The sequence below is a fragment of the Paenibacillus sp. L3-i20 genome (assembly GCF_022180385.2).
Taxonomy (GTDB): Bacteria; Bacillota; Bacilli; order Paenibacillales; family Paenibacillaceae; genus Pristimantibacillus.
In genome coordinates this window covers 576716-634386 of the sequence record NZ_BQME02000002.1, presented here as the reverse complement: position 1 = coordinate 634386, position 57671 = coordinate 576716, and the positions used below count along the sequence as shown (strand labels likewise).

Here is a 57671-nt window from a genome sequence, read left to right as displayed (position 1 = left end):
CAAAACGACTAATATGATCCGGCAAGCGTCCTTGATGTTGTGCGGCAAGCACACCTAATGGAACCGAAATCAGCAACAGAACAATAAATGCACCGATCGTTAATGAGACAGTTGCTGGCAGCCTTTCCATCAGAATGTCCCAGACATCACGGTTATTCATATAAGATCTGCCTAGATCAAAGGTGACTACCCCTTTTAACCAACTGCCGAACTGTTTGTAGAGCGGCATCTCAAGACCCAGTTCCGTACGAACAGCATTCTGATCACTTATTGTGACTGCGCCTTCATTTGCTTTTAAAATAGCAAGCACCGGATCTCCTGGAGCCAGCTTCATAAGAACAAAGATAACCAAGCTCACGATCATCATGACAAAAAGAAGCTGGACGAACCTAAACCCGATATGCCGAAGCATATTAATTCACATCCATTTTATTCGTCACGATATAAAACTCTTCCGCACCTGGCTTCCACCCGCTCACTCGAGTATTCAATCCCACCAATATATTCGGGTTGATGATGTAGGAATGAGGCAAAGTTTCTTTTATGATTTGAACTGCCTGTTTGGTCAGCTCATTGCGTTTATTTATTTCTCCCGTTCGATTTAGCTCTTCCAAGATAGGAGCAAGTCCCTCTATGTTAACGTTTGCCGCATTAGAAGAACCGCCTTGAACATAAGCAGCGTTTAAGAATGAACCACCATCTCCGCGCGGTGATGTTAAATAGCTTGATGTAGAGATATCCCAGTTGGAATGATCCGCAATAAAGACATCCGGATATTCAACAGATAGAATTTCTACTTTTATTCCTACTTTTGCGGCTTCAGACTGAACAAGTAGCGGAATAAGCGGAAGTTCAGGATTCACACCTGTAAAGGCAATTAATTTAAGTGTTAACGGATTTCCGTCCTTCGAAAGCTTGCCGTCACTTCCTTTCTGGTAGCCTGCACTCTCCAATAGTTGCAAAGCACCTGCTTGATCAAGCTTTTGATAATCATCTTTATTGCCGAATGGCAGTGATGAATGGAATGGACCATTGGATGGTGTTGCATAACCAAACATAATATCTTTAACAATTGCGTCTCTGTCGATCAGCTTATCTATCGCTTGTCGAATCCTTTTATCGCTGACAATTAAACTTTTTGGGTTATACGTAAAATAATGAGTTCGCAAACTGGATACGGAATCAAGAGATAATTGTTTATCCTTTTGAATAGCGGCAAGCGACTCAGGAGCGATATGATACACAATATCCGCTTGCTTGGATTGGAACGCCAGAGTTCGGACATTAGCATCCGAATTAAATTTAAATACAACCTCGTTCAGCTTGGCTTTGCCGTCCCAATACTTATCGAAGCGCTTCAACTGTACTTCATTTCCCGGCAGGAAGCTGGTAACTTCAAAAGGACCTGTGCCAACTGGCGCGTTATTAAATGTTTCTTTCCCTAGCGTCCGCTCGGCTGCAACACTTATTATTCCTGCTGTTGGATGTACCAACTCGGTAGGAAAAGCGGGAAAAGGTTCCTTCGTTTTAATTGTTAACTGTTGGCCATCTGGCTCCATCTCAGCAATTTTAAGCGCCGCTTCAAGAGCTTTACTATCCTGAATCCCCCGCTCGAAAGAAGCCTTCACCGCAGCAGCATCCAGTTTTGTTCCATCTTGAAATTGTATTCCATCACGTATGGTAAACACCCATGTCGTATCATCCTTAGCATTCCAGCTTGCTGCGAGCCAAGGAGCAAGTTGCATGTCAGCATTCAGACGAACTAGCGTTTCAGTTACCCCTGCACGTAAAGCGATCCATGTATTGTGTGGATCAAGCGAATCATTAGGCAAGCTGTGAATAATGGTAACTCTCTTCTGGTTGTCTACCACTTCTGTTTCATTGTTGCTGCATGCCGCAACAACAACTACGATAAGTGCCAAACAAAACAGTTTCAAAACGTTACGAACACGAGTGTTAAGATGAATGAACATCTTTTAATTCCCACTCCTCCCTATTCATTTTTAGCAGCTCTTCATATATTGCATTAACTTCATCAGCTGTCGTATCCACATTCATGTCAGATCGGCATGTATGATGTCCATGCTCCTGCATAAACGATGCTACTTTTTGCTCAAACCGATTAATAAGTTCTACTGTTTGCGGCATAGCTAAATCGAATCTTTGTGCTAAGCCATACAGTAGTTTGAGTTTCTTGTAATCTTCATATGGAACTCTTGGAATAACCCACTTTCCTTCCTTGTCTTGTGATACTTGTACATAGGGGAATGCAGAAAAGTCCGTGTATTTCCCATTCTCATCAGGTTTAGAAAAAGGATCTATCAGTATGGAAGAATAGCGAATATAAAGCAGATATTGTTGCTTCGTTTCATCCATTTCTACAAAACTTTCGACATCTTCTCTTGAGAGAGTCGTTTCATGAACAGGATAATTATCATCATTCAAAAATTTCAGTAGGTTAAGAGGTTGTGCTTTAAGCAATTGTATAAAAGCAGAAGTCTCTTTCCAAAGTTGAAGCATTTCTTTGATCGTATGTTGCGTAATAGGTCCTTCAGGATATAGTTTATACATATATTTTGTTGAACGAACATGACTGAAAATTTCGTGAAGAGAAAAGTCATTGATAAAAAATGGAGGATGGACATAGGCTGTAATGCTTCTACTTTCGGCTTCAATGGAATGCGAAGTGATTTCACATGCAATACCAAGGCTCTCTATAAAGTCTTTCACGTTGATAAGAGCATGACTATTAGGTTTATTTGAACCAACAAAAACTTTACGCTTCAAGCCTTTTACAATAGATGTAATTAAAGTGGAGCCGCGTGGGTCGAATCTTGTTGCGGCATAATACGTAGACAAACTTATTATTTCGATAGAATCATTACATTTGGAAACAGCACTTTGTACGAGTAGATTTGATCCAATCCCTGGCGATAGAAGTAAAATGGTTTTAATTTCTGTTAATTTATCCAGGTTTAATTGTTTAATCACGCTTAAATACGTGTCACAAGGGGTACATAGTATAAGCGTTTGCCAAACATTATCAATATGTTCAAAACCTTCGTAAAACCGAGTCAACTGAACCTCGCCAGAAAGATGACTTTTCGATTCTACCTGTACGACCGTAGAAATGTTGCCCGAGCAGCTTTCCAGCTCTTGCTTTAATCGGTCAGTATGAGTGCCTTTGCGATTCGCCAGACCTAATTGCTCGCACCAACCTTTGGAAATATCCACTGCTACATGTATAGCCGCTGGACCAGCTCCGATAATTAACACATTCCCAAATCGAGATACTCGTTCTGTCTGAATCATCCGCTAATCACCGTCCCAACAGACAAGCGACTCTTTGACTGAATAATCATTGTATCGTAGATGCTCTTGCCATGAGGAACAGGAGTCATATCCCAGTCTTCCGACAAGTCTATTTCCAATGGGTAGTTGAAAACAGACTTTAATCCATTACCGTACCTCAACATAATTTTCGCCTCTACATTAAGATTTTTTTTTAACTCCTCCAACACCTCATACTTGTTTCCAACAAGCGAAGCAATAATGACATGAGTAGCATCTTTTAGAAACGATTGCTCTTTCAAAGAGTTTTCCGAAAATAGTACTTTAGCTTGCAGACCAAACACTTCAGCTACTCGCCTTCCTAGATCTACAGCTTCACGATCAATATCTAGGCACAAGACGTCCGCACTTGTTTCCTTCGCAATAGTCAAAGCAGTTGTTGGGAACGCCCCAGAACCAACGAACAGCACCTTAGAGCTTGCGCCGATACGAAAATTGTTCAGTTCATCCTTGACCGCACTGGATAATATCGTTAAATAATCGCTTTTATCCATTTTTTTCTCCAGTGTACTAATGGATTGATATTTTTCCATCTCACATAGTGCTTGTGTTGAGGTGTGGCGAAGCTGGTTGCTTTGTTGTTTAATCTCCTTGTGATGCCCCCATAGTTGCCATTGCTCTTCGTTTTGTTCACTGGTCATGAAACGGCACAGCTCATCCAACTTTAATTGCAGCAACTCAAAACAATCCGAACATTTTTTTGAAAAAAGTGTTAATTTCTTAATTTCGTACTCAATGGATTGCATAGAAAGCAAAAAGGCGTACTTGTGCTTCATCATTTCCCTCCATTTCGCTAATCACTTTTTAGAAGCTATGCAACTTGCTTCTGAACGAATGGATATGTAAGCTTCCCCCTGATAATAACCGAGATTTATCATTCCAAAATGACTCTTTAGAGTCATTTTATGCAGCAATCATTTAACGTATTTCATTCTTTGTGGAGTCAAATAGAAAATTGGCAGTACAGTAATTGCCACCTTGGTGTACGATTGCGATTAGAGGAAGGTTGGTCTTTTCCAATGATTCAAGAAAGGTTAGGAATCACAAGCAACCTTGTTCTTTTAAAGTATTACCTATCGTTTGTATCCGACCCCACGCTTCCTGATACGTAAACGTCTATACAAGTCTACTTTTGCCGTAAAGCTAATTTTGCCACACCTCAGAATTTATGATTTAGTAAGGAAGGATTACAGAAATATAGGATCGAATAAGAATAAAACACTATTATTGGGATGGAGTGATACTCTTTGGATTGTCTCGGATGTAGAATTGCTAACGGAACTGAACCTAACTTAAACATTGTATATGAGAATGCACTGTTAACTTGTGTACTCGATATTAATCCATTTAATGAGGGGCACATCCTCATCCTTCCCAAAAAACATTATTGGGATGTTGAAGAAATAGATTCGGAGACTGCCTATGCGATTATGGACGCTTCTAAGAAACTGTCAACTGTATTAAAAACTTTGTTTAATCCAGATGGCATCAGCATCTGCCAAAACGGCGGAGTATTTAATGAATTGACCCATTACCATATGCATCTCATCCCAAGATATGTTGGGGATGGATTCTCGTGGAGTGAACCATTGCATCCGCATGGAGCTGAGAAACGATTAAATCAAACGAAAGAAAAGATTTTAAAGGTTATAAAAAAATGAAGGAGTCGATTACGACTCCTCCTCTCATCATGATGATGGATCTTCTACCGGAAAGTTTCTACATGCTCAAGTAGAAAAGCGTCGATAGTGCGTGGATCTCTACCTAACATTTCCTTTACAGTGTTAGTAGGTACTTCTGGTACGATCGTAGACATCGTTTGAATCTCTACAACATGGTTAGCAAGCCAAGGAGGCATATTTCCGCGCTCGATCAAATTCCGAGATAAGGCTTCAGGCTCAAGATTCATATAAGCAATCGGCCTATTGAGCAATACAGATAATTTATCAGCAATCTCGGAATAACTGAATACTTCCTTACCAGTCAGTGTATAAACTTGTCCTGATACTTTATTGTTGGTTAAAGCTTCCGCAGCAACATCCGCTATATCACGGCAGTCTATAAAGTTGCATGGCGAAGTACCCATACAGCCATAAAAAACGTTTTGATTTTTGATTGCAGGTGCGAACCTTAATACATTTTGCATGAATGCATAGGGTCGAAGTATGGTATGAGTCAAACCTGATTGCTGTAACATCCCTTCAATTTGACGATGCCAGTTGGCTACTTCTACTGGAGCACTTTTTTCAAAAGCAGGACTTGAAATTTTTACGATATGTTCGATCCCAGACTGGGCTGCAATCTGAATAATAGCAGTTTCCATTTCGATTTGATGAGGACTATTAGCCATCGTTAGAAATAGTTGTTTGGCTCCTTTAAACGCACGCCGAAGTGATTCAGTATCAGAAGCATCAGCAGATACAAACTGGATTGCTGATTGGTCATAAATTGCCATACTTTTACGCATTTTCTCAGATTGTCTGCTTACTGCCGTAACAGGCACACCCATTTGAACTAAACGTTTCAATAACTCGTTTCCTATCGTACTGCTTGCTCCCATAATAACTATCATTGTTATCTTCTCCTTTTTGGTGCGACGGCTAGATGCCATCTCCATGTCACTATCGTGCTTGCAATTAAACCGGATGTAGGGAAATCAATCCATACTCGATCAACCCATGTCAGATGATCCACTGCAAAAATAGTTCCCACTACATCTGATGTCATCCATGCTAACAATAATCCAAACGAATTTCCCACCAATGCAAACATCCCTACGATGAGCAAATGAGGTGCGCGTACAATCCACTTTTTGTGAATTCCACGTTTGATTAGCCATAAACCTAACATCCATGCTATGAAAGCAGATGTCCCGCCAATCGTTGTTAGTGCTGCTAATTGAAGCTCTTTGTCACCAATAATCAGTCCACCTATACTTGCCATTATTGCTGGAGCAGCGTAGCCCATTAAAACTTCACGCCACAGTACAAATAACTTCCGTTTTGAACCATCGTTGTTATCGAAAGTACCATCACTTTTATTCACAGAAGCAGCCTTGTTCATATGCTAGTCCTCCTTTCTATAATAGTTTGGTCAGGTCCATATAATTAGGGACCTAACTATATAGTTGTAAAAATAGGCTAGCTGGACTAGCCCATTTACTCCTAACGAATTTTATAACTTTGTTACCTTGTTTCGTCCGTAAGTGCTGGAATACCTTGAGTAATTCGCCCAAGCAGATTTAGAAATACAGCCCGCTCCTCAATACTGAGTGAACTAACCATCGTTTCCAATCGAGCAAAATGGTCTTGAGCCATATCTCTTAGCTTATTCCTTCCGAGTTCGGTCAGAATGACAGCTTTCTGTCTCCCATCAACCGAACTCAACCGCCGAGAAACAAGCCCATCTCGTTCAAGAATGTCGATAAGACCAGTAACTGTTGCGCGTGTAACATCTAGATGTTCCGCTAGTTGTGACGGCAACACTTCTCCTTCGTTATCTTCAAGGTCAGCTAATAAACGATATCTTCCCGTTGATAAACCGAATCTGGAGAAATGAATTTCAGCTGCATGTCCAAGCTTCGCACCAGCTGCCATCAATCTGGACGCAACGAGCACAGCCTGCGCATCTACGTCTAGGTTGTAACGTTCAATCTGGCGCTTAGATTGTTCAAGAGTAGGCACTGCATCCTTGTCATTTATTACTTTATTTTCATTAGTCATATATATAGTATGGCTCCTAACTATTTTTTTGTCAACCCATTTCTACATCATTTACAGTTTCATTACTGGTTTCGTTACTGCCTCCTTACGGAATGTTAATGGTTGCTCCTTCATCGTCATTTTTTTGCCGAGTTTTATTGTTGGAATTTCTATGTATTTATAAGATAAAACAGATATTAGTACAGTTAATAAGAAAGTGATTACGTAAATAATGCTCATCGGTACTATTCCGTGCAATAAATAAACGAAGCTGTACAAAACAATCAAGTGATATAAGTATAAACTGTATGAGATATTACCAAAAAATTTAAACACAGGTTTACTAAGTATGGTTGCAACCTTCGCCGAACCTAATGCGACTACAATAATGAGCGAAGCTCCTGCAGTCGCTGTGTAATCTGCCAAAATTTCGCTATAGCTATATAGCCCTAAAAGATTGCCTACAGCCATTGCAAATCCGGCATAAGTAAAGAGTACATAAGCCGCTGCAACGATAACCCATTTGTATTTTGTTGAGGATTGAGCAAACCAATTCACTATTTCACCTCTATGCTTTGCCAGTAAACCACCTATCAAAAATATGGATGCATAATGAAACGTGTCTACAAATCCGGTGTGATATCCATAGCTTACATCGAATGAGAATACATGTGTTGTTCCACTAATTACAGATAATGAAAGGGCAATACTTAAAACTTTTTTCCAGCTAAGCTTAATAACAATAAAGGCTATAAATGGGAATATGAGCGAGATTCGCATTTCATGAATTAACGACCATATTGCGTTATTATACAAATTAGAATTAAAGTTTCCGATTAAAAAAAGGTTTTCAACTATCGACTTAAGAGTAATAGAACCATTCCAGGAATTATAAAACCATTCACTTAATCCGGAAACTTTCTTTGCAGAAAGTAGCGCATACATTAAAAAAGCAAACAGCATTGCTATCCAAAATGGAATGTAAATCCTCAATATACGTTTAACTAAAAAGGTTTTATAAGTTGTTTGCGCTCCTTTTAAAAAAGGCAACATAAGTACAAATCCACTCAGTAAAAAGAACATGATTACAGAACCATGTCCATTTATTAAAAATGTGAATGGCGAATATTTGAATAAAAGACTAGATAAGTACGGGTTTATTTCCACCGAATAGAAGTGACAAAAAACTACTGCAATTGCTGCCAAACCGCGGATTGAATCCATTTGATCAATACGATCTTTAACCATGTAAAATCTCCTCACTATAATTCCTTTATCATCTTCAGCACTTCAACTTCATAATTGAGATGCTTATAGAAATTGACCGCACGCTCATTATTGCTAAAAACATTCAATACAAGCTGTTTATCCCCCTTTTCTAACAAACTACTTCAACTCTAATTGACCTGTTAAATCGACATGTGTACGGTTACTATATTCAGCTGGTGCGAATAAAACAAAAATAAACAACTCTTCCGTAATAGAATGAAAACGATGCTCCACATTCGCTTCAACAAAAATAATGCTGCCACTTGATACATGTTGGTTCTGATCCCCGAGATTGAACTGACCCGCTCCTTGAACGATAAAGTAAAGTTCATCCTCCGTGTGAGGCAGCTGCTTATCTAGCTCACCTGCTGCTAGTCGATATAAACCTGCGCTCATCGTTGGCACTCGCAGAAATTCAAGATAAGAGCTTTCACCATTTAACACCGATTCCTTAAGTTGTTCCAAGTGAAAGTTCATTATCACTACCTCCATCATGTATTGTTGAATCAATCGCCAATCTCATTTTTTATAATATATTCCAATTTTATTACTTTTTATATAATTGATCAATTGATAGTTTTGAGTTTCTGACGTTTAACCAAATAAAAGAAGACAAGCCCATTAGACTTATCTTCAAATTATTATCTCTTTTAACCTATTTCTCCATCCAAACATCTTTAAAATCAACCCAGCCAAGCGAATTGACACTTACTCCTTTAATGCTTGGATTATAAATGGTGTTCATCTTCGTATGAGTCAGAAAGAGCAGATGTGTTTCCTCGCGCAGCTTTATCTCAATTTCCATCAGCACATTCCATCTATCAATCGGATCTTTGCACATAAGGGCAGAATCAATTTTTTCCTTCACCCAAACTTTCATTTCCTTATCCAAATGTTCCTTTATAAAATTGCCATTCTGCTCGAACATCTCAATCATACAAACTTCATCCTCAGCAAAAATGTTGCAAAACAAGATACAGTCTACTCGATTGAGTACTTCTGGTTCTCGTATACTTAGAAAGGTCTCCACTTGTATCTCCACATTTATCCCATAAGCAGTCAACACTTTCTCCAGCCAAAGAGCACTCGGCACATGTTTCCCATAAGTAGCAATTACAATTTTTTCGCCACAATATCCTGATTCTAACAAAAGTTGCATTGCTTTCTCATATTTGTGTTCATCAGTGCAGCCAACATCGACATATGAATTTTTGTTTGGAAAAAAACCATATGCAGGAAACTCTGTACGTTCTGTCAATTCTTCTGTCATAAAACGACGATCTATGAGGAGATCAACCGCTTTACGAAAGGATTGGGATTGAATTGGCCCTTCATTACTCATATTCCAAGTGAGAAGGTTGCATCCATTGTCTAAATACTCCATATTGTTCCAATTTTTTTCAACCTGTATTTCTTTACCATCACGCTCAACAAGCAGCTTTTCCCAAGACTTCGTGTAGATATGCGTATCTTCTGGCATCGTAACGATTACTACACCGTCTAGATGCGCCCGCCCTTGAAAATAATGAGGATTAGCTTCCATCTTGAAGCGATCTACCGTCCAACTAACGAATCGGAATGGACCTGTACCGACTGGATGCTGCCAAAATCGTTCATCTTGTTTGACCAACTCATGCGGAATGATCGAAAGACCCGACGAGCAAAGAAACCGTAAAAATAACCAATTTGGTTTGTCTAACTTAATTGTCACCGACCTCGAATTTTCACTTTCAATCGATGAGATTGATCGTACAAACCAACCAGATGCTGCACTGCCTCTTAAACGTTCAATTGAAAAAATAACATCTTCAGCAACTAATTCCCTACCATGATGGAAAAGTACGCCTCTTCTTAAATGGAATGACCATTCCTTCCCGCTTGCATCACATTCCCATGCATGAGCTAATGAAGGAACAATTTTTTGCGACTGTCTATCATATTGTACGAGGCAATCAAACAGCTGCTTAACCATATGTGCGCAAAAGGAGTAATACAACTCCTTTGGATCTAAAGTCAAAAGGGGCTTATATACCGGTAGTCTTAAAATATCCGCTTCACTATCATCTATTTGAACCGTTTTATAACCAAATTGGCTATTCATCCATTCTACAAAATGTTGTCTGACGGACGTACCATCACCGTACATTTGAATAAACTCAAATGCCTGCTTATATTCCCCTTTCAGTGCGGTCATCTCTGCGAGTTGGAGCAGTTTCTCATCCTTATTTGCCAAAAAAGTTATTTTCGACCGATTGCCGCGTCCACGTCCAGCACTCCATTTAATAAGACCATTTTCCTCGAGCTTGCGAAGGATAAGCTTTACATTACGCTGTGTACAAAACAATGCTTCCGACAGTTGTTCCAATGATACTTCAAGAGGTATACCCTCTCCGTCAGATTCAGCAACTTTAGAATACAAAATAAGATACCGCTCTTCATTCAACATCACGCTTCCTCCTTCAGGTTGAGGAAATATTTACAAAAGGGGAAATTAATGATTCAGATTATACTCTTTTTATCCCCTTTTAGCGAGTACATAATAAAGCCAAGAAGAAGAATTTAATTGCTTAACAACAAACACAAATAGAAAAAGCGGGAGATGAAGCAAATGGATTGGAATGAATATGTACCAGAGCAGTTAAGAAAACAAAAAGAAGCTGAATGGGAAAGCCAAGAACGTCGAGGGGATTTTATTGAAGAAGATAACACTAACAGAAAAACTGCTATTTCAGTACTACTTTCACTTCTTAATCCAGTACGGAAATTTCGGGAAAGCGATGAATGCAAACAAAAAGGCGACGGGAATCCCGCCGCCAAACCTCAACAAGCAAATCGTACACTTATCTAAGCAAACGTCCTAACGTTTATTTCTAACCAAAGAAATAACTTATATAGATCATAATAAGAAGTCCGAAGATAAAGGAGTAAGTTGCAGGTCGTTCATAGCCATGACTATGAGTCTCTGGTATAAGTTCCTTATATACGATGAACAACATTGCACCAGATGCAAAGGCTAATCCATAACCAATAAGCCATTCTATAGAGCTCGCTGCAAAATAACCAACAATGGCCGACACAACTTCCATAAGTCCAGTCGCAATGACAATAAGCATTAGTTTGAGCTTACTGACCTTTGATTGCGTAAGGAATATCGCAAGTACAAGACCTTCAGGTATGTTTTGCGCACCAATTGCGATTGCAACCATTGAACCGAGCCCTTCACTTGTGCTTGCATAACTAAAGCCCGTACTAAGACCTTCGGGAATGTTATGGATAAATAAGGCGAAGATAACGAGCAATGACTTAGAATCAAATGAGCTAATACCCCGCTTCTGCTCAACATCAATATGCGGAATATTTTTCTCTAGTAAATCAAGTACGACGACTCCAATAATAAAGCCAATTGTTAACGGAATTAAACCTGATTCTTTAAGTGCTTGCGGCAGGAGACCAAAAGTTGATGTCGATACCATAATTCCCGCGGTAAAAGCAATAAGTATATCCTTCCACTTCTCTGAGAGCGAACGAACGAATAACAGCGGTACAGCACCAAGTACAGTTGCCATTGCAGAGATAAAGCTACCAAGTAGCGCAGCTGTCATAATGGTTTCGCTCCTTATCGATTTAGTTGCTTCAAGAAGTATAAGTCACGTTCTTGAATGAACTTACCTACGTAAGTTCGTGGTATGTTTCGTTCCATTATGCCTATTGCTTCCTTAAGAGATACCCAACCTAACGATAATCCACCAGCTTGCTCCTCATCTGTTAAAGAAGTTGCTTTTAAATCACCTGATAGTGTAGCTATGTAACAATATGAGAACTGCATCATTTCTTGCTCATCTCTATATTCGATAATGAGGCCAACTTCATCTGTCAGTTCGACGGTTGCACCCATCTCTTCTAACGCTTCTCGATGAAGAGCAGCTTCCATCTCTTCCCCTGCCTCTATTCCACCACCAGGAAGCTTATAATATTGATCGCTATGCATATGAATAAGAGCAAGCTCATATTTTTCGTTAAATATAATGCCTCTAACAGCGCGACTGAACCAAAATCTGTTGCCATGCCTGCGAGAGCTGCTGTCGCGTTCGCTTAGATGGAGATCTCGTTCGTATATTTCTTTCAACAGCTCCATAACTATATATCCCTTCTATCTTCGAAAATAGTACACTACAACTTGCGCATCACTTGATGTACCATGTCAAGAAAATATGCTTGATGCCTTGGATGACATGCAATTAAATAAGGCTGCTTTCTTGCAACAGTAAACGGGTTTCCATTAAAATCGATAACAGATCCTCCCGCTTCCTGAGCCATGAGAAGTCCTGAATACAAATCTTCACCTTCTGAATTGTAGACGATAATACCATCGAGATCTCCTCTAGCAAGCATCGTCCATTGCAACGTTGGTGCCCATAATCGCATCATTCTTCTTGTGTTCACATCAATATGATGCCGCAGCCTAACCGCTATTTCCTCATTCTGAACAGCATGACCTTGTATCCAGCCCACTCTTGCTTTTGTAAAGGCGCCACCAGGTTCCATCGTTATCGGACGTTGATTACATGTAACACCGCCACCCGAAGTCGCTGTGTACAGTCGATCAGTTATCGGTTCATAAATGACCGCAAGTACTGGGACGAGATGATGCATCAGTGTAATCGATATACCAAACAGCGGCAAACCTATCGCAAAATTATTTGTACCATCTAAAGGATCAACCAGCCATAACCATTCGCTTTGATTTTCATTCTCTCCAAATTCTTCAGATCGAATGCGATGTTCTGGAAATACGTTTCTAATCTTCGCCAAAATAATTGCTTCAGCTAGGTGATCGGCTTCAGTCACCATATCACCATGATCATCTTTTTCCTCGACATGCGTTAAATTTCCGAATTTCTCTTTCGTTAATCTTCCCGCCTCATAAGCAGCCGCAATAGCTACTTCCATCGCCAATCCAAGCATGGAGTTCCCACCTTCATCTTATGGTTTTAGAATTGACTAGACTGATTACATCGATTTATTTACTATATTTCACAACATCAGTGTAAGAGAGATTTCCGCCAAATATATCGAGTGCACTGCCAATGGTTAGATCAAGTTTGCCGTTAGACAGTGTACGGAATAATTCCATATCTTCTAGCGATCTCGCCCCACCAGCATAAGTAGTCGGAATGTTGGTCCACTTGGCTAAATCACGAACTAGACTTTGCTGAACGCCGCTTTGTTTCCCTTCTACATCTACCGCATGTACAAGAAACTCATCACAATAACTTTCGAGATAACGAATGTTTGCTTCATTTACTTCGAATTCGCTAAATTGCTTCCATTGATTGGTGACAACGAACCATTTCCCATCTTTCTCCTTGCAGCTTAAATCAATAACGAGTCGATCCTTGCCTACTTCGTTCACAATGTTAGATAGGTTTTCTTCATTTAATCGACCATCCCTGAATATATAAGACGTTACAATAACATGCGAAGCGCCATGCTTCAAATAATAGGCTGCATTATCCGCCGTAATCCCTCCACCTAGTTGGAGACCATTCGGATAGTGTGACAATGCAAGTAATGCCGCATCTTCATTACCAGACCCGAGCATAATGACATGACCGCCTGTTAGCCCATCTCTCTGGAACAATTCAGCATAATAAGCTGAATCATAGGTAGAAACAAAATTTTCAATAATTGCGTCATTTAGTGTTTCTCCAACGATTTGTTTTACTTTCCCGTCATGAAGATCGATACATGGTCTGAATTTCAACGGCTTACCTCTATTCTTATTAAATTGACTACCTACATTTTGACATAGACGATAACATCTGCGCAATACAAATAGAAGCATCCTTCGCCGAATGGAAATCATTCGAGTTAAGATGCTCCTTTCTATATCGTTTTTTAAGCAGCTTGATTCTTTTTCTCTCCGAATGTTAGTAGCATTAACCCGCTGTTAAGAAGTAGAAACCATAACAATATCGGATATAACATTTGGTAATCGAATAACAATGTTTCTTCAATGACAGCTATAAAGATATAAATAACGAAGTAGGCAGATGTGATCAATGGAACGACCAGTTTACTAATAGACAAGTATTTCCGCCATTCATCAACTTGTTCTGACTTCCTTAATTGTTTACGCATATATAGTAGACCAACAATACCAATAATAGCTGCAATCGATGCCAGCATCAATGCAAAAAGCTTTGCATCAAATACGTTAAATGTTTGTCCGCTAATAACTTGAATAGCAATAATCGGTGCAACAAGCAGCCATGCTGTCACTATGTTACGTCTATCCATATCACCAGAAAAACTAAACGCACCTCCAACCAATAATACAAATGCCCCTATAGATATATCTGCAAATCCAACATGAAATTTGCGAAATGAAAAATCTGGTTCTACGAAAGCTGGGATAAGCATAATTGCAATAATAAACAGGGTAGCCATAGTAGTAGTAAATTTCACAATGCTAGTATGAACTTCTTCTGTGTTATCTACTTCTTTATTAGCCACTATATTTGACATGAATGAATCCTCTTTCTTTATTAAAATATAATTTACTTTCTTAGCAATATTGGATGACGCCCCCATGAAAGTCCAATATGAAAATTTCTTTCCCTTTGTACAAAATCTTCTCTTTACCACTGAAGCGGTAAAGATCGCCTTCCCACTGACAGACATACTCAAAATCTTCCTTCTGTTTATAGGAAGCTCCTCTGAAAGGTGCGTCTATATTAACTTCCATCAAGCATTCATTCAGAAATACTGGGAATCCCTCAACAGGATCAATGGTATAACCAAAATAGTTCATCGACCAAATTGCTACCTCATCCTGCAAAACAACTTCTTGCCCGGAAAAATGTATTTCACCATAATAACTGTCTAAATAGGTAAACTGACCTTGCTTGTACGGTATATCCTTAGCTCCCGGTCGTGTAGGTTTTGTCTCCCCTCCATTGCCCGATGCATACGCAGCACGTTTCGCTTCAACTATAAACACCGCTAGATCCGTTTCATTTTCTGCCATTTAAAAAGTCACCCGCTTCCTTCCTATCACACATTGTTGGCTTTCTGAATAATCGATTCCCCAATTTGTTTAAGTAAACTTCTTTGTTTGTTTAATAATTCTACATCGCGATGTGCGCCCAATAGAAAATCTAAGTTATCAAGCAGAATCTGCGGACAAAATGACAATCCCTTTAACTGCTTCTCTATTTTCTTGTCGCCACCAAAATACGTTTCATTGAGAGCAAATAACATTTGAAATTGTGTATGTAATGTTTGTTGTGCTATGCCAGAAGTATAGATGGTATCACAACGTTTGATCGCACTTAAGTAATGGAAGTTATCGAGCCAAAATGTTGCCCTCCACTTATTCGACTCTAAAATCGCCTTTTTAAGCTTAGGAGAATAGTTGGCTACAAGATTCTTCCAATCCGCAATAATACCGTAACGATCATCCAGAGGTTCGATAAAGCTTACTTCGGACAAACAAATATAATTGTAATAACCGCTCAGCGTCCAGAATGTTGGCTCAGTAAAAATAACACCTTCTAAACAATCTTGAATCGACTTTTCATATAAAGAATATGATTTAATGCTCGTTTCTATCTTTACTCCCTTATAATAGAAATCCGCACTTCCACCCCATATTTCTCCGTCAATCGTTTCATTCAGATAACAGTCTTGATCCTGATCCGCAATACCCGCTATAAGCTCTCTTCGTTCTTCAACAGGTACGACTCCCTCAGTATACACATAGAAATCCAAATCAGAGTGGATATCCGAGTAACCTTTTGCATGTGAGCCTCCCAAAGCGATTGCATATTTGCCAGTTAATAGAGATCTAATGGTTGGAACTAGTTCTTCTATCCATTTTTTCACTTCGTTCGATATAGTCATTTCTCAACCTCGCTAATTATTAATGTGCAACAATAATCATATCACTTGATCTCTGCCCATTTTTGATGAAAATTGCGAACTTTTCCGAGGCTCTTCATTGTTGAATGTCATCATAGCAAGAACAGGAAGGAATGATGTAAGCCCTCAGAAAAGCAGCTGCGAATCGAGTTACAATAGGAGATGGCGTCGTGGAAATAATGTATCCACCCCTATAATCAATTGGTTGCAAGTAATATTATGTTAATGTATTACAACTTAGTCCATGTCGCTCTTGTATAACCTATCCTCATACCCGCACGTTCCATATTAGATTGACTGATGGAGCGGTATGCGCACTGTGCAACAACAAGCTGGCAACCTTCCATATAAGCAGCATGAATTCGTCTGCGAAGCAATCCTGAATGAAGTCCTAAATTTCTAAATTGAGGTAAAGTAGCCGCGAAAGTGAATGATGCAATTCTATCTTTTACATACATGACGGCAGTTGCCGCGGGCTGATCTCCAATAAATGCAATGAAATATTTCCAACCTGGGCGATTAAACATAATTTGATTATTTGCTGCGACATACGTAATGGAATCTTGCGACAATCCATTTCCAATACAATGAATCGCAGCGTAATCCATAAACTCATCTTCACGTAGTTCGCGAATGTGAAGATCGGATTCAAGCGCTTCCGTCGTTTCAACTGCTTCAGTATACATCGTCGAGTGAAATCCTGATTGATGATAACCGCTACGAGCTAGCTTACTCATTACATCTGGCTTTGTGTAAAACGGGGTAATCTGAAACTCGAAACTTCTTTTTCTTTCTTCATAAAATGTAATAATATCATCGACATACTTAGCTTCAAGCCAGCCTTTCACATTGTTAAATACCGGCCATGGCATCATTCGGCTATAGAAGGCAACAGCACGCCCAAATTTTACAATTTCTATCCCATGCGGATTACCAACTAACTGCTCTATCGCTGTCATTCGATCTGTCTGAAAAGTTATTTCTGATAATTCTAGTTTATCTGCAATATCACTAACCATTAGCACCTCTATTGATCACTCCTTATTAATAGACAAAAATATACAAATTGATTGGAACTGTTGGAATAAAAAAGAGTATTCGACAATCTTCTTCCACGATTATACAGCAACTAACTTATGCAATAAAGTACTATACTAAAATTACTACTCATTTTGGGTAGAGGTACCTATTTCATATCCACACATTTTCAATATCCGACTCTCCTTACGTAACAAATACCCAATAGAAAGTTAAAAATGGATAAATCGAAAACCTTAGTTAGCTATTTCGTTATTTATTACCACTTTATTTTATTGACAAAAATATTTTATTGTGGTATAATATATGTTTTGTTAATTTACCTATTTGCAATAATTTGCTATCATATTTCCTAACCGTCACATCTGTCGGTAATTTAATTAGGAGATATGGAGGAGACAGTATGCTTTCAGAATCTGGTATAGCGATGTTATCGGTATCAGCGGATATTATGGGGAAGGTTGAAACGCTTCACCCTACTTTATTATGGGATACTAATGAAATAATTGTTGTAGACTCTGCTTACCCTGGTCAACTTCCATTAATAAAGCAAGAGCTTTCTGTTAGGGGAATTACAATTGAGGAAATTACACGTATCATCGTGACCCATCAAGACCTAGATCATATTGGAAGCATCCCCGCTCTTCTAGAACAAACAAACAATCGAGCCGAAATCATTTCAAGCCTGCTAGAGAAGCCTTACATACAGGGCGAAAAAATGCTAATTAAACTTACACCGGAAGCAATTGACGAAGCTGTTCATTCTTTACCCGAGAATGTTCCACCAAAATGGCGAGCAGCATTCAAACATACATTATCGAATCCTCCCCGCTTCCCGGTTGATACAATCGTTTCTCACCTTGAAGAACTACCCTATTGCGGTGGTATTGTCGCCCTGGACACACCAGGACATACACCCGGTCATATTAGCTTATATCATAAAACTAGCAAAACACTTATCGCTGGGGATGCCCTTAAAGTTGTAGACCACCAACTATTTCTTCCAGACCCCAAATTGTGTAGTAACTACGAACAGGCCAAACAATCAATCGAGCAATTCCTGCACTACGATGTAGCTGAGATCATTTGCTATCATGGTGGCAAATACACAACAACAATTCACGAACGTCTCCGTGAGCTTGTTTACGCCAATTAGCAAAAAAATACCCGATTCAAGCTCTGTGATAAGCATGAGTCGGGTATTTCGATTACTGAGCTACTATTGATGGAACAAGGTGCTCAAAGATGAGCTTTCGAGCGTAAATGGCATCATTACGTTTCGTTATTTGTTTGCGAATGACGATAACGATCTCAAGTGACGGAATCATGAGTAAATATTGACCACCATGTCCAAATGCAAAATAACAATCGGCATAATCATTATGTTCAGCTGGCGAGCACCACCAGTGATAGCCGTAACCACCGTAAATAGGAGGTTCATAGTTTAGTAAACCTCGATGATGCAGTCGAGTGGATTCCCGAGTCCAGTCTCGCGACAACAGCTGTTTTCCTTCCCATACCCCATCTTGAATGTATAAAGATCCTATCTTAGCAAGATCTTGACCATATAGTGATAATCCTGTGCCGCCTTCACTTATCCCATTTCGTTCCGACCATCTCGCAAATTGGAATTGCATAGGTTCAAAAAGATGCCTTTTCCCATACTCCAATGCTGACATTCCTGTTACTTTCGTTAAAATAGCAGATAACAAATGTGATCCGCCTGAATTGTAAGTAAAAGACTGCCCAGGTTCATGAATGATTGGCTGCTGAAGAGCAAAAGTAATCGGATCTTGTGATGCACGGAGTTCCTTGTACGGCTTGTCAAAGTCTGGCCAATCAAAGCCGGGAGTCATCGTAAGTAAATCCTTAATCGTAATGTTCTCACCAACATCTCCTACAATCGATCTGCAATTAAGAATATGGGCCATTTTTTGATCAAGGCTCGTTAACTCACCACGATCTATTGCAATCCCGATTAAAGCAGATAGGACACTTTTTGTACAGGAATACAATGGACCTGCCTCATCCTCTCCACTTTGATACCATTCATCAAGCAGCTCGGACTTTTTCTTCACGATTACGGTCTTTATTTTCCATTCGTTTAATAAAGTAATTATTGAATCGCTTAACACATGTCCCATTTCATTTAATTACCTTTCACCTTCATGTATGAATGTCACATATAATAAAAAGAACATGCCTGCAGTAAATGCAAGGATGCCAGTATAATTTATATATGCGCATTGTTCTGATTGTTTAAGATACATTTGAGGTTGATGCTAATTGTGCAACTTCCCTCGACTGATTTAAACAGACGTATAAGCATTGACGCATAATGTAGTGTTGACGCCTTGCTTCATCTGTATTCCAGAAGTCATTGTCTTGAAATAAACGAATTAATACTTTTTGGGCTGCTTCACATGAAGCAGGTTCATCCACTACTATTTTTAAACAAATCGTATATGTAATAGACTCATAACTTCTAAGTTCAGCTACTTTTTGTTGAAACTGCATCATGTCCGATCCGCCCTTCATTACACAACTAAGCTAACTAATATTATAGCTCTCTTCTTCGAGCAAATAGTTACGAAATGGTTAAAATTGAAACATTCCTCGGGTTAGGACGTAAGGCTAGTATTCTTTCAAAACGAACTATGTTACCCTAACGTATATAGTTACTTAGAAAGTTAGTTGTGATTGAAAAGGAAGCGTGTTGAAAATGGCTTATGATTTATTATTATCGATAATTGAACAGGTTGGTTATGCTGCATTATTCTTAGTATTATGCCTAGGACTAATCGGTCTCCCCATTCCTAATGAAACGGTAGTAATGACTGGAGGAGCGTTATCAGCAGCAGGAGTTTTGTCACCAGTACCAGCCTTTATTATGACATGTCTCGGTATTAGCTCAGCTATGACGTTTGGTTACAGCTTTGGTCGATTCTCTGGTGCTAAGCTGTCCAGTTGGTTTCGTCGCAAAAAAAATATTAGCAAGTTCCTTGACCGTTCGGAAGAACTTAGCGAAAAGTATGGTGGTTATGCTATAAGTATCAGCTTATGTTTACCGTTTCTCCGTCATGCCACACCTTATGTAATGGGCATTAACAAAATGAAATATGGCAAGTTTGCATTGTTCGCTTATCCTTCAGCATTTGTATGGACGATGACTTATTTCATTTTGGGTTCATTACTAGGAGAGCAAGTGCAAGACTTCGCTAATCTCGTAACAAATTACGGTACATGGGTATTAGTCGGACTCGCCATTATCGCTGCTGGATATATTGTATATCGTATCGTAAAGGCGAAAAACGAAAAAAAACAAATGGATAGACCCCTATAGCATTTGTACAACAATTAAGCCCATCCTTGCGCACTTATGACGCAGGGATGGGCTTTCTCGTCGTATACGTTTCTTACTGCTCTTCCTCTTTCACAAGCTTTTCCTGCGCTGCATGTATAAAAACTTCAAACAACTCATCGTTTTCTTCAATCTCATCCTCAAGAGCAAGCAATTGCTCTTCATTACCTGACTGGTTTAAGAAAAATAATCCGTAGCCCCAGTCTGAACCTCTTTTGCTATGTAGAGCAATCTCATACTCATGATCATGTCCTTCAGCGCTAAATTGCACATTGCCTACATAACCATCTTCCTTCGTATAAGACATTCTCGCACCTATAATTGTAATGTTAGCCATCGTTCGCTTTCCCCTTCCGTTCCTTTGCAGCTTATGCTGCCGTCATCCTATGTAGAATAGCATAGCAAGAAGAGTGACGCAACCAGCCACTTTGTTGATTAGAACGCCTATAAACATCCCTGCAAACATTACATTACGATTGCTGATAGACCAGCTTTCGCCCATCTCGGGAGGATGATCACAAATGGCAATTCAGTTAGCAGTAATTCATTGGGTTTATTTGTTTTTTGTGGTGTAATCATTTCCATCATTGTCTCTTTAAGTCGTATACTCATTCGAACAGGCATTAACGAAATAATGATTGCACCGTTAACACGATTTATGAAAACGCCAACATTAGCATTTTAGGGTATCGGACTTATTATGATGATTACTTCCTTATTTTTCTGGCCGTCACCAGCTGTTGCACTAGTAGGTGCAGTCCTTCTGCCCGTCGCACTACGAGTAGGCTTACATACCGCTCGTAATTGTAATGGGGGTTGTTACGTCTGTAGTCGCATTTTGGATGATGAAACGTGATCTTCGTACGGACAGATGGCGGGATGGCTTAATTGAAGACACTTCTAGAGACCCCAATCATTTCTCTTCGGTAGATGCAAGCGACGGCGGTACTTTATCGCAACGATCTAAGCACATACTCGCCTTTATTATTCCCCTTTTATTTGCATCAAATGTAGCTGCAATGTTTGCTCTAGATTTACAGGGAGGGGACGCAACAGCATTGATCGGTGGCACCTCCATTCTCATCATGCTCATTGTTACGATGATGACTTATCGAGGCAAAGGACTTGAGAAAACGACAGGCTACTTGAACGATGGTTTTTTATTTGGATTTCGTGTTTTTGAGCCAGTCATTCCGATTGCTGCTTTTTTCTACCTTGGCGACTCTGGATTTTTTGCAATGTTCGGTGAGAAGCTTCCTGAGGCATCTCGCTGAATGTTTGTCAATTACCAAGAACATGTTTAGAAAGTTTAACTATTAAGTATAAATGCCGTTACACGTTAAGCTTTCCAAGCATTTACTACATGTACAAGCAATGATTAACATGATTGTTTTTAACAAACGATTCAACCAAATTCTTTTGTTGAAAGGGGGATGCTACTATGCCCGCCAGCTTAAATGTTGCTAAATTGGTAAATGACACAACTGCCGTTTCTAATCAGAAATTGACTTATACAAATGTCATCTTTAATTGTGGTACCGACGACGCTCTAAATGTACTGTTTACGGACGTAACACCTGTAGGTACAACTTACGATACAGATAGTTTTGTGCTCAACGGTGTATCCTTACCAGCAGCTGATCCAAACGTCGGAGTAAATATTGGGACTGTGCCTGCGGGATCATTTTCGACCGCTATCTTTCAAGTTACCGTGGACTGTCTAGATACAACTACTACAATAACCAACCAATCCACCGTCACGTTCGATGCAACAAGCGTGAATAGCAATACAGTAACAACAGAAGCGTTAGGAGCAAATGATTCCTTAGAACAAATCGCTCTCGAAGAATTAAATTTAGCATCGCAAATTAACACGCAAGGAACTCTTATCCAAACAGCTATTCAAAATGGCGTATCTATTGCTGAATTATTGGAAGTCAATGAAAACGCAATCGAGGCATTAGAAGAAATAACTGAAGCTGAAGCTGAATTAGTCGATCAGTTAGATGATATTTTAGATTGTATCGGTATAACTCCGTAATCGTTACATGAGGAGGACGTATCCTCTGAGAACAGGAGCGTCCCTTTCTTATAACCGAACGGTGTTGCAGTGAATTATTGAAATACGCTTTAGTCAATGTTATCGTGAAATGTAACAAAGTTACTATGTCTAAATAATTGTGGGGGGCAAGTTGGATGAAAACCGAATTATTTGAGAGTATAGAAAATGTAATAGGTAAAGTGAATACCATAGTACTATTGGATGAGCAAGGTTGTACATCTGAAGTAAGTCGTATTGTTACGGACGAAAAGCCCTACATACTAAAAAGCGCAAATAAAGAAAAATATCGAGAGTGGTTGAAGAATGAAGCACACATTTTGGAAAAGCTTCGCGATAACTCGATACCACTACCTAGATACTTTGGATTTTTCGAACAATTAGATAGCAGTCATTTACTTATGTCTTTTGAGGAAGGCGTCACGTTAACCTATGCTCTGACAAATGCTACATTAATGGAAAAGAAAAAGTTACTTCGTAGTTTTGGGCGATTTCTTAATCACTTCCATGAAAGTAGTCCGTTAAATTGTCTAGAACATGAAGGAAGTTGGCTTGACATTCAACTGGAAAAGGCAAAGGGCTATGTAGATAGCGGACAATGCGATGGGGATTCAAAACTATTGAACTCCTTAATTTCGAATAAACCATTACCTGTTAACCAAACTATGATTCACGGTGATTGCACAACTGACAATGTCCTCGTAAAAGACGGAGAGATAAGTTTGTTCATTGATGTTGCTGGTATGACAGTTGGAGACCCGCGGTATGATGAATCGTTGGCTATAAGTGACTTGATTGATGAGCCTGAATTATTAGAAGCTTTTTATGAAGGATATACGCGCTATAGAGTAACTATGAATGAGTTCAAATATTTTAATGAAGGTTTGTACGAGTTTTTTTAATAGGCTTAAAATATTCGTAGTAAAGATTGTTCACTTAAAATAAGAGGTTATAAAAATATGAAAATAGTAAACTTCAGAGACTATGAGATATTTAGGCAAGATAGCTTTACTATCTTCGTTCGGCTGTTTGGTGCTTTCGATAAATCAGCACCTTTATGAGTTATACAAAAAAATGAAGAAAATCTGCCTACAATAATTTTCTATTATAATGGTGTAGCTATAAAGCCCGTTTTTACACCCATTTTGAATCCTGCATTTTCGCTTATTTCACCCTTCTCATTCATAATTGACATCTTTTGTGGAATGAATATACCATGATTTACTTTTATAGGAATTTCGATACCTATATTGCAATGAGCCCCTGAATACGATTCCAGGGGCTCATTATTTTAATGCTACTGTTCTTGCTTAGATTCAGCGATCAGTTCTACTTTACTTGGCCAAAAAGCATTTTTACCCAATAAACTTGTTATGGCTGGCACAAGAAATGGACGAACGATGAATGTATCGAGCAATACGCCAAGAGCCGTTATTAATCCAAATTGGAGCAGCACTTGGATCGGTAACGATGCTAATACGGCGAATGTAGCAGCAAGAATAAGTCCTGCCGAAGTAATAACGCCGCCTGTTTCACTGACACCTTCACTAATGGCTTGACGGAGCGGCATTTGTTTGCGCTTTTGCCAAATACTTGAGATCATAAATATATTGTAGTCCTCACCAAGTGCAATCAAAAAGACGAATGCATATAGCGGGATCGAGCCTTGTATAGCATCAAATCCCATTACATAATGTAAAATAATCCATCCAAGTCCTAAAGCTGCCACGTATGATAGCAGTACTGTTCCGATTAAATAAAGTGTTGCAACGACGGATCGAAGGTAAACAAGTAGTAATATCGTAATCAATGCGATAACAAGTGGAATGATAACGAAATTATCTCGAATTGTAAGTTCCTTCGTATCAAATTGAGTTGCTGTTTGGCCTCCAATCCATACTTTTTCATCTGCTTCAACGATACCAGCCTCTGCCAGCGCTTTACTAGATACAGATCTAAGCAGAGGAATCGTATCCATCGCTTCTTCTGAATAAGGATTAGTGTCCAGAACGACAGAATAAGAAGTCAGCATCGGATCACTTTCACTAACCTTAGGTTCACTAACGTTGTTTACATGAGTGATATCTGAAAGTTTGGAACCAACGTCCACCTTTTTGCCCTCAGTTCGCACTACTATTGTAATGGGAGCAAGTTCCCCTGGTGTATAAGCACCCGCAATAACATCAAAACCTTCACGTGAAGGCATATCTTCTGGGAAAGACGAGAGCAAATCATAGGTATATTTGATACCTGTTGAAAACGAAGCTAACAAGCCCAATAACATAATAGATGAAATGACGACTAACCATGGCTTAGTAACGACCAGATTACCTATCTTCGGACCAAGTTTCTTCTTTTCATCTCTATATTTGCTCGTCTTTCCACGCTTCGTGTTCCTCAGCTTTTCCATTTCCACCGTACGTGGGATGAATGGGAAAAATGATGCTCTGCCGATGATCGACATTAATGCAGGAACAAGCGTCAAGCTCGCAATCATCATTATTAGAATGGATAAACTGAATGGTACAGCAAACCGCTCAAATGCACCATACTTAGCTGCAAGCAGGGCAAATAGTGAAATAACAACAGTGAAGCCGCTCATTGCAATAGCTCCTGATGAACCTTTGAATGCATTAATCAGCGCACTAAATCGATTATTCTCAAGAGTCAACTCTCTTCTAAACCGAGTAATAAAAAATAAGCAGTAGTCCGTTCCAGCGCCAAAGAGCAGAACTGTCATAATAGCAATTGCTTGCGAATCTACGGTAATCCATCCTTCACCAGCCATCCAACCGAGGAGAGGACTCGTCACTCCATATGCAAAGCCGACGCCTACTAATGGGATAATAGCCAATATCGGCGAACGATAGATAAGAAGTAGTAATACAAGAACAATAATGACAGTTGCCATCAAAAGTACAAAATCTGCATTTTGGAACAGCTCAGTTGCATCAATCGAAATACCTACTGGCCCACTAACACGAACGCTAAGCTCTGAACTGGAATCTGTGGCAACTGTGAATGGATCCCCGTCAGATGCTTCTATCACCATTCCTTTGATAGCTTCCACGTTTTCTTTGAGCAGCTCAGTTTCAGTCGCTTCCTCAAATAAGATAGGTTGAACCAGTGTTGTGCCATCCTCTGAAGCCATCTGCAATAAAGCTGGAGCTGGCAACTGATGAAGCGGTATTAGCTTACCTTGTGCTTTAAGTGGTGAGTCTGCCAACCCTTTAGATAATTGTTGAATTAGCGAAAAGTCCTCTTCTGTTAACCCACTTTCTCTATGCCACACTATTAATGCGGGAACTCCCGAAGAATTAGGAAAATATTGCTTTATCAATCCGTCAGCAACGACAGATGGGCTATTGCTTTCTAGATTTGGAGCATTATTTTTTTCTTTATCTCCAACTGCTGGAAGTGTAAACGTAAGCACCACAACTGCAATGATCCATACTCCCAACGTGATCCAACGTGTACGACGCCCAGCAAATGCTGCTCCTAGCTTTTCTATCATCTCTTTACTCCTCCATTTCACATCGAAACCATTTTCGTTTACAATGTAATCATACTTTATATTAATTATATATACCCAAAGGTTAATTAATCAATCACTATTTTTTTATCTTTGATTGGAGTGTTATGTGTTGAAATCAGAACAGCCAAAACGTAAACCAGGACGACCAAAAGCGACCGACTCGCCGCACACTAAAGATCAAATTATGAGAACCGCCTCTTTTCTATTTATGGCGAATGGATATGAGAAGGTTTCTCTTGATAGCGTTGCAAAAGCTTGCGGAGTGACGAAAGCTAGTGTCTACTATTACTTTAATAACAAAGCCACCCTCTTCTCCGAGTCACTTCAATTCGTGCTCAAAATGGCATACAATCAAACCGCACTAATCGTACTTGGACCCGGAACCTTGCAGGAACGTCTATTTGAAGTGGCCACCAGGCATATGCGAAACTCTCATGTCGATTTCGAGACAATGATGCGTGAAGCTGCAACTGAATTATCAGAGGAACAAGTATCCGCTATACGCAGTAGTGAAAATGCACTTCACATTTTGCTTGCAGAGGTATTTCAGAAGGCAATGGATGAGGGGCTTATTAATTGCAGTGACCCCATGTTACTATCACATGTATTTGTTTCCACATTATCCCTGCGTAATCGTGAAGAAATTGTTAACAATCAAAAAACAGTGGGACAATCTGCGCAAGAGATCGTACAATTGTTATGGACTGGAATTGCTCCACGATCATAACAAAATTCCACACAATACATTATCGGAGGTACAACCATGTTAAAAACCGCCATTGGCAGGTTAAGAATTATTGGACTATTTGAAGGAATTTCGTTCCTTGTACTTCTGTTGATTGCAATGCCGCTAAAGTATTGGGCCGATATACCAGAACCTGTTTCTATCGTAGGTATGCTGCATGGAGTATTGTTTGTTCTTTACATTTTGGCAGTTATTCACGTTACTATCGTTCACCGCTGGTCATTCGTTAAATTTCTTCTTGCTTGCGTAGCATCCGTTTTACCATTCGGTCCGTTCATCGTGGACAAAAAGCTATTGCGCGATGAAGCATAAATTCCCTTCCCGCACCTAGTTTCTAAATACGTTAGTAAATAATACAAAAAGCATCTGTATCAACCCTGTTGGGTTAGGTACAGATGCTTTTTTATAACTTATTTCTACTCTACTTATCATCAATAATATTAAATTGTACCCTCTCGGTCCCTTTACTAACAGCGCACAGCAACAATTTTATTGAATAGCTATCATTTCATAGAGCTAGAATTTCAATAGTAAGATGAGATCCTGTCCATAGGCTAACGCTGATATTACCGCTTCTATCTCATTTGCCCAAACTTTTTGAAGCACAGAACATAGGATATGGGGCAATGTTAATTCCAAATACGAGAGGATGAATTGTTTTGTCACAAGCGAATATTCCTAATATTACGCCTACGATTACAATTACTACAACGGATGCGGTAAATCTTTTGTTAGCTTCGATTGCCCTAGAGGAGATTGGTCTCGCACACATTATCAACGCTGAAGCTGAAAAAATTCAATACGTTGTTGGTACGCTGCCAGGTCTCTCTGTTCCAGCAACCATTAGCGACTTACTCACTATTAACGCTAGTGTAATAACTACGCTAAATGCAGTAGGTAAAAAGGAATTTTTACTACTGTCTAAGTTAGAGAGTATCGTAGATGCTTTACCTACAGGAGGATAATACGACGATCTAGCGATCTAATGCTACGGGTACTACTCAAATGTCCTTATACATCTATCTCTTTTCATATGTATTATTTGGATTAATTAAATGCCCTCTCCTTGTCTACCCGTGATGTGTGACTATGCTCACATCACGGGTATTTCCGTTTGGAAAGTCATAAGTGTAGAGATGATCATCTAGGCCCAATACCTGTCTATAGACTCCTGCTGATATTGCTACGCCTAGCACATTCGCCCAAACTTTTCTGAACAGTCTACATAGAATATGGGGCAATACCAATTACAGAAACGAGAGGATGAACTGATTTGTCACAAGCGAATATCCCTAATATTACACCTACGATTACCATTACTACTATTGATGCGGTGAATCTTTTGTTAGCTTCAATTGCCCTAGAAGAAATCGGTCTTGCACACATTATCAATGCAGAAGCAGAAAAAATTCAATACGTTGTGGGAACCCTACCGGGTCTTTCTGTCCCAGCAACCATTAGTGACTTACTCACCATTAATGCAAGTGTAATAACTACGCTTGATGCAGTAGCTAAAAAAGAATTTTTACTTCTTTCCAAGCTAGAGAGTGTCGTTGCTGCTGTTACTCCAAGAGGATAACAAATAAACTCCGTGGTGTTGTGCTAAGGATTTTAGTCATTTTGCCTTTTGCATATGCCACTAATAATATTTATTAGTTGTACTTGTTGATTTTTCCACCCGTGGTGTGAGACTCCCCTCACTTCACGGGTATTTGCTTTAGAAACGATTTCATAGGCTCGATACTTGTCTATAGACTACTGCTGATATTACAACGCCTATTACCATTAGCCCAAACTTTTCCGCTCAGACAACATAGGATATGGGGCAATGCTAATTACAGAAACGAGAGGATGAATTGAATTGTCACAAGCGAATATTCCTAATATTACGCCTACAATTACAATTACTACAGTGGATGCGGTAAATCTTTTGTTAGCTTCTATTGCCCTAGAGGAGATCGGTCTTGCACATATTATCAATGCCGAAGCTGAAAAAATTCAATACGTAGTTGGTACGCTACCGGGTCTCTCTGTTCCAGCAACAATTAGCGACTTACTCACCATTAATGCAAGTGTAAGAACTACACTCAATGCAGTAGGGAAAAAAGAATTTTTACTACTTTCCAAGCTACAGAGTATCGTAGGTGCTTTTCCAGCAGGAGGCTAATTCATCCATTCAACATCTTAAAGCTGCGGTTACAACTCATATAATATCAAGCTATTTCCTACTTTAACTGCTTTGCCAATATCAGTTTATGCACGTACACTCATTCTTGACAACCATATATAGCCTAACAAACAAAAACAACCATTTGCCGGATTTTATTCGGTACATGGTTGTTTTTGTTTGTATGTAAATACATATTTTTTTATCGATAAAAAGACGGGGCGCTTCGAACGATCTGCATCGACCATCAAAATACTACCAAGTACAATTCAGCTATCAGTTTATGCATGTCCGTATTGACTCATTTCACCCTCTCCGCAATCTGTATAAATTTCAATTTTTCTGATGCGATGTTCATCACGTTCTTTAATAATAAAGAGGGCATTTTGATACGTCCATGACTCGCCTCTAGGTAAGTTCGGCTGCTGTTGATATAACCAACCGCCAATCGTATCGGCAACATCAATTGGCAGATGCAGGCCCGATGCTTCATTTACTTCAATGATCGACGCTTTCCCTTCCACCAAATAATGTTCTTGTTCAAGCCGTTCAATCTCTTTCACTTCATCAGCATCGAACTCATCCCGAATTTCACCTACAATTTCCTCAATGATATCCTCAATCGTAAGCAGTCCAGACGTACCGCCATATTCATCCATTAGTATAACAAGATGGACACGCTCGAGTTGCATCATCCGCAGCAATTTATTAATTGGCAGCACTTCAGGAACAGTCATAACAGGCTGGAGCAACCTTCTCATGTCCTGCTTTTCGTCCTTATCATGCAAAATAAGATATTTGGTGTTTAGTACACCTATAATGGTGTCCTTGTCACCCTTAGCTACAGGAAACCTAGTATACTGCTCTCTTTTAATAATCTCAATGTGTTCTTCACGGGTTTGATCTACAAATAGACATACCATGTCCGTCCGGGGAACCATAATTTCTCTTGCTAGCCGCTCGTCAAATTCAAAGATGCGATTGACATAGCTAAATTCACTTTTATTAATTTTGCCACTTTCATAGCTCTCAGAAATGATCATACGAATTTCTTCCTCGGAGTGTGCTTCATGCTCGTTTGTAGGTTTAAAGCCAAATAATCTGACAAGACTATTCGCAGAGCCATTTAATAACCAAATAAACGGGTACATTGTTCTATAGAAGAAAATAATGTATGGTGCAGTAATTTGACTAACTTTCTCTGCACGAATGATGGCTATCGTCTTCGGAGCAAGTTCACCGAGCACGACATGCAAGTACGTTACGAGCAAAAATGAGATAATGAATGAGATTAACGATCCGAAGCTTCCTGTAATCCCAACTAAATCGAATACAGGATGAAGGAGCTGCTCTACAGTCGGTTCACCGAGCCAGCCAAGACCTAGCGCTGTTATCGTAATGCCTAACTGACAAGCCGATAGATAGCCGTCTAGATGGGTTGTCACCTCTTGGACTGCGCTTGCATTTTTGATACCCTCGTCCACCATCTGCTGAACACGACTTGCTCTGAGCCTTATGATCGCAAATTCAGTAGCAACAAAAAAGGCTGTTAAGACCAGCAGCATCGTAAACAAAATAAGCTTAATAGCCATCGAAGTGTCTCCTTCGCTGTTACCCTGTAATAGGGACAAACCTCATACGCTGCTTCCTGCGTTTACTAATACAATATAAAATTGCTTATGATCTTGCGCAGCATACACATATAAAGCTCGTCCACCTATACAGCCTATCCCTTATTTTGCATGCTCATACTACTACCTCAACGCCGATGTTACCATTACTTCGTTTTTTATCCCATTACCATGGTGGGGAGTCATCTCTTGAGTCATCTCTTGAGTCATCTTTTGACTCATCATTAACTGTACCCAAATCCGTATTTGAGATTCCCTCTTCCCCTTCAGCAACCCTCGAACCAATAAGTGGCATTACATCTGTCAAATCTCTTGGTTGCAACAGCTCGATAGGAGACATACCTCTGTCGAATTGAAACTGATCTCCTTCAATAACAACAACATATCTGCCATTATGTTTAGCAAAATGGATATTGCCTCCGAAGTCAGAGAGCAATCCTTTCACTGTCACTGCATCCAGTTTGAACGAAAACGGCAAATCTGGTTTCTGCTCGACTAAAGCCGCCGAAGCTGCCTCTACCTGCTCATGCGACCACCATTCCTGAAGCTCACGCTTTTCGCTTGCCGCCCACACTTCCACCGCATTCTCTTCTTCACTTCGCTCCGATCCACCTTCATCTTGCCACTTGTCGGCAATATACTGATGAACCATCTCCACGACTTGCTCGCCGATCACTTCGGGAAGCGGTTTTTCATAAGAAACATATTTAAGGAAGTCCTCAAAGTAACGAGCATGGGAAGCTTGATGTATTTTCAACTCCCACGGCTCCATTATTCCTTCCTCTGGCATATGGGGATATTGAATTGACTTAATACTGCGTGCGCTTATTGCCATCTCCACATGTGAAATTAAGCTGCGTTCATCAGAAATTCTAGCTATCTTGGGCTCGAAGTCACATTTTAGCAGAAACAGGAACGGTGTATCAAAGAACGTATTCAGCTTGGAAAGCGCTACGATAAAAGCTCCTCCGCGTACAGCACTCGTATCCATGTAGATCCGAACAAGTTCATCGGCAATACCTATAAATCGATCTTTGGAATCTGCATCTCTAAGTCGCTGGAACAAATTATAGTTCTGATTACTTCCTAGCTCGTATCCCGGTTCCACCATGAACCGACCTATCTTCGTTGGAGCGTTCGCAGTATTCGGATTACGCTCAACTTTTCGTTTTACGATCCTCGTAAATTCTTCATCGAGAAATTTTTTGATTTCACTATCTTCATAATCGTCACCATCTAATGTCTGGTAATGTTTGAATCGTCTTCCGGACGATGAGGTTGATTGTTCTCCATCCGTATGGATAACGAAAAACGATAAATATTGCAGCATAAAATCCATGTCCACTTTCCCTCCATCATCCCTGGTAATTACACTTCAGAATAGCATATCTCACTACTCTAGGCACTAATCCTCTAATCATTCCAATCCGCAAGCAATGGGGTTCTATCCCCACGATATAACAGCTTCAGCATATGCAATGCACGAGTACAACCGACATAAAGCAGCTTTGCATCCATATTTTCGTATGCCACAGCTCCTGCGTCCGCAATTAGAACTGCATCGAATTCGAGCCCTTTCGATAAATAGACAGGTACAACAGTAAGACCTCCACTATACGTAGGCTGCTTACTATTAACGAGCGATACTTCCACTCCTTGTGCAATCAAATACTGATGAATGTCATAACTCTCCCGCTCCGTACGAGCGATAATTGAGATCGTGTCATATTCACCCTTGGCTTGCCATTGTTGAATGGTTGCATGTATAGCAGGAAGCCAATCATCGTTATTCCTTTGCTCTGCAACAACGGGGTCACCGCTACGGAAGACAGGAACTGCTGGCTTCACCTCGCCAGTCATTCCACCCAAAATATAATTGGCAAATTCAATAATTTCCATCGTTGAACGATAACTTCGATTTAGCTCATAGAAACCTGTATCTTCCTCAGAAAATAACCCCTTGAGCTCATTCCAACTATGAATGCCCGTATAGCCATGGATCCCTTGCTGTAAATCACCTAGGATGGTCATCGATACGGTGCGTTGACATAAACGCAGTACTTCCAATTGGAATGGTGAATAATCCTGCGCTTCATCAATAACAATATGGTCAAATGGAGCGGAATGAAGTCCATATAACTTTAGATGAATGTAAGTCAGTGCCGCCAAATCCTCAGATGCAGCCTTACCATTCCCGAGCCGATCAGCAGTCGCTTTTGCCAATGCCTTCGGCACTCCTGCAAGTGCTGTTTTCCCTTTAAAGAGTGAAGTATATAGCTGTAACGCTGAGAAGGACGGCATCTTTTTTACAAAAGAATTCAACTTCGACATCGCACCTGCACGTATTTTCTTATCTGAAATACCTCTTTGCTTGAGCTCTGATTCCAGCCAGCGACGAATACGACTTGCCAATCGATCACGCTTCACCATTATCGTCTCATCACCGTAATCTGTGTCGTACCATTCCCTCATCATTTCTGGAGTTAGCTCAAATCTTGGCAGCGGGTTAAATGATATCGTTGGCAAAATAGTTGCTTGAATCTCAGTAAGACGATCATCTATAATTTTTTTAAACGCGATGCTGCCTTTCCATCTCCCCGATGCTTGCTCCCACTCTTCTACGCTACGGCGCTCCTCGAACCAATGGATCATCGTCTCAGATGGATCACTTAATTGAATCGAATGATCCAGCAATTCCACTGCCCAATCACCAAAAGTCGTTTGTCCGATATCACCTACACCAAGCTCAGGCAATACGCCCGATATATAGTCAAGGAACATACGGTTCGGTGCAAAGATGATCATACGGTCTGCACGTATTCGTCCTTCGTATTGATAAAGCAGGAAGGCAAGTCGGTGAAGTGCAACTGTCGTCTTACCACTACCCGCTACCCCTTGAATAAATAATGCTTTATTCCGTTCTGCTCTAATAATTTTGTCCTGCTCGCCTTGGATCGTGGAGACGATGTCCCTAAGTTTATTGTCCTTGTTCTCACCTAGTCGGAATAATAGAAATTCGTCCGTTACTCCACCTTCCTCTTGTCCGCGCACATAGCTATCAACCAGTCGCACTAGCTCACCTTGGCGGATCATAAAATTCCGTTTTAAATGCACATGCCCCGAAATTTCACCATCAGGTGATTCATATTCGGCTAGCGCCTCTCCCCCTGTAAATGAGTAGAATAAGCTGGCAACAGGTGCACGCCAGTCGATAACTAACAGCTCATTGCCGCCTTCTTTTGCTACACCTGCTTTGCCGATATAGAGCGCCATATTATCTTTTGCAACAGATACACCATCTTGGAACATTTCTTGGAAGTCAATTCGTCCGAAATAAGGCTCTTTGAATGCGATCTCTAGACGCTGTTTTCTCTCTTCCCGTTGATGATCCAACACTTGCTCTGTGAAATCGTCACCCGTGTACTTAGGTCCAATACTGCGCAGTTGATTTTCAATATCTTGCAATGAACGGGCAAGCCTTCCTTGTTCTTCTTCATAGGTTATATGTTCACTCATCTTATTTACCTCCCAAATATAAAGAGCCGAGCCTCTTGCGAGGGCTCAGCTTCACTTGTTAATCTGTCGTATCCATCATAGTCACTTACCCGGTTAAGTTTGTTTTCCAAAACCATATCATTATCGCAATGATCATTATATTTACAATGACAAGAGTAGGTATGCCAACTGTAAAAGCACGATGCTGCGTCTTATGACGCCACTTCTTCATACCATACCATATTCCAATCGCTCCACCAAGGGCGCTTATGATAAAGAACTTTTTCTCAGGAACACGCCTAGTACGTCGCTTAGCCTTTTGTTTGTCTTGTCCCATAAGAATAAAACCGTATCCGTTCAAGAGGATTAAATATCCGATCATGACGTATAGCAATGTCATTGATTTCACCCTCCTTTCCTATCTATGTTCTAGGCTTCGCTCGACTTGTCGCTGTTGCTTCGAGAGGGTTGTCCGGCCAATAATGCTTCGGATAACGTCCCTTCAAATCTTTTTTAACCTCGAAATAAGCATGTTCCCAAAAACTTGCCAGATCTCGTGTCACCTGAACGGGACGTTGGGATGGGGACAATAAATGTAGTGTAATAGGAAGTTTTCCCCTCGCTACACTAGGCGTTTCTTTTAAGCCAAACAACTCTTGCAACCTGACAGCTAGAACAGGATTGTCTGGATCACTATAATCAATCGGTATACGAGAGCCGCTTGGCGCAACGAAGTGGGTCGGAATGTGCTCATCCAGCTCCTGCGTTTGCTTCCAGCTGAGCATATTGCCAAGTAATTGCCCCATTGATAGTTTTTGCAGATCAGCTTGACTTTTTAGTCCATACAGATGAGGTTTCAGCCAATGCTTCATCGTCATAAGCAACGTTTCCTCGGAGACATCAGGCCAATCCTTATCTCCACTTAATTGCATAAGTTTCATTCTACCTAGCAATGCTTTAGATTGCTTATTAAAGGGCAACATTTGTATACCCTTCTGACCTATTGCTTCAACTAATACATCAGCAACCGCTTCGAGATCGAGCCCGTTAACAGGACCTTCCTTAAGAATCAAAGCCCCGAGTCTTAAGCGATATCTCGCTCGCACTGCCTTTGCAGCATCATCCCATTCCACAACTTCTTCTTCATGTAAATAGGACGATAGTTGTCCCTCAAGCACATCTATTCCAACCGCTGCTGCAGAACGTATTTTCCCCTCGCTACCTGCATCGTCCATCTCGCACACTACCAAATACTGATAGCGAGAAAGTGGTTGTACTTCTGGCAGAAGAGCACCTCTTCCATTCGCAAGCAAATAACGTCCATCCCCTCTACGCTGAGCAATCCGATCTGGATAGGCAATAGCAAGTAAAGCACCAATAGATAAAGTCGACTTGCGACCTATGTTCTCTTTAGTTGCACTACCATCCTTCATAAACGAATGGAGCATCCATTCCCACTGTGCTGCTTGTGCTTTTATCCGTTGTGCAGCTCCGTTACTTCTGTCAGCAACATTTAGCAAGTCAAGTCGGAGCTGGATATCTACGTTTCTTTCGCTAGGCAAGAGATCTCTGTCACTTAGCAAAGAGGCTAGCTCACAACCATGTTGCAACATTCCATGATCTGTCGCAGCAAGCAACATCGCACCTAGTCGCGGATGGATGCCAAGCTTTGCAATACGTATTCCTTCAATTGTAGGAGTTCCTTCCGTTGTAAGTGCCTTAAGCTGCTTCAACAACAGATTGGCATGATTGAAAGCGATTGGTGGAGGCGGTGTTAACCATTGCAGCTCCATCGGATCTCTTACTCCCCATACTGCAAGCTCTAATGCCAAAGATGATAAATCCGCATCAACGATCTCCGGTCTTCCTTGATCAAGCAAATGAGCATGTTCGACTTCCGTCCATAACCGATAGCAGACGCCGGGAGCTTGTCTCCCCGCACGTCCACGTCGTTGATCAGCAGATGCCTTCGATACTGCAACTGTCTCCAGATGACTCATTCCAGTTCGTGGGGAGAAACGGGATATTCGCATAAGTCCACTATCCACAACAATTTTGACACCTTCAACTGTTAAGCTGGATTCTGCAATAGAGGTTGCGAGAACAACCTTTCTTTCATGTTCGGAACACGCGGCAATTGCTTCGCCCTGCTGTTCAAGTGACAAGCTGCCATGCAGCTCCGACACTTTCGTATTGGGTGGCAAACTTTGCTGAGATAAATAGCGTATTGTTCTTCTAATTTCGGGAACACCTGGCAAGAAGGCAAGAATGTCACCTTCATGCTTGCGAAGAGCGTCGATAATGGTTTTCCCCACTTGGGATTCAATCCCTCCACTTATTCGCATGCTTGAGTAGTAGGTTTCGACAGGAAATGTTCGGCCTTTGCTAGATATAATTGGAGCACCGCCGAGCAATTCAGCGATTGGCCCCTCCGCAAGCGTAGCAGACATCACGAGCAGCCGTAGATCTTCACGAAGAAGTCCTTGCGACTGTAGACAAAGTGCGAGACCAAGATCACTATGTAAATTACGTTCATGAAATTCATCGAATATAATGACACCAACATCTTCAAGTGCAGGATCGCTCTGCAGCATCCTTGTAAGAATACCTTCTGTAACGACTTCGATGATCGTTCCTGGTCCAACCTTACGATCCATGCGAACACGGTAGCCGACCGTCTCGCCTACCTGCTCACCCAAAGATTGCGCCATAAATAATGCCGCAGAACGAGCAGCTAACCTGCGCGGCTCAAGTAGAATAATTCGTTTGTTCGATAGCCAAGGCTGGTTAAGCAGAGCCAATGGTACTCTAGTTGTTTTTCCGGCACCAGGTTCTGCTATAAGCACTGCATTCAACCCGCTGTTCAGTGATTCAAGGAGCTGCGGAAGCACCTCGTCGATAGGCAAATGCTTCATTTCATTACCCCTCATCTACACGAATTGCTATTTCATAATACGAAGCATTTGTACCACTGGACGATTGTCGCCTGGCAAAGCTTTTTCTTTACTTAATAACTGTGAAGAGCCGTCACCATCTAGAAATATACCGTCAACGAGTCTCCCTGCGCCAATCTTCTCTACAATTGCAGTACGGAACATTTCAAGTGAACCTTCCGTTTCGCTGACGAGTAGATATAATGTGCCTTTGTCATCATATACAGCGCCAGAACGCAGTCGATCGTCTTCAGCGAAAGGTGCATGTTCAAGCTGCGACTGTTTTTCCCAGCCGGCATCATTGCCAAGACTCATACTGATGCCGCCTTGAGCCCAGAAGCGAGAGTGATCTTTCACCTTTACCTCGTTTGCTTTGGAAACGACCTGAACGCTTAATGCATTTGATTCGCCGTCCCACACTAAAGTTCCACGAGCATACTTCATATTGACCCCACCGCTGCCATAACCATTCATCTCACCATTCACTGCATGACCGTTAACAACACTCATACTCATAAGCGCTTCCCCATAAAAAAAACCGCCATTGACGCCGACCTTTTCGCTTAATGAAACATTTTCATTAATAACTTCTAATGTAACAAAAGCGGGTTTAGTTGCGAGCACATGAATTTTCATACCGTTAGTTGCTTCTACCGCTGAATAGTTGTATTGTTTGATAGCTTCTAATGGAGCTTCAACACCCGGATTCCGACTACTTAAGGAAGTCAGTAAAAAATAAAATAAAATACCAGATACAACAAGCAAGGATACAAATACTCCGATCACTATCTTGATTTGTTTAGCAGTCAGACGACTATTTCCATTCGAGGTCGACTGCGTCTTTTGTTGATTATCCATAAGCAACTCCTTGCTTTTCACTGATCTACTAGTCTACCTCTTGTACTACTCATTTGTCCACCGCCATTAACCCTTGTCGGCCAAAAAGCATCGCTGCTCCAACAGAGCCGCGATGCTTTTTATTGTTTTATTGCGCACGATCATCCAGTGGATAGAAGATTAGGTTAATTGGGAATGCAGATCCAGCTGGAGGGCTGAACTCAATATCTAGGTTTTCCTCTTTACCCGTTGTTTTCGCTAACATAATCATTCCATCGAATGCGGTAAGTACACCGGAAGCTGGTACTTTGACCATCTCGCCATTAATTTTGAACGGCCCCTTGAAAGCACCGCCTTTGGCAAGAATCATAATCGCCATTTTTCTAGGTTTATCGGCATGGATTTTATACACAGTTCCATAGTTCCCCCATAGTGTCGCATCTGTGCCACGTTGTGGATCATAGCCTTGTTGGAAAGGGTCAACCTTGCCGTCTCCAATAATAATTTTTTTCGGCTTCGTCAATCCTTCTTTTGAAACATCAATATTCCAGTCAAATCCTGCAATTTGGAATGTACCTCGAATATGACCTTTGAACGGAAGCTTAGACAAGTTGATCATGTTCTCAGACACTGTATCATCCGCAGCGAATGTAAACTGAAGCTCTCCATCAGTCTCCACATCGTACATGAGATTAACACCCTGACCAGGGTAGAAGTCCGGAAACTGTTTATAGACAAAAGTGCTGCCTGCCGGAATCGTCATTGTCTCTTCTAGGGCATCATCCATTAAATAATCAACCATCACTTCACTGCCGATCAAATGAGCATAGATGGATGGATACACTTCACCTTTGTTCGTTGTTGTAACGGTAACTGGCTTATCCGTATTATTTGTTGCAAGAATTGCAAACCCAACGGTTTGATCTGTTCCGTTCAAATGATCGGCATACAAGCGGCCTTTTCCGTTTATCGTATCCTGATACAAAATTCCTTTTTCTTCAAACGTCTCAGGACTATCGCTTAACAACAACGTACGAGATTTATCTTCTTTAACCGTCTTTGTTACGTCTGGCAGGTCAAAATAATGTTTATACAACGTTTTCCAATCCGTCGCTATATATCCACCAACCGGCTTCGTATATACAGGGTATTCCACTTCATTTAAATAAACTTCATCTTCAATTACAAGATTGCGCGTATAAGTAGCGCTTACGCTGCCATTTTTGTCTGTTGCAGTTAATGTAACCGGATAAGTGCCCGCTTTAAAAAACACTTCTTCCTTGCCCGTCCAAACAAACTTTAAACCTTCAGCATCTGGATCATAACTTAAATTAATATATTTGATTGGCTCGCCTATACGATAAGTTTGTTTGCCAAATGCGAATTTCGCAATTGGAGCCGAATTATTTTGATCAGGATTATAGTTACCATCCGGCTTATTCACATGAATGACATCAACACGACGAAGCTCATTATTGTAAGTATATTTGGCACCCATATAATCGGACAACCAAGTGAGCTTAATAAGCAATCGACCATTGGATAACATAGCTACATCATCAAATGGAAACTCAAGACCGTTTACCCAAGCCTTTTTGTTAACGGTGTCGAGCAAAATTTCATGCGTCGGCGTTTCCATCAGAATAGTTCTAGTTGCTGGCTGCCACTCTACCTTCATTCCAAAAGCATCACCTAGAAATTTGGCAGGTACGTAAGTTCTACCTTTTTTGATAACTGCCGGTGAATCAAGAGTTACTTGCTTGCCATCAAGAAAAGCTTCCTTATTATCCACGTAAAACACGACATATGTTGTTCCAGCAGTTATTGGCGGGTCTTGCGCTGATACTTGACTTAATGGGGCGGTCATAAGCATCAGTGATAACAGCATCGCAGCTGTTTTCTTCTTCGTACTCCATCTGTCGTGCAACATCAAAACATCTCCTCTGTCTTTCGGTAATTAAAGTCACAACGACTCTCGATCTCTCTTTACACTATCGAATAGACGCAAAGCTTAAGGAAAAGTTGCACGATCTTTCCCCTGCTTCGATAATATCCCAGTAAAGCATGCTAAAGACATAATAGAAGTCAGGCAAATATTTCGATAGAAAGCGGTCTCTTATTACTATCAGGGTAACCATTTGACGCTCTATTAGACCTCGTCTTGCGTTCCTCCAGCTTCAATGACTGATTTATAGACGGCTTCACCAATTGCGCAGCCAATCGATGTCGCTGCACCGGCATAGGCATGTACTGCATTCCAACTGCTGTGCTGGCTCACACAGATCGCAATAGCGTCAGTCGTAGTACCTGTTGCAATCTCTCCGCTTATTCGTTCCACAATTGCTAGCTCTTGAAGAGCGGCTGCCTTTGCTTCTGTCGCAGTAATGACCGCATTTACCATCGCAGATTGTGTCATCTGTCCATCGATAGCAACAATCGTATTAATTGTACCAGCCGTATATGCGGAATACACTTCTCTCGGTAATCCTGCTCTTGCCGCATTTCTAGTACCTACCGTTGTGCAGCAAAGTAGTCGAAAGTGATCACCCTCATGCTCAATAATAGAGGCATGAGTTAGCTTCGCAGCAGTAATAAAACCTACGGTGTTTGAGGGATTGAAGCCCCAATTTGCACATTGTTGCTCTAAATCGGCTATCGGATCTGTACAATTATAATGTAACGGGACTTTCCAATTGACAATATTGTTCGCATACGAAAATCCACCTGGAAGAACACAGCTGCTGAGCGTATGCATCAACTGCGGAAGTGTCATCTCGATTCGATCCTCTTCCAACTTTAATCTTACTCCTGACCAATGACTTGATTGATAAATGGTTTCTCTGCGGAATGGTTGCGTCATACTGACTCCTCTCGATGACTCTCTACTATTTCGTAAATGCGAGAGAGCTTTACATGGTTACGAACATGCTCGGCTAACGTATTAAAGGCAGCTTCCCTCCGTTCGTTGAAGCGAAGTTCCCCTCCAAGTGGGTCAAGCCCCTTCAACTTGCGAACATCATTCAGCCAATTTCTGCGGAAGTCGTCATTATGTAGGACACCATGAAGAAACGTTCCCCATACTCGACCATCCTTCGTAGTTACACCCTCTGCCTCATAGTCCATAACATCATCATTTGATTCATCTTGAATGAACTTCTTCCGAAGCAAGAATGGCTGATATGGCTCTATTATTAAGTGTCTTATTTGACCCATATGTATTTCATAACCTTCAATAGCTATCTTTTCTCCAGATGAAAATAACTCTGTAAAACCTGCAACCCGTTCTGTTCGTTTCGTCTCTAAGAAAACAACTTCGAATGGAAATAGGTGTAGCCCTTCTGTTTCAACTAGACTGGATTCCACTTGTGCAGGATCAAGGAGCCGTTCTCCCATCATTTCATATCCTCCACAAAGCCCAACTACTGAACCACCGCTCGCAATATGGCTGAGAACCAAGTCAGCGAGTCCTTGCTCACGCAGCCACATCAAATCTACTACCGTACTTTTGCTGCCCGGCAAAATAATAATATCAGGCTTCCCCCATTGATATGGCTGGTCAATAAAGCGCAACCGTACATCCTTTTCGAAACGGAGCGGATCAACATCTGTAAAGTTGGAAATACGCGGAAGCCGTATGACAGCGATATCAATAACAACTGGATGGTGCCGTTCATTATCTCTTTGCTGGCTCCCCGTTACTTCTGCTTTGTATAATGCAAGTGAATCTTCATCCTCAAGTTCTAATCCGTGAATAAAAGGAATTACGCCAAGCACAGGCTTGCCCGTTCGCTCCTCAAGCCAGTCAAGCCCTGGCTGCAATAGTGACACATCGCCACGAAATTTATTAATGATAAATCCGCAAATGCGGTCACGTTCCCCTTGCTCAAGAAGTTCGAGAGTACCTACAATAGAAGCAAATACGCCACCCCTATCAATGTCCGCAACTAATATAACAGGAGCATTCGCCCATGCAGCCATCCGCATGTTCACAATATCTTTGTCCTTCAAGTTGATTTCCGCAGGACTTCCCGCACCCTCCAATATGACGATATCGTAGGCCGATCTTAGTCGACCAAGTGCTTCTCTCACAATACCTCCAGCAATGGGGAGATACTCTTCACGATATTCTCTCGCTTCATATTCTTTCAGCGGAACTCCATGTACGACTACCTGAGAAGACATTTCTTTCGTAGGTTTGAGAAGAATCGGATTCATATCCGTTGTTGCCAATATCCCGCAAGCATCTGCTTGCATACCTTGCGCACGACCGATTTCTTTGCCATCCCACGTCACATAGGAATTAAGCGACATGTTTTGCGATTTGAAAGGTGCTGTCTTCCAGCCGTCTTGGGTGAAAATGCGACAGAGTGCCGCTGTTACTAAACTTTTGCCCACATCCGATGCTGTTCCTTGAATCATTATCGTTTGACCAGTAGCCGAATCCTCACTTGAACTATTTATTGATTCCATCATTCACACTCCTGTTGGCAAAAGTTTATTAAACTCAGACAGCAGCTTTTCATTCTGCCCTCTAAGTTTAACCGCTACTCTAATGTATCGCTCATCCAAGCCGGGGAACAACGAAGCATCACGTATAAGCACACCTTTACGCCCAAGTTCACCCTGAAGCTGGCGAGCATCTATATTCATCGAAGCAGGCAACCGAAGCAACAAATAGTTCGCCTCGCTTGGACATACCTCGAAACCTAGCCCCACTAGCTTAGTAATCATCCATGTTCGCTCTATTTGTAACCATTTCATCGTTTCAATTGCGAATGATTGCTGGTCAAGAACAGCCTCACCAATTAGCTGAGCCAAGGAATTAACACTCCAAGGAACTTGCAATTCACGAAGAACTTGCATGTTGTCGGGATGTCCTACCATATAGCCAAGTCTAATACCGGAAATCGAATAAAATTTAGTCATTGATCGAATTACAAACAATTTGTGATGTGTAGATGCTCTCTCGACTAGCGATACACCTTTATCCTCAGAGACAAAGTCCATAAATGCTTCGTCGATAATGACAATTGCTCCACTTTCGAGCAATTGCATAATAAGATCGGGATGAACAAGTCTACCTGTTGGATTATTGGGTGAACCAAGCATATAAACATCCCCATGACTTGTTTCAATCGCATGTTGTACCCACTTTTCATCGAGCACAAACCCAGACTCTGAGTTCAATGGCAATTCATTTACAACTGCACCCTGTTTACGAGCCGCATCCGCATATTCTGCGAAGCAAGGAACAGCAACTGTGACACTAGTTGGTTTAAGAGCCCGTATCACTAAATCAATAAGCTCGGCAGCACCATTGCCAATGAGCAGGGAAGTTGCATCAACTTGATGCAACAACGAAAGCTTGTCCCGCAAACCACGAACAGCCGGGTCAGGGTAATTGTGAATCTCTCTCACATAGTTTACAAGCACATCGTGAATGATGTTGGGTGGACCAAGCGGATTCATATTAGAACTGAAATCAAGGAAGCTATTTACCGACAAGCCATATGATTCTGCCGCCGTACGTAAATCCCCACCGTGTCCATATCGTTCGAGCATCTTGCTACCCCATTTCTGAAATTATTATCTGTTCATTCATATAGTAAAGTCTAATTAAGTACAGTACGAAAGCACTTACGAAGGCTGATTACGTTGTATAGAACCAAACTACTGCACCGAGCAATATCGCAAGTTCAACAGCCTCGTTCATAGCACCATATGTATCACCTGTAAGTCCGCCTAACTTTTTATTAAGCCACGATGCCAAGAAGTAACCGCAAATTATGGTGACTAGACCAGCAGCAATGACGATTAACAAAGAATTTATATAGTTTATGTCATTAATAATTAATGTTGTATAAGAAATAATGGCGGCCAAACTTACTGACAACACTGTCCATTTTCGTTTAACGCCATTAAATAATGAACCTACACCTTCATTTTCTCTTGCTGGAGACCATCCCGCTATAGCGATTGCCATCCATGCTCTGCTCCAGCTAGCTGAAATAACAAAAATCGATACCAATGACAGCACTTTGCCGTGACTCTCACCTGCAATAAGTTCAGTCAATAACGATGCCTTTAAAAGCAATAGAAGAACAGCCGCAAGTACGCCCATCGCACCAACCCGACTGTCCTTCATAATTTCTAACATACGTTCTCTTGTTCGGTGGCTAAGCACGCCATCTGCTGTATCCATCCAACCATCCAGATGTAACCCCCCCGATAACGCCGTCCAAATTGCAAGAACGATAACAGCTGAAGGCCATGGCGGCAATATAAAACTAAGTAGCCAAGCAAGTAGTCCAACTACTAATCCAATAAAAGCTCCAGTCAGCGGGAAATAGATCACACTTCTTGTCAAAATAGGCTTTTCGAAAGGAACTGATACCGGAATCGGCAACCGTGTTAAAAATTGAAACGCGGCTATACACGCCTTCGCTTGTAGCTTTATTTTATGATCATCCACGTCATTATCACTCCTGCCAATAAAATAACACTTACACCGTATAGTATTTGAATAGTAGATTTAATATCACTCGGACCAAGTGGTCTTGTCGGCCATCCCATCCGTGCCCGTTCACTTTTTACACCGAAATAACTATTGAAACCTCCAAGCTCAATACCAAGTGCTCCTGCAACTGCTGATTCAGGTATTCCGCTATTCGGACTAGGATGAAGATGAGCATACTTCCGAACAGCTTTAAGGCTTCTACCAGCGTTCAGGCTTGGTGTTATCCAAGCAATAATGAAAATCAAAAGTCCGGTTACTCTCGCAGGGACATAGTTGAACACATCATCTAAGCGAGCGGAACACCAGCCGAAATGTAAATATTTTTCATTGCGATAGCCAACCATTGAATCTAACGTATTCGTCGCACGATAGATCATCGCAAGCGGTGCTCCACCTAACAATCCGAACAAAATCGGGGCAACAAAAGCATCAACCGTATTTTCCGCTACAGTCTCCACTGCTGCGCGTGCCGCTTCACTTTCATTCAGTTCGCTTGTATCACGTCCGACGACATATCCGACATACTTCCGAGCATTTGTCATATCTCCGCTAACTAATGGAATGTATACAAGCATTGCTGCATCCTTCAAGCCCTTAACAGCAATGGTTGTGGAGATAATCCATGCCGTAACGGCATAGCCAAACCAAAGATGAATCGCATCGGCTATCCATACAAATAACCACATGATGAGCCAGCTTGATATTAATGTGGCCACAGCGAGTATTACACCTAGCAACTTTACATGAATTGGCCGATCTCCATAACGTGCTGGCGCAAGTAATTTCTCAAGCCAACCTATTAACCTTCCAATCCAAATGACAGGATGGGTAGGCCACTTTGGATCACCTATAATCCAATCGATTACGATAGCAGCTGCACATAACAATAGAAGCTCTTGATAGCTGTAAAACATCATAGATCTTCCCATCGAAATGCAATTGCCTTCAAATCAACTGGAATACCAGCTGTTACTAGAAATACTCGATCACAAATGGCAGCAATTCGTTGATTTAATCTACCCGCTTCATCTCGAAATTGTCTTCCAAGTGCATATACGGGAACAATACCGTCTCCAACTTCGTTCGTTACGATGATCAACTTATAAGGAAACCGTTCGATTGCTTCAATCAGGCGATCCACTTCTGCCTGTAGGTTGAGCTCATTATTCTCGCCCTCTTCATAACGCAGCAGCCAATTCGTCAGCCACAGCGTCAAACAATCGAGCAGGACAAGAGATACATTTGGCCGTTTCGCCAATTTATTCAGTAGTTCAGCTGCTTGAAAAGGCTCTTCCATCGTCTCCCATTCAAAACCAGTAGTATGCCTATCTATCCTATGCTGATGGATACGTTCCTTCATCTCTTCGTCATAGGGCTGACAAGTGGCAATATAGATCCCATTGCTACTGACTCGACTAGCGTAGTTTTCAGCAAATCTGCTTTTGCCACTTCTCGCTCCGCCCGTTACTAGAATAGCCATAGTAGCCTCCCGATTATCCTTTTGAAATACCTGCACTGTCAAAGGTCGCCATCTCTTGCATCAACTTAAGTGATGCATCAATGAAATGGAAGCATAATACAGCACCAGTCCCTTCACCTAGACGCATCTCAAGTTGAATCATTGGCGATAATCCGAGTGCAGTCATTAGTCCCATATGTCCTTGCTCTTGCGAAAGGTGGGATGCGATCATATAAGGAATAGTCCGTTCGGACAACTTAGTCGCGACTAATGCCGCTGTAGATGAAATGTAACCATCAATGACAACAGGACACCCGTTTGCCGCTGCTCCAATTATAACTCCAACTAACCCTGCAATTTCCGCACCGCCTACTTTTGCAAGTACATCGATTGGATCATTTGCATCAGGATTATTTAGCGTAATTGCCCTATGCACCACTTCTATTTTGTGAGCAAATGTTGCGTCATTAATACCCGTCCCACGACCAACGGCTTGTGCTGGGGCAATACCGGCAAGTACTGAAGTTATTGCAGCGCTAGCTGTCGTATTGCCTATACCCATCTCGCCAGTTGCGAAAAGACGAATACCTTTCTTCACTTGTTCCTCGACGACGGAGACACCAATCATAATTGCTTCAAGCGTCTCTTCACGTGTCATCGCTGCTTCCTTTGCCATGTTCCGTGTACCGCGAACCACTTTGCGACTAACTAAAGATCCATGCTCCAGATCGGCTGCAACGCCAATATCGACACATATTACATCTGCTTTAGCTTGTCTTGCCAACACATTAACCGCTGCGCCTCCATTCAAAAAGTTAAGCACCATCTGTGGTGTGACAGCTTGTGGAAAAGCACTGATCCCTTCTTCACATACGCCATGATCACCCGCCATAATAATAACTGCTTTACGCGATACGTCTGGCCACAATTGTCCCGTAATTCCTGCCAGTTGACGAGCGATAGCTTCTAATTTACCTAAGCTCCCCGGTGGTTTTGTTAAGTTATCTGAATGACGAATCGCACGCTCTGCAACTTCCTCATTAAATGGTCGAATACGATTTAGAATGTTAGCCAGTTGCGATTCTCTGCTTACATTCATTTGCCCAGTCATTCCGCCAATTTCTTGATCTTTCCTATCGTTATTTTCAAACTCACTCACCATAATTCCTCCTTGTTTGCCCTTCCTCAAGATAGCTCATATTTCCGGTTGTAGGATTAGTTGTGGTACCCCCGTAATGGGGTGCTTAATTGCTATTGTTTTGGTGCTATATATATCATCAATAATGTTTGGTATAAGCACATTATCCGGCGTCCCAGTTGCAGCTACTTTCCCTCTATGCATGGCAATAATTTCATCACAATATAGAGCTGCTAGATTCAAGTCGTGTAGTACAGCAATTACGAGCAGTCCCTGCTCACGTTGCCACTTACGGACTGTATCAAGTAATCCAATTTGAAAGCCAATATCTAAGTAGGTGGTTGGTTCATCGAGTAGTAAAATATCAGGTTTCTGCACCATTAATTTAGCAAGCGCTACTCGTTGCCGTTCTCCTCCACTTAGTTGATGCAACTTCCGATGCTGTAATTCGTTTAGTCCCATAACCGCTAATGCTTCATCGATAATGGTTTCAACATCCGCATCTTCTCCACCAAGCCAATTTTGGTACGGGTATCTACCCATTCCAACAACTTCTCTTACAGAGAAGCCAACCGGAGGAAGTCCACCTTGCTGTAAAACAGCCATTCTGCGAGCTAATGACTTTCGAGGTATATCGTTCAACCCTTTGCCATCTAGCAAAATGGTCCCTTTAGAAGGAGCATCCGTTCCCGCGAGAATATGAAGCAATGTCGATTTCCCAACTCCATTCGGTCCAATAATGCCGTAGAACCGCCCATCCTCGAATTGAAGAGAAATGTCATGAAGGACAGAATTCCCTTGAACGGTCTGGGAGATATGTTGTACTTCCATTGTCATTGCTTCATATCCCCTTCCAGTTTCCTTTGCCGATGAAGCAAGTAAGCAAAGAACGGTGCACCTATCAATGCCGTAACTACACCTAGTGGGAGCTCCTTTGGACTGAACACCGTTCGAGCCAGCGTATCCGCCCATAACATAAATATTCCTCCGCCTACAGCAGACAAAGGAATGAGAATACGATAATCTGGTCCTGCAATGATTCGAATGACATGTGGTACAACAAGTCCAACAAAGCCGATAACACCCGAAACAGAAACCGCGGCCGCCGTCAGTAAAGTTGAAATAATAAGTACGACTAGCTTCGTTCGTTCAACTTTCACACCAAGATGAGCGGCATGACGCTCCCCTAGAACAAATAAATTTAATGGCTGTGAGAAATAGAGGAGCACAGGCAAGCCGATCACCAAAAAAGGAATGACCATGTAAACATGATCCCAGCTTTTAAGCGCAAGCGATCCCATTATCCAAAATAGTACTTGGTTAACGACTCCCTGAGACATCGAAACCATTAGTGAAACAAACGCACCTAAAAAGGATTGAATAATTACGCCGGACAAAATAACCGTCTGAATATGCATCGTTCCATTCGAACGGGACAGCCAAATAACAGCAAACAACGTTACAATGCCTGTTGAGAATGCAACAACAGGTATCGTCCATATTCCGATTGCTAATTGAAAACCGAACAAAATAATAAAAGCCGCACCAACAGAACTACCTGATGCAACTCCAAGTGTATATGGTTCTGCAAGCGGGTTTCGGAGAACACCTTGAAATCCAGCCCCAGCAAGCGCAAGACACGCTCCAACTAATAAAGCTAACAGCACTCGTGACATTCTGACTTGGGTAATGACTGCAATTTCACCGCTGGTCCAACTTTGCGCAGCATCAGGCATCCATGGCAATTGATGAATGATAATTCCCCATACATCTAAGAAAGAAATGCCAGCTGAACCAATTGACAAGCTTGCGATCATAGAAACAGCAAGAAGGAGCAAGGCTGCTCCTCCATACGTCAATAATTTCATATTCATCGCTTATTTAACAAGCTCAGGATGAATAACTTTCGCCATCTCAAGCAATCCATCCGCAAGACGAGGACCTACACGAACTAGTGGATCTTGTGTAACCTGGAACATCTGTTTATTTTTCACTGCATCGATTGCTTCCCAGCCTGGACGGGATTCAATTCCAGCTAAGATAGAACTTTTCTCTTCGCCCATATCTGGATAAATGATCAGCTGTGGATTTTGTGTAATGATTTCTTCCGCATTTACTTCGAACCAACCTTTACCAGCAGCCGCGATATTTTGACCACCTGCTAACGTCAACAACTCATCAAGAAACTCTCCGGATCCGACTGTCCAACCTGGTGAAAATTCTAAGTATACTTTTTTCTTTTCAGCATCTTTTACTGATTCTGTTACTTTTGCCTTAACTTCTTTCATATGTGTTGTAACTTTATTTGCTCCTGCTTGCATGTTCACGATTTTACCGATTTCTTCTATCTTCGTAATAACATCATCATACGTTTTTGGATCTGTTGCAAAGACATTCAACTTTAGTTCACGAAGCTTAGCAATTGCATCTGCATTCATGGAAGAGGACGCCAATATCAGATCAGGATTTAATGCTGTAACAGCTTCAATATTTGTTACCATATCGCCGACTTTTGAAACGGACAATGCTGCTTCTGGATAATTGCTCCACTCATCAACACCAACTACGTTCGCACCAGCACCGATAGCAAATATCGTTTCCGTTTCACTTGCTACAAGTGTAACAATTGCTGTTGGAGCTTTCTCAAATGTTACATCTGTTCCAGTGGCATCTTTAACAGTCAAAGGGTATGTTGTCTCAGCAGCTACTTCTGCAACTTTAGTAGGTTCTGCTGATGGAGCGATTGTTGCTGTTTGTTCCGGCTGTGAACCAGCGCCTTCTTTTGCCGAGTTCCCACCGCAAGCTGCAAGGAACACCATCATCATGATGAGTAACATGCTCATTACTGTTTTCATTGTCGTCAATCGGTTTGCCTTCATCATTTCATCCACTCCTAAGTTATGTATGAGATTACGAGCGAGACACTTTCACATATCCAGCTGCAAAACAAAAAAACATTCCCGGCAATTGTGCCGGAAATGCTTCCTAAAAACGCCTTTAACAAGGCGAAAATAAGCTTCTCCAACACCACCCTAAGTCCACGTAGGTTATAGCGTTATTTTAAACAGGCAGGTTTCCTGACTTGGATTTCGCTTAGTTGCGTCTTCCCGAGCAAACGCTCAGTGACATATTGCAACGGCGATAGCTGCGTATAGGATTAACTCATCCTTACGCTGCTGTCCTCACAGTGGCGGGTCCGTACCGGAATTACACCGGCTTCCCTATTAAGCTAAAACGGAGTGATTAGGAGCAAAATTTGCTATAAACCCTATTCATTCTTGTCGTTTCGGCACCAGTTTAATTATAAAAATGATCAGTAGTTACTATACACTCGTTTCCCTCTTTTGTCCAATTGAAAATCAATCGTAATCTCTTCCATTTGCTTTCATTAATCGTGACTTTTAAAAAAGCGCATTAGCTACAACGGATACCGAGCTAAGAGCCATCGCTGTACCTGCCATCCAAGGCTTAAGATAGCCAAAAGCTGCAAAAGTCTAATTCGCAGGAGCTTGTACCTTCGCTTAACACTATATGAGTGTTAGTAGAATTGCATGATCATCTAACAAACGATCACATCCGATCTGGCGTTGGCAATCCAACAATCGTAAACACTTCATGAAGCGTTCCTTTGCACTTTTGAGACAGCCATATACGAAGGGACTTCTTTCCTTCATCCGCTTTTAGAATAGGGCATGTAGCATAGAAATGGTTAAATGCAGCCGATAACTCATATCCATACGTGCATAATACATTGGGAGATAATTCACGCTCAGCAACTTGAAGCGTCTCTGGCCAATAGGCTAGCAGTCTGAGCAAACTACGCTCTTGCTTCTCCAGATTCGCAAAGGAAGGCAGCTCAGTTCTAAATCCTTCTATTTCTTTTTTCTTTAGAAGGGTGGACGCGCGAGCATACGTATAGAGCAAATATACGCCCGTATTTCCGGTCGTTTCCGTAGCTTGCTGTAAATCAAATACCACCTCCGTTTGTAAATGATATTTCAGAAGATAGTACCGAATAGCTGCGGCTGCAATTTTACGACTGGACAAACCTCCTTTACGTGAACGCTTCTCGCCAACAACTCTCTCCATCTCGTCTAACATATCAGATACTTTGACTCCAATTCCTTGGCGCCCGGACATTGCGTATGCACGTTTACCTTCTGAAGTATCAATTCCTAGACCCCTTGCTGTTTCAGGGCTTAATGAAACGACGCCATAACTGACATGATGTAAATGCTGTGCCTGCTTTTCGTAGCCTAGTGCCACCAAAGCTTCCTTCACCATCAATTGTGGATATTGTTGACGCTGATCAATGACATTAATAACTCTGTCTGCAAAACCGATCCGTTTTTTCTTTCCTACTCTGCTTGTTGTCCATAACTTATCGCTAAACTTTTTGTATTGGAAATCCTTCTCTAGCAGTCCAAATTTCCAAAGGTGATAAGCAATATCTTTAGCGGTATACGTTAATACACCATTCGAACGAACAAGCACTTTATCCTCTTGATAACTACTGTTTTCTTCATCACAAAGTTCTTTTCCATCCTGCTGCCCAATAATATCTTCGGTTTTCTCGTCAGTCAACTGTGCTGCTACATCACATTTATTACCGTCTGCTTTTAATACCCAACAACCAGTTAATTTACCATCTTGCTCTTGAAGAAAGACGGATGTTTGCTGTAACTTGTGAAATGTTTCCGACCAGAAACCTTCCCTTACTATGTCGCTTTCCCATACCAAAACATCGTAGTTGATGCCAAATCCGTTCATCTCCTCTACATGTTCTTTAACGATACGTTCCGCTACAAGCAATCCGAGCCAAGCCATTGCATTATCCCCTTCTTCTAATTGCTGAAGCATGTTAGAACGGACATCCGTTAACTTTGGATCGCTTTTATAAGCTTTATTCACAGCACTATATGTCTCCCAACAAAAATCACCAAACCGTTTATATTCACCCTCAATTGTGGAACGTAGCAATCCAACAACCGTATCCGCCAATTGATTGCCTAAATCATCGATATAATTATGAACTTCCACCTCATGACCTTGATGGCGAAGCATTCTAGCTAGTGTATCCCCGATACAAGAATTACGCAGATGACCAATATGAGCAGATTTATTTGGGTTGATAGACGTATGCTCAATCAATGTTTTGAGACCTCTTGATTGCTCGATTTGGTTAGTTCCACTCGAATTCAAGGCCCAATTTTTCCAATGGATATGAAAATTGATAAACCCAGGTGGAGCGACTTCAATGGTAGCAACCATGTCGATTAGATCTGTTTCCTTTTCCAGCTGTTGTTGATAAAAACGGGCAATATCAATAGGTGAACGCTTAAGCAACTTAGCTAATTGCATAGCTACATTGCTGCTGTATTCCCCATGTTCTTCATTCATTGGTCTCTCAATTTGATTCTTTATTGGTCGAGATTGTGTCATCCCTTCCGTTTGCAATAGCTTTTCCGTCACTTGCTCCAGTTTCTGCTTCAACAAGTTACTAATCATTTTGTTTCTCCTCCTCTAAAGGTAATAAAAGCACAAAAAAGCTCTCGTCTCTAAAACATAGAGACGAGAGCTTTTCTCCCGTGGTGCCACTCCAATTAGCCGATTCCGTAATAGGAATCAACCTCTCGATTGCTTTAACGGTCATTGACCGAATTACCCTACTTAGCATAAATTCACTCGTTCAGGCAACCATCTCCCGGGTCCGCTTCATCTAAAAGCTCCGTACCGGCTTCCACTAACCCGGCTCGCTGTAACTATCCTCTTTGGACTACTATCCCGTTCATTGATATTGTTATTTGAAAATTCAGTTTTTATCTTATTCGTATTTATAAAACAAATATTGTTTGTTGTCAAGATTTCATTTGAGTAATAAATGTTAAACATTCATCTACCGATCCAACATCAACTCCCAGCAATGGCACGTACGATTAATATAGCTACTCGTTTTTTACAGAGACGATTTTAATTTCTAATTTTACAAAACCTTAAATCCCTGTTATATTTAAATTGATCGATCAATCAAATTTCTGACCAATCGATCATAAATTTGAATTCAGGAGTTGAATGAAATGTCCCTGTTGACGAAATCTAATACATCGGAGGGAAAAAAACGAGCTGTTTCATTGGATCTTGCACGCGGTACGATGCTACTGCTAATTGCACTTGCACATGCACCTCTATTTTTGTATACACTTGAGCCTGGGATTATGCATCGAGGTGAGGCTATTAGCTTCTTTGATCAAATGGTAAACTTATTTGGCAAGTTTTTTATTGATAACAGAGCAAGAGCGATGTTTGCTGTATTATTTGGGTATGGGTTAGTGTTGGCATTTAATAGTCAAATTTCTAAAGGTAAAACGGATAAAGATGCACGTAAAAAGATACAAAAGCGTTGTTGGTATTTGATTGGATTTGGTTTTATTTTAGCAGTTGTTATTGGTGGTCAAGATATTCTTATGGCCTACGGAATAGGTGGGCTTATGGTGAGCTGGCTATTACTACGTAACAATAAAACTTTGATTCGAACCTTTATTATTGTCACAATTTGCTCTAGCATTGTTGTTCCAATAATATGGGGATTATTTATGATAGGCACCGGTGACTATGGTTTTCCCTCGGAGATTTCTGCTACAGACACCTACTTTAAGAAAACATTATTAAGTTTGATTACCTTCCCATTCATTCCAGCTTTTATTCATTTAATGATTCCAGTCCTTCCTTCCATCCTACTTGGCATGTGGATAGCTAGATCTCAATTATTAACAAATCCAGAGAATAAGTTGAAACCACTTTATATGATAACTGGTATCGGTTTAATCATTTCCTTATTGGGAGCATTACCTTTGTCCTTATTAGGAACAACATGGCACCCAGGTTTGTTTACTGCAGGCCTAATATACGGGGTCCACATATTAACTGGAATCGCTGGAGGGCTAGCCTATGCTGCAATCTTTGGAATAATTGGGGCAAAGCTGAGAAAAACAGGACCCTTTACTCTTTCGATAATGGCTTTAGGAAAACGTTCATTAACGTTTTATGTTTGGAACGAAGCGATGCTGGTCCTATTCCTATCGCCAATCGCACTTGATTTGGGAGGAAAGGTTAGTTATGGTATTTCTGCTTTAATTGCTGTAGGAATATGGATTTTCTCTGTTATTTTGGCTACAGTGTTGGAAAAGAAAAATTTGAATGGTCCATTGGAGTTTTTAATGAGAAAATTAGTTAATAAAAATAATAGACAAAAAAACAAACAAAGCATTTTATAATCGGTAACCGTAAAATAGCCACTTAGTAATAAAATTTCGTACGTGCCGCTTCTGATAGAGATATTAATATGTTCCATAGCTTTTATTGATCGAATCTGGCAACGATCCTAAAAAAAGCCCCACAAGCAATTAGCTCGTGGGGCTTCGTTTAACTTGTTATAAAGTTATAAGTGCAATTACTTCTTCCAAGTAAGATCAAACTGTGCTCCGTCTTCCCCGATAAATACAATCGTCGCACCCGCTGGGATCTTTACTTCATTTGATCCACTAATATAGGAATGATTTATGGGAACAAACGACTGATCGTATACCACGAATGCACTTTCTTCAGGTTTCTTCACACTTAATGTCTTGCCTGTTGCACTATCTGGAATCTTGAACCATCTTGCATAACCGTTTTCTTGAATCGTAACTTTCGCTTTAGGTCCAACGAAGAGTTGCTTCACGCCATCTTGGCTTACGTATACACTACCCGATGCGGTGAGATACTCGACATTGTTCTCTGTTCGGAATGAGGAGTCCAACGTATCACGTCCATTCACTCCAGGAATTTGCACCACATTGAGCGCTTCATTAGTCCCTGTAATCTTGCCGCCTAACCAATAACCCGGCGCATCAGGTGATATGGTCACACCCATAACTGGGGGAACTATAAAGTAAACTTGAGAAGTGTATTTCTCACTTACTGTAAAGTACATCTTACCTTGACGCTTTGCCCAAGCTGCTGCAACTTCATCAGTTAATTTATGATCTTCTAGCTTTTGTGCAGAATACTGTGACAACGCCACTTGACCAAGATCAGGAATATGTTGGTATAAATCGCTAGATAAGTACGTATGACCGTTCTTCTCGGTTACGATTCGAACTTTCTCATTGCCATCTGCACTGACAAAGGAACCATCTGCCGTATACGTATAAGTTGCCGCTGGTATTTGTGGGACTGTGACTGAACTTGCTACAAGTTGGCCATCTTCCTTAACGACGATCTTGTTCAAATGATGCATAGCTGCATAGATCCCTGAATACTTCGTCAATTCTTTCGGCATAACCGCCTTTATCGGCAATCCGAAAGATTTCGTTGGCTTCCGTTCCTTAATGATTCCTTTTTCTTGCAATGCAGTCAATAATACTTCTGTAGCGAACAACTGATTGAGTGAACTCGAACCTCTTGACGATACAACTGCCATAGACATCTTATGTTCAGGAAGTACGATCAATATCGCATGAGACAACAACGTGTCGCCGCCCTTCACGAGCGCCTTAATGCCATAATCTTTGAACGGGAATGCATCCACACTGTCCCAACCGAGTCCATAGCCTATAATCGAATCTGCTTCCTTCGGCCATATCCCATTACGATATTCTGCATTGCTCATTGCGGATACAGATGAATTCGTGAGCAAACCGTTGGCATGGCCAGTAAATATTTGCGAGAAACTCACCAAGTCTTCAGCTGTTGAGACAATGCCTCCTGCACCGATCACATTGGCTGAATCACGAGGAAGCTCCCCCTTATAATGTGGTGCGTATACGCCGGCAAGTTGTTCATCCTTGATATCGTCCTGCTGCGTCTTCGTATTTTTCATATTTAACGGTTCTGTAATATGCTTATGGAGAAAACTTGTAAAGTCCATACCACTTACACGCTCTACTAAAATCTCAGCTAACGTAAATCCATCATTTGAGTACACCGAGAATGCACCTGGATCAGCCTTCAATCTCTGTGTAGACAAATGAGTTAACAAGTTATCGTGTGCGGCTGTATCATCATCATCGAACAAAAAGCCATTCGGAAATGTCGATCCAGAAAATCCCGCAGAGTGATTCACTAACATACGAGGCGTAATTTGCTTATAGCGTTCGTCTTTCATCTTGAAGTCCGTTATGTAATTCGTTACGGGCTTATCTAGTTCTACTTTCCCTTGCTCAACTAATTTCATAACTGCGACAGCTGTAAACACTTTACTCGTTGAACCAATCGAATACATCGATTCTGCTGTTACAGGAGCGGCTGAGGACACACGATGAGCACCTGCCTGACCGGACAATTCGATCTTCCCGTTATCAATTAAGGCATACTGAATACTAGTTGTACCGTACTTCTCAATTAATAACTTTGCTTTCTGTTCTGCTACTGACACAGCTAAACGCTCATCTTTAGCAGCAGTTGCTCCTACTGGAGTAAACATCGCTAAGGCGAGGGCTACAATCATAATCAGATTCACTTTCTTCTTCATTTTCTACCTCCTCATATTAATTTACATTATTTTCATGAACTCTAGTAGTACGTCTACTATTGTCTAATCGTTTCCAATTCTTGCAAAAAAGTTTGTTTTTAATACATAACTACTAATTTGCTACCCATAGACTGGGCAATTTAAAAAAAGTTGTCGATGCTGTGGGTACATTTTTGTAGATGTGATCGAATTCATTAGTGACTAATTTCGTGATTTAAGTTACGAATTACTCTAGCGATTGGCGAATTACTAGTAGATAGCCTAAATAAGCCCAACAAGCAATTAGCTTGTTGGGCTTCGTGTACCTTTATATTAAATTATAAGTGCAATTACTTCTTCCATGTAAGGCCAAACTGTGCTCCAACTTCCCCAATGAAAACAATACTTCCTGTACTAATCACATTGATTGAGTCACGAGGAATCTCCCCCTTATAATGTGGTGCGTATACGCCTGCAAGTTGTTCATCTTCAATATCGTCCTGTTGCGTCTTTGTATGTCTCATATCCAACGGTTCTGTAATGTACTTATGGATGAAACTAGTAAAGTCCATACCACTTATACGCTCTACTAGAATCTCAACTTATGTAAATCCATCATTGGCATACACCGAGAGTGTACATCGATTCTGCTGTTACGGGAGCGGCTGTATACACTCTATGGGGTCCTGCATGGCCGGATAATTCGATCTAACTAGTCGTGTTGTATTTCTCCATTAATATCTTTGCTTTCTGCTCTGCCACTGATTTCGCTGTTCGTTCTTCTTTTGCAGCAGTAACCCCCACTGGACTAAGCATCGCTAAGGCGAGGGCTAAAATCATAATCAGATTAAATTTTTTCTTCATCTTCTACCTCCTCAAATTGATTTACATTATTTTCTTGCATCCTAATAGTACGACCATCACTTCCCAATTGTTTTCAAATATGCAAATTATTTTTTTAAAAATAAAACTATAAATTCACAAATTGTATTGCCATCGGTTTTTGAATCATTCTTAGATAA

General features: G+C 41.1%; 56 protein-coding genes, 1 pseudogene, 1 riboswitch and 1 other annotated feature (1 of these 59 cut by a window edge). Of the genes and pseudogenes, 13 read left to right on the top strand and 44 right to left on the bottom strand.

The genetic code is table 11. From position 1 onward, the window contains the following. The 4 genes in view from nikB to MFF31_RS16240 are tightly spaced (at most 1 nt apart) and all read right to left on the bottom strand, a layout consistent with a single transcriptional unit that may run on beyond the window. Window positions 1–412, bottom strand: the 5' portion of a protein-coding gene (nikB, locus tag MFF31_RS16255) for a nickel ABC transporter permease (RefSeq protein WP_238189254.1). 533 nt of this gene lie to the left of the window's left edge; only the first 412 of its 945 coding nucleotides appear in the window; its start codon is at window positions 410–412; its stop codon lies beyond the left edge, outside the window. A gap of 1 nt (window position 413) precedes the next feature. Then, on the bottom strand, window positions 414–1973 hold the full coding sequence (gene nikA, locus MFF31_RS16250; RefSeq protein WP_238189251.1) for a nickel ABC transporter substrate-binding protein: 1560 nt from the start codon (window positions 1971–1973) through the stop codon (window positions 414–416). Beyond that, on the bottom strand, window positions 1957–3312 hold the full coding sequence (locus tag MFF31_RS16245) for an opine metallophore biosynthesis dehydrogenase (protein WP_238189250.1): 1356 nt from the start codon (window positions 3310–3312) through the stop codon (window positions 1957–1959). Before MFF31_RS16245 ends, nikA begins: the two co-directional genes overlap by 17 nt. Beyond that, window positions 3309–4130 (bottom strand): nicotianamine synthase family protein, encoded by an 822-nt coding sequence (locus MFF31_RS16240; protein ID WP_248565503.1) that lies wholly within the window; start codon window positions 4128–4130, stop codon window positions 3309–3311. The genes MFF31_RS16245 and MFF31_RS16240 overlap by 4 nt, the downstream gene beginning before the upstream one ends. A 468-nt stretch (window positions 4131–4598) precedes the next feature. Between MFF31_RS16240 and MFF31_RS16235 the strand changes: the two genes are divergently transcribed. After that, a complete protein-coding gene (locus MFF31_RS16235) occupies window positions 4599–5012 on the top strand; it encodes an HIT family protein (protein ID WP_238189245.1) in 414 nt (137 codons plus the stop codon). Between the two features lie 44 nt (window positions 5013–5056). Here the strand turns inward: MFF31_RS16235 and MFF31_RS16230 are convergent, their stop codons facing one another. The 6 genes from MFF31_RS16230 to MFF31_RS16205 all read right to left on the bottom strand — a co-directional run bounded on the left by MFF31_RS16230 (window position 5057) and on the right by MFF31_RS16205 (window position 10767). Further along, the gene (locus MFF31_RS16230) at window positions 5057–5923 is read right to left on the bottom strand and encodes an SDR family oxidoreductase (protein WP_238189244.1); all 867 of its coding nucleotides are present in this window, start codon (window positions 5921–5923) and stop codon (window positions 5057–5059) included. A 2-nt stretch (window positions 5924–5925) separates the two neighbouring features. Further along, window positions 5926–6414, bottom strand: coding sequence for a hypothetical protein (locus MFF31_RS16225; RefSeq protein WP_238189242.1), 489 nt, complete (start codon window positions 6412–6414; stop codon window positions 5926–5928). A gap of 122 nt (window positions 6415–6536) precedes the next feature. Next, window positions 6537–7073, bottom strand: coding sequence for a MarR family winged helix-turn-helix transcriptional regulator (locus MFF31_RS16220; protein ID WP_238189240.1), 537 nt, complete (start codon window positions 7071–7073; stop codon window positions 6537–6539). Window positions 7074–7124: 51 nt separating this feature from the next. After that, window positions 7125–8300 (bottom strand): acyltransferase family protein, encoded by a 1176-nt coding sequence (locus MFF31_RS16215; RefSeq protein ID WP_238189238.1) that lies wholly within the window; start codon window positions 8298–8300, stop codon window positions 7125–7127. Window positions 8301–8438: 138 nt separating this feature from the next. Then, the gene (locus MFF31_RS16210; protein WP_238189236.1) at window positions 8439–8798 is read right to left on the bottom strand and encodes a cupin domain-containing protein; all 360 of its coding nucleotides are present in this window, start codon (window positions 8796–8798) and stop codon (window positions 8439–8441) included. A gap of 178 nt (window positions 8799–8976) precedes the next feature. After that, window positions 8977–10767: an ABC transporter substrate-binding protein gene (locus MFF31_RS16205; protein WP_238189234.1), complete on the bottom strand. Its 1791-nt coding sequence runs from the start codon at window positions 10765–10767 to the stop codon at window positions 8977–8979. Window positions 10768–10929: 162 nt separating this feature from the next. On the opposite strand from MFF31_RS16205, the gene MFF31_RS16200 reads away from it, so the two are divergent. After that, the gene (locus tag MFF31_RS16200; RefSeq protein WP_238189232.1) at window positions 10930–11169 is read left to right on the top strand and encodes a hypothetical protein; all 240 of its coding nucleotides are present in this window, start codon (window positions 10930–10932) and stop codon (window positions 11167–11169) included. A 22-nt stretch (window positions 11170–11191) separates the two neighbouring features. On the opposite strand, the gene MFF31_RS16195 is transcribed toward MFF31_RS16200, so the two are convergent. From MFF31_RS16195 to MFF31_RS16160, 8 genes are all read right to left on the bottom strand, one after another. Next, entirely contained in the window at window positions 11192–11923 is a 732-nt protein-coding gene (locus tag MFF31_RS16195; RefSeq protein ID WP_238189229.1) for a ZIP family metal transporter, read from the bottom strand. Window positions 11924–11937: 14 nt separating this feature from the next. Further along, the gene (locus MFF31_RS16190) at window positions 11938–12456 is read right to left on the bottom strand and encodes an NUDIX hydrolase (protein WP_238189227.1); all 519 of its coding nucleotides are present in this window, start codon (window positions 12454–12456) and stop codon (window positions 11938–11940) included. A gap of 35 nt (window positions 12457–12491) precedes the next feature. Next, on the bottom strand, window positions 12492–13286 hold the full coding sequence (locus MFF31_RS16185) for an inositol monophosphatase family protein (protein WP_238189225.1): 795 nt from the start codon (window positions 13284–13286) through the stop codon (window positions 12492–12494). A gap of 55 nt (window positions 13287–13341) precedes the next feature. Further along, window positions 13342–14085: a phosphoribosylformimino-5-aminoimidazole carboxamide ribotide isomerase gene (hisA, locus tag MFF31_RS16180; RefSeq protein WP_238189223.1), complete on the bottom strand. Its 744-nt coding sequence runs from the start codon at window positions 14083–14085 to the stop codon at window positions 13342–13344. A gap of 134 nt (window positions 14086–14219) precedes the next feature. Then, window positions 14220–14849: a hypothetical protein gene (locus MFF31_RS16175; RefSeq protein ID WP_238189221.1), complete on the bottom strand. Its 630-nt coding sequence runs from the start codon at window positions 14847–14849 to the stop codon at window positions 14220–14222. Between the two features lie 40 nt (window positions 14850–14889). After that, entirely contained in the window at window positions 14890–15351 is a 462-nt protein-coding gene (locus tag MFF31_RS16170; RefSeq protein WP_238189219.1) for a DUF5680 domain-containing protein, read from the bottom strand. Between the two features lie 26 nt (window positions 15352–15377). Then, window positions 15378–16226 (bottom strand): nucleotidyltransferase domain-containing protein, encoded by an 849-nt coding sequence (locus MFF31_RS16165; RefSeq protein ID WP_238189217.1) that lies wholly within the window; start codon window positions 16224–16226, stop codon window positions 15378–15380. Between the two features lie 248 nt (window positions 16227–16474). Then, window positions 16475–17263 carry a GNAT family N-acetyltransferase gene (locus MFF31_RS16160; RefSeq protein WP_238192066.1) on the bottom strand — a complete coding sequence of 263 codons (789 nt, stop codon included), beginning with the start codon at window positions 17261–17263 and terminating at the stop codon, window positions 16475–16477. Window positions 17264–17685: 422 nt separating this feature from the next. On the opposite strand from MFF31_RS16160, the gene MFF31_RS16155 reads away from it, so the two are divergent. After that, the gene (locus MFF31_RS16155; RefSeq protein WP_238189215.1) at window positions 17686–18438 is read left to right on the top strand and encodes an MBL fold metallo-hydrolase; all 753 of its coding nucleotides are present in this window, start codon (window positions 17686–17688) and stop codon (window positions 18436–18438) included. 52 nt (window positions 18439–18490) lie between these two features. On the opposite strand, the gene MFF31_RS16150 is transcribed toward MFF31_RS16155, so the two are convergent. Together MFF31_RS16150 and MFF31_RS16145 are read right to left on the bottom strand one after the other, a co-directional pair. Next, entirely contained in the window at window positions 18491–19426 is a 936-nt protein-coding gene (locus tag MFF31_RS16150) for a serine hydrolase domain-containing protein (RefSeq protein WP_238189213.1), read from the bottom strand. Window positions 19427–19541: 115 nt separating this feature from the next. Beyond that, entirely contained in the window at window positions 19542–19802 is a 261-nt protein-coding gene (locus tag MFF31_RS16145) for a hypothetical protein (RefSeq protein WP_238189211.1), read from the bottom strand. A gap of 202 nt (window positions 19803–20004) precedes the next feature. On the opposite strand from MFF31_RS16145, the gene MFF31_RS16140 reads away from it, so the two are divergent. Beyond that, window positions 20005–20625, top strand: a complete 621-nt coding sequence (locus tag MFF31_RS16140) for a DedA family protein (protein ID WP_238189209.1) — start codon at window positions 20005–20007, stop codon at window positions 20623–20625. A 73-nt stretch (window positions 20626–20698) separates the two neighbouring features. Here the strand turns inward: MFF31_RS16140 and MFF31_RS16135 are convergent, their stop codons facing one another. Both MFF31_RS16135 and MFF31_RS16130 read right to left on the bottom strand, forming a co-directional pair. Beyond that, window positions 20699–20980 (bottom strand): hypothetical protein, encoded by a 282-nt coding sequence (locus tag MFF31_RS16135; protein WP_238189207.1) that lies wholly within the window; start codon window positions 20978–20980, stop codon window positions 20699–20701. A gap of 128 nt (window positions 20981–21108) precedes the next feature. Then, window positions 21109–21255 carry a hypothetical protein gene (locus MFF31_RS16130; RefSeq protein WP_248565575.1) on the bottom strand — a complete coding sequence of 49 codons (147 nt, stop codon included), beginning with the start codon at window positions 21253–21255 and terminating at the stop codon, window positions 21109–21111. Here MFF31_RS16130 and MFF31_RS16125 point away from each other — a divergent pair. The 3 genes and pseudogenes from MFF31_RS16125 to MFF31_RS16115 form a co-directional block, all read left to right on the top strand. After that, a pseudogene (locus tag MFF31_RS16125) lies at window positions 21215–21911 on the top strand (hypothetical protein); the annotation flags it as partial. The gene MFF31_RS16130 and the pseudogene MFF31_RS16125 sit on opposite strands and share 41 nt — an antisense overlap. 173 nt (window positions 21912–22084) lie before the next feature. Then, window positions 22085–22684 carry a DUF11 domain-containing protein gene (locus MFF31_RS16120; protein WP_238189206.1) on the top strand — a complete coding sequence of 200 codons (600 nt, stop codon included), beginning with the start codon at window positions 22085–22087 and terminating at the stop codon, window positions 22682–22684. Window positions 22685–22839: 155 nt separating this feature from the next. After that, a complete protein-coding gene (locus tag MFF31_RS16115) occupies window positions 22840–23604 on the top strand; it encodes an aminoglycoside phosphotransferase family protein (RefSeq protein ID WP_238189204.1) in 765 nt (254 codons plus the stop codon). A 395-nt stretch (window positions 23605–23999) separates the two neighbouring features. On the opposite strand, the gene MFF31_RS16110 is transcribed toward MFF31_RS16115, so the two are convergent. Beyond that, complete coding sequence (locus MFF31_RS16110; protein WP_238189202.1) at window positions 24000–26216, bottom strand: MMPL family transporter; 2217 nt, start codon at window positions 26214–26216, stop codon at window positions 24000–24002. A 127-nt stretch (window positions 26217–26343) separates the two neighbouring features. Here MFF31_RS16110 and MFF31_RS16105 point away from each other — a divergent pair, with 127 nt between their 5' ends. The 5 genes from MFF31_RS16105 to MFF31_RS16085 all read left to right on the top strand — a co-directional run bounded on the left by MFF31_RS16105 (window position 26344) and on the right by MFF31_RS16085 (window position 29149). Continuing rightward, window positions 26344–26964, top strand: a complete 621-nt coding sequence (locus tag MFF31_RS16105; protein WP_248565502.1) for a TetR/AcrR family transcriptional regulator — start codon at window positions 26344–26346, stop codon at window positions 26962–26964. Window positions 26965–27000: 36 nt separating this feature from the next. Next, window positions 27001–27294 (top strand): DUF3817 domain-containing protein, encoded by a 294-nt coding sequence (locus MFF31_RS16100; protein WP_238189198.1) that lies wholly within the window; start codon window positions 27001–27003, stop codon window positions 27292–27294. A 347-nt stretch (window positions 27295–27641) separates the two neighbouring features. Next, window positions 27642–27947: an alpha-helical endospore appendage domain-containing protein gene (locus MFF31_RS16095; protein WP_238189196.1), complete on the top strand. Its 306-nt coding sequence runs from the start codon at window positions 27642–27644 to the stop codon at window positions 27945–27947. Window positions 27948–28255: 308 nt separating this feature from the next. After that, the gene (locus tag MFF31_RS16090) at window positions 28256–28561 is read left to right on the top strand and encodes an alpha-helical endospore appendage domain-containing protein (RefSeq protein ID WP_238189194.1); all 306 of its coding nucleotides are present in this window, start codon (window positions 28256–28258) and stop codon (window positions 28559–28561) included. 282 nt (window positions 28562–28843) lie between these two features. Then, a complete protein-coding gene (locus tag MFF31_RS16085) occupies window positions 28844–29149 on the top strand; it encodes an alpha-helical endospore appendage domain-containing protein (protein WP_238189192.1) in 306 nt (101 codons plus the stop codon). 281 nt (window positions 29150–29430) lie between these two features. Here MFF31_RS16085 and MFF31_RS16080 read toward each other — a convergent pair whose 3' ends face one another. From MFF31_RS16080 to MFF31_RS15995, 18 genes are all read right to left on the bottom strand, one after another. After that, window positions 29431–30741, bottom strand: a complete 1311-nt coding sequence (locus MFF31_RS16080) for a hemolysin family protein (RefSeq protein WP_238189190.1) — start codon at window positions 30739–30741, stop codon at window positions 29431–29433. Window positions 30742–30946: 205 nt separating this feature from the next. Next, the gene (locus MFF31_RS16075; RefSeq protein WP_238189188.1) at window positions 30947–32119 is read right to left on the bottom strand and encodes a DUF3900 domain-containing protein; all 1173 of its coding nucleotides are present in this window, start codon (window positions 32117–32119) and stop codon (window positions 30947–30949) included. A 74-nt stretch (window positions 32120–32193) separates the two neighbouring features. Continuing rightward, entirely contained in the window at window positions 32194–34296 is a 2103-nt protein-coding gene (locus MFF31_RS16070) for a HelD family protein (RefSeq protein WP_238189186.1), read from the bottom strand. An 85-nt stretch (window positions 34297–34381) separates the two neighbouring features. Further along, the gene (locus tag MFF31_RS16065) at window positions 34382–34675 is read right to left on the bottom strand and encodes a DUF1294 domain-containing protein (protein WP_238189184.1); all 294 of its coding nucleotides are present in this window, start codon (window positions 34673–34675) and stop codon (window positions 34382–34384) included. A 22-nt stretch (window positions 34676–34697) separates the two neighbouring features. After that, entirely contained in the window at window positions 34698–37190 is a 2493-nt protein-coding gene (gene hrpB / locus MFF31_RS16060) for an ATP-dependent helicase HrpB (RefSeq protein ID WP_238189182.1), read from the bottom strand. Between the two features lie 27 nt (window positions 37191–37217). After that, window positions 37218–38066 (bottom strand): hypothetical protein, encoded by an 849-nt coding sequence (locus tag MFF31_RS16055; RefSeq protein WP_238189179.1) that lies wholly within the window; start codon window positions 38064–38066, stop codon window positions 37218–37220. A gap of 127 nt (window positions 38067–38193) precedes the next feature. Then, complete coding sequence (locus MFF31_RS16050; RefSeq protein ID WP_238189177.1) at window positions 38194–39975, bottom strand: stalk domain-containing protein; 1782 nt, start codon at window positions 39973–39975, stop codon at window positions 38194–38196. A 219-nt stretch (window positions 39976–40194) separates the two neighbouring features. Then, on the bottom strand, window positions 40195–40905 hold the full coding sequence (locus tag MFF31_RS16045) for an adenosylcobinamide amidohydrolase (RefSeq protein WP_238189175.1): 711 nt from the start codon (window positions 40903–40905) through the stop codon (window positions 40195–40197). Further along, a complete protein-coding gene (locus MFF31_RS16040) occupies window positions 40902–42518 on the bottom strand; it encodes a cobyric acid synthase (RefSeq protein WP_238189172.1) in 1617 nt (538 codons plus the stop codon). Before MFF31_RS16040 ends, MFF31_RS16045 begins: the two co-directional genes overlap by 4 nt. Further along, a complete protein-coding gene (gene cobD, locus MFF31_RS16035; protein ID WP_238189170.1) occupies window positions 42519–43607 on the bottom strand; it encodes a threonine-phosphate decarboxylase CobD in 1089 nt (362 codons plus the stop codon). A gap of 88 nt (window positions 43608–43695) precedes the next feature. Further along, complete coding sequence (cobS, locus tag MFF31_RS16030) at window positions 43696–44517, bottom strand: adenosylcobinamide-GDP ribazoletransferase (protein ID WP_238189168.1); 822 nt, start codon at window positions 44515–44517, stop codon at window positions 43696–43698. Next, window positions 44499–45479, bottom strand: coding sequence for an adenosylcobinamide-phosphate synthase CbiB (gene cbiB, locus MFF31_RS16025; protein ID WP_238189166.1), 981 nt, complete (start codon window positions 45477–45479; stop codon window positions 44499–44501). The genes cobS and cbiB overlap by 19 nt, the downstream gene beginning before the upstream one ends. Next, a complete protein-coding gene (gene cobU, locus MFF31_RS16020) occupies window positions 45476–46042 on the bottom strand; it encodes a bifunctional adenosylcobinamide kinase/adenosylcobinamide-phosphate guanylyltransferase (RefSeq protein ID WP_238189164.1) in 567 nt (188 codons plus the stop codon). Before cobU ends, cbiB begins: the two co-directional genes overlap by 4 nt. A gap of 13 nt (window positions 46043–46055) precedes the next feature. Beyond that, window positions 46056–47120, bottom strand: coding sequence for a nicotinate-nucleotide--dimethylbenzimidazole phosphoribosyltransferase (gene cobT, locus MFF31_RS16015; RefSeq protein WP_238192064.1), 1065 nt, complete (start codon window positions 47118–47120; stop codon window positions 46056–46058). A gap of 96 nt (window positions 47121–47216) precedes the next feature. Continuing rightward, window positions 47217–47996, bottom strand: a complete 780-nt coding sequence (locus MFF31_RS16010) for an ABC transporter ATP-binding protein (RefSeq protein ID WP_238189162.1) — start codon at window positions 47994–47996, stop codon at window positions 47217–47219. Next, window positions 47993–49033 (bottom strand): FecCD family ABC transporter permease, encoded by a 1041-nt coding sequence (locus MFF31_RS16005; RefSeq protein ID WP_238189161.1) that lies wholly within the window; start codon window positions 49031–49033, stop codon window positions 47993–47995. Before MFF31_RS16005 ends, MFF31_RS16010 begins: the two co-directional genes overlap by 4 nt. Window positions 49034–49036: 3 nt before the next feature. After that, the gene (locus MFF31_RS16000; protein ID WP_238189158.1) at window positions 49037–50041 is read right to left on the bottom strand and encodes a helical backbone metal receptor; all 1005 of its coding nucleotides are present in this window, start codon (window positions 50039–50041) and stop codon (window positions 49037–49039) included. 168 nt (window positions 50042–50209) lie between these two features. Next, a riboswitch (cobalamin riboswitch) is annotated at window positions 50210–50423 on the bottom strand. Between the two features lie 306 nt (window positions 50424–50729). Continuing rightward, window positions 50730–52667, bottom strand: coding sequence for an arginine--tRNA ligase (locus MFF31_RS15995; RefSeq protein WP_238189157.1), 1938 nt, complete (start codon window positions 52665–52667; stop codon window positions 50730–50732). 56 nt (window positions 52668–52723) lie between these two features. Then, window positions 52724–52960 (bottom strand) — a binding site (T-box leader). A 276-nt stretch (window positions 52961–53236) separates the two neighbouring features. On the opposite strand from MFF31_RS15995, the gene MFF31_RS15990 reads away from it, so the two are divergent. Next, a complete protein-coding gene (locus tag MFF31_RS15990; protein WP_238189155.1) occupies window positions 53237–54433 on the top strand; it encodes a DUF418 domain-containing protein in 1197 nt (398 codons plus the stop codon). Window positions 54434–54609: 176 nt separating this feature from the next. On the opposite strand, the gene MFF31_RS15985 is transcribed toward MFF31_RS15990, so the two are convergent. From MFF31_RS15985 to MFF31_RS15975, 3 genes are all read right to left on the bottom strand, one after another. Beyond that, window positions 54610–56670, bottom strand: coding sequence for a serine hydrolase domain-containing protein (locus MFF31_RS15985; protein ID WP_238189153.1), 2061 nt, complete (start codon window positions 56668–56670; stop codon window positions 54610–54612). 329 nt (window positions 56671–56999) lie between these two features. After that, on the bottom strand, window positions 57000–57245 hold the full coding sequence (locus tag MFF31_RS15980) for a serine hydrolase (RefSeq protein WP_375541362.1): 246 nt from the start codon (window positions 57243–57245) through the stop codon (window positions 57000–57002). 112 nt (window positions 57246–57357) lie between these two features. Beyond that, window positions 57358–57513, bottom strand: coding sequence for a hypothetical protein (locus tag MFF31_RS15975; protein ID WP_238189149.1), 156 nt, complete (start codon window positions 57511–57513; stop codon window positions 57358–57360). Window positions 57514–57671 lie beyond the last annotated feature (158 nt).

Coding starts and splice junctions, on each gene's coding strand:
- nikA (WP_238189251.1), bottom strand. CDS start 1,973: ATGTTCATTCATCTTAACACTCGTGTTCGTAACGTTTTGAAACTGTTT.
- MFF31_RS16245 (WP_238189250.1), bottom strand. CDS start 3,312: ATGATTCAGACAGAACGAGTATCTCGATTTGGGAATGTGTTAATTATC.
- MFF31_RS16240 (WP_248565503.1), bottom strand. CDS start 4,130: ATGATGAAGCACAAGTACGCCTTTTTGCTTTCTATGCAATCCATTGAG.
- MFF31_RS16230 (WP_238189244.1), bottom strand. CDS start 5,923: ATGATAGTTATTATGGGAGCAAGCAGTACGATAGGAAACGAGTTATTG.
- MFF31_RS16225 (WP_238189242.1), bottom strand. CDS start 6,414: ATGAACAAGGCTGCTTCTGTGAATAAAAGTGATGGTACTTTCGATAAC.
- MFF31_RS16220 (WP_238189240.1), bottom strand. CDS start 7,073: ATGACTAATGAAAATAAAGTAATAAATGACAAGGATGCAGTGCCTACT.
- MFF31_RS16215 (WP_238189238.1), bottom strand. CDS start 8,300: ATGGTTAAAGATCGTATTGATCAAATGGATTCAATCCGCGGTTTGGCA.
- MFF31_RS16210 (WP_238189236.1), bottom strand. CDS start 8,798: ATGAACTTTCACTTGGAACAACTTAAGGAATCGGTGTTAAATGGTGAA.
- MFF31_RS16205 (WP_238189234.1), bottom strand. CDS start 10,767: ATGTTGAATGAAGAGCGGTATCTTATTTTGTATTCTAAAGTTGCTGAA.
- MFF31_RS16200 (WP_238189232.1), top strand. CDS start 10,930: ATGGATTGGAATGAATATGTACCAGAGCAGTTAAGAAAACAAAAAGAA.
- MFF31_RS16195 (WP_238189229.1), bottom strand. CDS start 11,923: ATGACAGCTGCGCTACTTGGTAGCTTTATCTCTGCAATGGCAACTGTA.
- MFF31_RS16190 (WP_238189227.1), bottom strand. CDS start 12,456: ATGGAGCTGTTGAAAGAAATATACGAACGAGATCTCCATCTAAGCGAA.
- MFF31_RS16185 (WP_238189225.1), bottom strand. CDS start 13,286: ATGCTTGGATTGGCGATGGAAGTAGCTATTGCGGCTGCTTATGAGGCG.
- MFF31_RS16175 (WP_238189221.1), bottom strand. CDS start 14,849: ATGTCAAATATAGTGGCTAATAAAGAAGTAGATAACACAGAAGAAGTT.
- MFF31_RS16170 (WP_238189219.1), bottom strand. CDS start 15,351: ATGGCAGAAAATGAAACGGATCTAGCGGTGTTTATAGTTGAAGCGAAA.
- MFF31_RS16165 (WP_238189217.1), bottom strand. CDS start 16,226: ATGACTATATCGAACGAAGTGAAAAAATGGATAGAAGAACTAGTTCCA.
- MFF31_RS16160 (WP_238192066.1), bottom strand. CDS start 17,263: ATGGTTAGTGATATTGCAGATAAACTAGAATTATCAGAAATAACTTTT.
- MFF31_RS16155 (WP_238189215.1), top strand. CDS start 17,686: ATGCTTTCAGAATCTGGTATAGCGATGTTATCGGTATCAGCGGATATT.
- MFF31_RS16150 (WP_238189213.1), bottom strand. CDS start 19,426: ATGGGACATGTGTTAAGCGATTCAATAATTACTTTATTAAACGAATGG.
- MFF31_RS16145 (WP_238189211.1), bottom strand. CDS start 19,802: ATGATGCAGTTTCAACAAAAAGTAGCTGAACTTAGAAGTTATGAGTCT.
- MFF31_RS16140 (WP_238189209.1), top strand. CDS start 20,005: ATGGCTTATGATTTATTATTATCGATAATTGAACAGGTTGGTTATGCT.
- MFF31_RS16135 (WP_238189207.1), bottom strand. CDS start 20,980: ATGGCTAACATTACAATTATAGGTGCGAGAATGTCTTATACGAAGGAA.
- MFF31_RS16130 (WP_248565575.1), bottom strand. CDS start 21,255: ATGAGTATACGACTTAAAGAGACAATGATGGAAATGATTACACCACAA.
- MFF31_RS16120 (WP_238189206.1), top strand. CDS start 22,085: ATGCCCGCCAGCTTAAATGTTGCTAAATTGGTAAATGACACAACTGCC.
- MFF31_RS16115 (WP_238189204.1), top strand. CDS start 22,840: ATGAAAACCGAATTATTTGAGAGTATAGAAAATGTAATAGGTAAAGTG.
- MFF31_RS16110 (WP_238189202.1), bottom strand. CDS start 26,216: ATGATAGAAAAGCTAGGAGCAGCATTTGCTGGGCGTCGTACACGTTGG.
- MFF31_RS16100 (WP_238189198.1), top strand. CDS start 27,001: ATGTTAAAAACCGCCATTGGCAGGTTAAGAATTATTGGACTATTTGAA.
- MFF31_RS16080 (WP_238189190.1), bottom strand. CDS start 30,741: ATGGCTATTAAGCTTATTTTGTTTACGATGCTGCTGGTCTTAACAGCC.
- MFF31_RS16075 (WP_238189188.1), bottom strand. CDS start 32,119: ATGGATTTTATGCTGCAATATTTATCGTTTTTCGTTATCCATACGGAT.
- MFF31_RS16070 (WP_238189186.1), bottom strand. CDS start 34,296: ATGAGTGAACATATAACCTATGAAGAAGAACAAGGAAGGCTTGCCCGT.
- MFF31_RS16065 (WP_238189184.1), bottom strand. CDS start 34,675: ATGACATTGCTATACGTCATGATCGGATATTTAATCCTCTTGAACGGA.
- hrpB (WP_238189182.1), bottom strand. CDS start 37,190: ATGAAGCATTTGCCTATCGACGAGGTGCTTCCGCAGCTCCTTGAATCA.
- MFF31_RS16055 (WP_238189179.1), bottom strand. CDS start 38,066: ATGGATAATCAACAAAAGACGCAGTCGACCTCGAATGGAAATAGTCGT.
- MFF31_RS16050 (WP_238189177.1), bottom strand. CDS start 39,975: ATGTTGCACGACAGATGGAGTACGAAGAAGAAAACAGCTGCGATGCTG.
- MFF31_RS16045 (WP_238189175.1), bottom strand. CDS start 40,905: ATGACGCAACCATTCCGCAGAGAAACCATTTATCAATCAAGTCATTGG.
- MFF31_RS16040 (WP_238189172.1), bottom strand. CDS start 42,518: ATGATGGAATCAATAAATAGTTCAAGTGAGGATTCGGCTACTGGTCAA.
- cobD (WP_238189170.1), bottom strand. CDS start 43,607: ATGCTCGAACGATATGGACACGGTGGGGATTTACGTACGGCGGCAGAA.
- cbiB (WP_238189166.1), bottom strand. CDS start 45,479: ATGATGTTTTACAGCTATCAAGAGCTTCTATTGTTATGTGCAGCTGCT.
- cobU (WP_238189164.1), bottom strand. CDS start 46,042: ATGGCTATTCTAGTAACGGGCGGAGCGAGAAGTGGCAAAAGCAGATTT.
- cobT (WP_238192064.1), bottom strand. CDS start 47,120: ATGAATGTAAGCAGAGAATCGCAACTGGCTAACATTCTAAATCGTATT.
- MFF31_RS16010 (WP_238189162.1), bottom strand. CDS start 47,996: ATGACAATGGAAGTACAACATATCTCCCAGACCGTTCAAGGGAATTCT.
- MFF31_RS16005 (WP_238189161.1), bottom strand. CDS start 49,033: ATGAATATGAAATTATTGACGTATGGAGGAGCAGCCTTGCTCCTTCTT.
- MFF31_RS16000 (WP_238189158.1), bottom strand. CDS start 50,041: ATGATGAAGGCAAACCGATTGACGACAATGAAAACAGTAATGAGCATG.
- MFF31_RS15995 (WP_238189157.1), bottom strand. CDS start 52,667: ATGATTAGTAACTTGTTGAAGCAGAAACTGGAGCAAGTGACGGAAAAG.
- MFF31_RS15990 (WP_238189155.1), top strand. CDS start 53,237: ATGTCCCTGTTGACGAAATCTAATACATCGGAGGGAAAAAAACGAGCT.
- MFF31_RS15985 (WP_238189153.1), bottom strand. CDS start 56,670: ATGAAGAAGAAAGTGAATCTGATTATGATTGTAGCCCTCGCCTTAGCG.
- MFF31_RS15975 (WP_238189149.1), bottom strand. CDS start 57,513: ATGAAGAAAAAATTTAATCTGATTATGATTTTAGCCCTCGCCTTAGCG.